The organism is Bacillus sp. LBA3-1-1.1, assembly GCF_040676495.1.
Lineage (GTDB): Bacteria > Bacillota > Bacilli > Bacillales > Bacillaceae_G > Bacillus_A > Bacillus_A nitratireducens.
The window spans coordinates 57,436-115,106 of record NZ_JBEGIB010000004.1 but is presented as its reverse complement, the minus strand read 5'-3'; the positions used below and the strand labels follow the sequence as shown (position 1 = coordinate 115,106).

The window sequence follows — 57,671 nt, the reverse complement described above, 5'->3', positions numbered from 1 at the left end:
AATTTCAACAAGCTCATTCCAAATGTCTTCCGCTGGCATTTGTCTAATTTGATCTTTTGCCGATCCATCCCACGTAAAAGCAGAATCACACCAAGCACAGCTATAGTCACAGCCAGCAGTTCGAATAAACATAGTTTTTTGCCCGACAACCATGCCTTCTCCTTGAATGGTCGGACCGAATATTTCTAAGACAGGGATTTTACTCATCGAGCATCCACTCCCGTCTTACTTCCGCATAACTAGTCGGTGTCTCAAATAAACGAACAAATTCAACACGAGCTCCTTTATATTCATTCGCACGATTATCTTTTGTTAATGCTTCTGCCATCTTTTCATAAATCCAAACAACCATGTTTTCAGCAGTCGTATTCATCGCTGGTAACGTTTCGTTTAAATAACGATGGTCTAAATAAATTTCTATTTCATTTTTCCAAATTTCTTTTATATCTCCAAAGTCAATTGCAAGACCTATTTCATTTACATATCCACTAATCCCAAATACAACTTTATATGTGTGACCATGTAAGTTTTTACATTTCCCTTCATAACAGTGTAAATGGTGTGCTGCATCAAATGTAAATTCCTTGCTGACCATTACTCTTTTATTATGATATTTGAGCTGTTTACGCTGAATATCCTTGTCCATTTTTTGCAAATTTTCTACGATGCGAAATCCAAAGAAATTATCCATTAGTTATTTGCTCCTTCGCGTTCTTGTAGGTACGTATCTAATCCTGCTTTACGAAGCTGGCATGCTGGACATTCACCGCAACCATCACCAATGATTCCGTTATAACATGTTAATGTTTTTTCTCTAACAAACTCGAACGCGCCAAGTTCATCAGATAATTTCCACGTGTCTGCTTTATCAATCCACATAAGTGGTGTATGAATGACAAATGGATAATCCATAGATAAATTTAATGTAACATTTAACGATTTCACAAACACATCACGGCAATCTGGATAACCACTAAAATCAGTTTCACATACACCCGTTACAATATGACGTGCTCCAACTTGTTTTGCTAATACAGCAGCAAATGATAAGAATAATAAATTCCGCCCATCTACAAATGTCGATGGCAATTCCCCTTCTTCGTGTGTAATCTCCATATCTATTCTCGTTAACGCATTGGGAGCTAGCTGATTTAGTAAGCTCATATCTATCGCTGTATGTTTAATGCCAAGCTCATTCGCAATTTCCGCTGCACAATCAATTTCTAACTTATGACGTTGATTGTAGTTAAATGTTACAGCTTCCACCTCCGCAAACTGCTCTATTGCCCAAAATAAACATGTTGTACTATCTTGTCCACCACTAAAAACAACAACTGCTTTTTCTTTTTTCATTTCACTCATTCTCCTTCTCTACTACGAATAAGAAGAAAGAACGTTCTTGAACTGTCACAATAAAAAAACAAAACAATACCTAAGGATATTGTTGTTTCCATAGTTTTTTATAGAGGGAGTTCGCGAACCTCTCCCATGCGGTGCATGGAATTTCTTCTTTCATTGACAAAACATATTGTAACATATTGTATACTACCAGAAAAAATTTCTGATTTTTCCGCTATTTCACATTTCATTTCTCTCATTTTATAGTATGATTAATTTAATGTGAGAAGAGAGGAGGCAGCCCACTGAAACTCTTTATTATTTATCTCTTTTTAAATATATTATGCATTCTTGTTACAATGCTTATATATCATTTATTTTGGAATCAAAAAGGGAAAAGCTCTCCTAAATTAAATTCAACTATATTTATTGTATTATGTTGCCTCGCCACCATACTATGCATCACTTTCGCAGCAAAAACAAATTATGGATTTCAATTTGATATGCGTCATATCGTATTAATTGTCGGTACATTAACAGGGGGACCTATTGCCGGTGCTTCCATCTTAGCTGTATTAAACATATATCGTGTATTATTAGGAGGAATAGGTGTTTTCCCATCTCTTATCGCTTCGGTTCTCCTATTTATTGTTCTACTATTAACATACAAACTGTTTAACCGAAGTTCTAATCGTGTAAAAATAGCACTCGCTATCTTTTACAGTCTCATATTCGGATTTAGCTGGATACCATTTTTCCTTTCAACGGTTACAAATAAGGCTGATTATATATCGTATATTATTGTGTACGAACTCTGTACGATACTTGGTACAATCCTTATTTTATATTTATTACACATATTACAAACGCAAGTTCGTCTCCAAAATGAACTTATGAATGCTGAAAAATTTCATTTAATCGGTGAAATGGCAGCTTCTATCTCTCATGAAATTCGTAATCCTTTAACTTCAACGAAAGGATTTTTGCAACTTTTACAGTCAGATACATGTTCTGAGAAGGAACGAAAATTATATATCGACATAGCCATTAATGGGATCGAACAAGCAAATCATGTTCTTACAGACTACTTAACTTTTGCAAAACCGAGTATTGAAAAAGAACAACAATTACAAGTAGAGGAAGAGTTACTTCATGCGTTATCTTTAATTACACCTCTCGCCAATTTAACAAATGTTCGCATACATTATATAAAACAAAGTACATCTTTCTTTATAGCTGGTGAAAGGCAAAAGCTGAACCAATGTTTATTAAATATTTTTAAAAACTGTATTGAGGCTATGCCTAACGGTGGTGACCTTATTCTTACATTAGTTCCAGACCATAAACATATACAATTATATATAAAAGATACAGGCGTTGGTATGGATCCAGAACAAGTAAAACGCCTCGGGTCACCCTTCTACTCGACGAAAGAAAAAGGGACCGGACTCGGGATGATGGTCGTCTTCAGTGTCATTCAAGCAATGAATGGAAAGATTGATATTATTAGTGAAAAAGGAACAGGTACAACATTTTTATTAACTTTCCCAATCATACAAAAAACGTGATGAAATTCATCACGTTTTTTCTGTTCCTTCAACTAATTCTGCAAAAGCTTTCACTTTTCCATGTGGTTTTTGATTCTCTTTCCGAGCTTTCCAAGCGCGCTCTTCTTCTCTCTTTTTCTTTGACATACTTTTCAACTCCTTTTCTCTTCTCCATGTAGTATTCCAAAATGAGAAAGAAAACTATGCATGAGTAAAAAAGGAAAAGAAGCGGTTCACCGCTTCTTTTCCTTTATCCCGCTATTTGAGGGCAGCCCGATTGGCACATAATAGTAATCAGTGCAGGGTGCCACCCAATGATTAAAGTTTCACTTTATCGCTGTAAAATTGCATGTTTTGCTTCTTTTAGCTGTGTAAGATGCCTTTGTTCGTGCAAATCCAAAAATTGAACCCATTGGTATAAATTCAAATCATTAAAAATAGGATGTTTCAATCCATTTTCAAATAATTCTTTTTCATCTATCACACTATGAAGTGCATGTAATAATTCTTGTCGTGAATGTTCTAGTAATTGAATTCCTTGCAGTTTTTTCATTAATGTCTCTGTTGGTTTCATTTGTTGAGGAGCTTCCCGTTTATATGTGCGATCAAGCGTAAGTTGGAGGTCTTTAAATGGAGCAAGCTTTCTTTCTTTTTTTTGCAAAGCATATACAAGGGCAGATGTGACAGACTGTTCAACTAAATGTAAATGATGCAAAATTTGAATAATACTCCATTTATCACGACGTGGTTTTACATTCACCTCCGTATCATTTAACATTTCAATTTCTGATAACAGCGTGCTTCGTGTAGACTGTAATGAGTGGACTAAAGTTTCTAAACTAACATCCATATTAGATTGAAGCATAATGCTTTCCCCCCTTTTGTTGGTGAAAAGAGGTGCTCCTTATTAGAAACACCTCTTAGATAATTCTGAATTTTCTTTTATTATCTCATCATTTTCCCATTATGTCGATGTTAAACATGTGAAAAAAAGCGCATGTTTTTTACAATTTTGTGTCGTCAACAGCACGTAACCACGCTTCAATTTCTGTAATTACACTTTTTACACAACCTTCAGCAAATGGCGATGTTAAATTTGCAACTTCTACTAATTCTAAGAATGATTTACTTCCACCTTGCTGACAAAGATTCACATAATCTTCCCAAGCCTCTTGTCTATTATCTCTTGCACGTTTCCAAAATTGCAGCGCACAAATTTGAGCTAACGTGTAGTCAATATAATAGAACGGTGAGCTATAAATGTGGCCTTGACGTTGCCAGAAACCACCGCGCTCTAAATAATCATTATCTTCATAATCACGATGTGGTAAATATTTCTTCTCTATGTTACGCCATGCTGACTTACGTTCTGCTGGCGATGCTTCTGGATTCTCATATACATAATGTTGATATTCGTCTACAGATACACCGTACGGTAAAAATAGAAGTGCTGAACTTAAGTGTGAGAAATAATATTTTTCCGCATCTTCTTCAAAGAATAACTTCATCCATGGCCATGTAAAGAATTCCATACTCATTGAATGGATTTCACACGCTTCATATGTTGGCCAATTGTATTCTGGAATTTCATACTTACGACTTTCATATACTTGGAAAGCATGACCAGCTTCATGTGTTAGTACATCAATGTCACCAGACGTTCCATTAAAGTTTGAGAAAATGAATGGCGCTTTATAATTCTCAATATATGTACAATATCCGCCACCAGCTTTTCCTTTTTTCGCAACTAAATCTAATAAATCATTATCTAGCATGAAATTAAAAAATTCATCTGTTTCAGCTGATAATTCTTTATACATCGTTTTCCCGTGATTAATAATCCAATCCGCATCACCTTTTGGAGTTGGGTTACCTGTAGCAAACTCAAAGTTTTCATCATAATAAGCTAACTTTTCTACACCGATGCGTGTTTTTTGTCTATTTCTTAACTCTGTTGCAACCGGAACGATATAATCTAATACTTGCTGGCGATAGTTCGCAACCATTTCAGCATTATAATCTGTACGATACATTCTCGCATATCCTAATTCCACAAAGTTTTTAAAACCAAGTGTTTTTGCAATTGTAGTTCTCACTTTAACAAGCTCATCATAAATACGGTCTAACTCTTCCTCATTCCCAGCTAAAAATCCGTAGTATGCTTCACTTGCTGCTTTACGTTCGCTTCTTTCTTTTCCTTGCATAAACGGAATAAGTTGCGATAACGTTCTTTCTTCTCCTGCAAAGTCAATTTTTGCAGATGCTAACAACTGTGTATATTGTGAAGACAATTTATTCTCTAATTGCAAATCTTTCACTACTTCATCTGAATATGTTTTTAAATCACATTCAGCTAGAGCAAATAATTGCTTTCCATAATAGGCTTCTAACTCTTCACGGAATGGAGAATTCATTAACGCCTTATAATATTTTGTTCCGTAGCCTTGTACAACCGGAGAGTATTCATCAAAGAAATCTTGCTCTTCTTTATAAAAAGCATCTGTCGTATCAACAGAATGACGAATATAACAAAGATTCCCCATTGTACCAAAATCATTGCGAATTTCATTGATTGAATTAATTACTTGTTTTTGTTCTTCAACCGTTTTTGTATTATCGAACTTTTCTAAAGCAACAGTAAACTTCTCTTTTAATTCTTCAATATTTGGCCGTTTATATTCATAGTCTTTAAATGACATGAACGAGCCCCCTCTCCATTATATGCATCATTACTATAATTCAATGCTTACTTACAAATATCCTCTTATTCTTCAGCAAAATACAGCAGATACTGTCATGATTACATGTATACAAAAAAGCCTTGGATTTCTTTATCCAAAGCTCCTTTGGAACATATTATTATTTTTCATACTTTCCAATTTTTTTTAATAGATCAAGTAATTCATCCTTTTCATCTTTCGTTAACATTTCGAAAGACTGATGTATAACTTGCTCATGCCCAGGAAAAATAGAAGCAATAAAGCTCTCTCCAGACTCCGTTAATTGTGCATAAATAACACGTCTATCATTCGGGCACGGGATTCTCTTTACTAGTCCTTTTTTCTCTAGCTTATCTACAACGTATGTAATGCTGCCACTAGCTATTAAAATACGCTCACCGATTTGCTGAAGTGGTTGGCCTCCTTTATGATATAGTAGTTCTAATACTGCAAACTCAGTTGGATTTAATCCGTTACTTTGTATGGATTTATTTGTAGTATCCATAACAGAACGATGTACACGGGATAATGCAATAAATACTTTTAAAGATTGAGAAATATCTTCTCGCTCATTATTTGATGTCATACCATTTCAACCCTTCACTTAAATTCTCCGCAACAAAAAGAAAAGCAATGTAGTACTTCATTACAAATTCCAAATGAATATTCTCTCATCCCTTTTCCTCTCTCTAATGTAATGCAAATGATTCTTGAATAAAAACATGACAATTTTAACATAGTTTATATATAATGATAATAAAAAAGAAGGAGTACCAAATTTGAAAGTCAAATTACAAAGCATATTTTTTTACATACTGCTTGTTATACTGCCAACGATAGGGATCGGTGCCACATTTTTTTCGTATCACACATATCAAATGAAACAGGAAAACAAACTATCTGCTCACACTGTTCTCTTTTTATATAGAGACTATTTAGACCATCACCTTGGTGAATCTATATCTGCCTTAGAAATGCTCACAAAAGTCGTAGGGACCGAAACCGGAAACCTCAATGGGATTAAACAGATTGTACATGATACGGATGGAAATGATGAACGTTTTTCCGGCCTATATTACGCTACGACAGATGGGATGATTACAATCGCATCCCAAGGCGATTCGCCGCCTATTGACGTTTCTGACCGCCAATACATTCAAGATGCATTGCAATCTAAGAAAACAACTGTATCATCAGTTATTACAGATCGCGTTCTTGGACATCAAGCTATTATGATTGCCTCTCCAATATTTAATAGACAAAAGGAACTCTCAGGCTTATTATTAGCGAGTTTACGTTTTGACTACATTTCAGCCTCTTTAAATGCTATTAAACCACAGTATCATTTCGAAGTGACTGATAAACATGATGTAGTTTTTCTAACTGATGATAATAATGAAACAAGCGATGGGCATTCTAACATGCTCACTACCCCACTCCAAAGATTAAATTGGAAGGTCTCTGTTTCTCCATTGCCTATCCATCAAAAAACCTTATACCAGTGGGTTTCAATAGAGTGTATAGCTACTTTATTTTTACTGTCTATTTTATTTTTACTTGCTCAATATATGTTGTTAAAACGGCAAACAAAACTGGAAAGACAACAAAATGAACTACAAAAAATTGAATTGGTTGGAACTTTTGCAGCTAGTACAGCCCACGAAATCCGTAATCCTCTTACTGGAATTAAAGGACTCGTCGCTCTATTAAAAGAGAAATATAAAGATGAACAAGATCAGTTCTATTTTTCCATCATCGAACAAGAAATAGAACGGATTAATGAAATTGTAAGCGAATTTCTTATTCTTGGAAAGCCAACTGCTATCATTGAACAAACATATGATGTGAGAACCATTCTAAATGAGGTAGCATTAATTATTCAATCTGAGGCGAATCTACATAACATTGTATTTCATTTACATTTGCCAGACCAACCTGTTCATATACTTTGCTCAAAAGACCATATGAAACAAGTGGTTTTAAACATTACAAAAAATGCAATTGAAGCTATGGCTTCTGGTGATACATTAACCATTATAGTAACAAACAATGAAAAATACGCACAACTGCAAATTATTGATACTGGAAAAGGAATTCCAAAAAATATTCAAAAACACCTCTTTCATCCGTTCTTTACTAATAAAGATACTGGAACAGGTCTTGGGCTTGTCATATGTAAACGAATTGTAGAGATGTACAACGGGCATATATTTATTGATAGTAAAGAAAACAAAGGAACGACAGTTCATATAGAGATTCCATTACACACAGTATAATTATCCTTATCCCAAAAGGATAATTATACTTATTTCATAAAACCAGCCACAAGCATTCTCCAAAAATTGCTCGATTTTCCTGCATACCCAATTTGAAAAATAGGGACCCTTATAATTGAAAACCATTTCGGTGTTTGTTTTTCTTTGTAACTCTGATACTGTACGATAAGCTTGTCCAATTCTTGACTAACTTGAATTGTCTCCATACTATTTAACCCACTTGTTAAACCTAATTGAATCATTTCTTCACGTTTCATATGAATATCATGCGAAAGCTTTTCTAATGTGTACTTCCTTTTTACAGTAAACATCCATATCCCCCTTATTATTCTTCCATGCTCTCAACGTCTCTTCTACTTTATTCCTTTAAACATTTAATCCTATTTGAAGAATCAGAAAATTTAACATTTTCCCCCTGTAATTTACAAATCTTTACCCTCACTTTGAGAATTATTACAAATTATTCTATCTTTGTAAATACATTCGCAATAATAGACATTTTTTTCATCTTCTTTTTTGTAAATACTCAGTAAACAGTGGATTTTCTATTTCCAATGTACTTTTCTTCGACATTTTTTGTTTAATTTATGTAAAAACGCAAAACATAATGATGATTGATAAAGTGGAACTTTAATCAGTGGAGATTTTGCTCCCTCCAACTGATTATTAGCCCTCACCAATCGGGCGTTTACGGGCAGTGGATCTCCCACCTAACTTCTTTGCTCTAGCCGAATTTTGAGGTGGGAATCTTACTGCCCGCAAATAGCGGGATAAAATAGAAAGGAAATATTTAAATGCGCAAATATACTATTACATTTCTCGTCTTCACCCTGTTCATACCCTTCTTCCTATTTCCTATTCAAGCAAACGCTCATACGAATAAAGTTGCTATTGTCATCGATGATTTCGGCAATAATATGAAAGGAACTGATAGGATGTTATCACTTCCTATTCCACTCACTATTGCTGTTATGCCATTTCTTCCTTCTACTAAACAAGATGCAATAGCTGCCCATAAAAAAGGACATGAAGTTATTATACATATGCCCATGGAGCCAATTAGAGGAAAAAAAGAGTGGCTTGGACCGAAAGCGATTACAACAGATTTAAGCGATGAAGAAATAAACAACCGACTCGAACAAGCAATTCAAGAAATACCTCATGCAATAGGAATGAACAATCATATGGGATCAAAAGTAACCGCCGATGAAAGGATTGTACGTCTTATACTTTCTGCCTGTAAAAAACACGGTTTATTTTATTTAGATAGTAAAACAAATCCTAATAGTGTTGTCCCAAAAATCGGTAAAGAATTAGGGGTGCCAGTCATTGAAAATCAATTATTTTTTGATGATGTATATACGGCAAGTCATATTTCAAGACAAGCCCAATTACTCATCAAAAAAATTCAAGAAAAACCAATAATGGTAGCTATCGGGCACGTTGGTCCTCCAGGTGAAATTACATCACGTGTTATTGAAACTTCTATTCCTAAAGTTCGCGAACATGCAGACTTCATTTTTTTATCTGATTTAGTATTATCTCCACCTCCTGTTTCAAAATAAGATTCATTTCTCGTACTAAAAAAGGTACCTATCTACATGCAGATAGGTACCTTTCCTTTTTAACTTAAATATGATCTACATGACTCACCCTAAATCCCTTTTTCTCTATCTTTTCAATTAATTTCTTTAATTTTTTTTCATTTAACTCATCTGATATATTTACGATAATACGGCGAATATATTGATCACCATTATCAAGCGTAAACAGTCCACCTATATTGTATGCCTTTAACAATGTCCCCAGCTCTTTAATTGTTCCCTTACAATCTTGTGTTGCAATTGTTAATATATAACCACCCGTCCGCATACCGAACGAATCTTCAATAACATCAAATACATTAGAATGTGTTAAAATACCGACAAATTCATTATATTCATTTAAAACCGCTAAAAACGGGAGACGACGAATCACGTAAAAAGCTCTAAAAAAAGAATCCTTTTCAAAAATAAACGAATTTGGATCTTCCAACACATCTCCTGTACTTACATGCTCTAATCCGCTATTACACTTCTTCTCTAAAAGATCTACTTTATAAATAATCCCCGTGAATTCCTTCTCATCTTCTGCTAATACGGGGATTGCCCTAAATCCCGTTTCATTCATAATTTGCAAAGCCTTTTCACCAGAATCATTCGTTTTGCAAAATGTCACCTGCTGTTTTGGCAGAAAATGATATTTAACTCGCAAAATATGTTCCTCCTTACATGTCAACATGTAATCTATATATAATAAGGAGACCTATATTTTATGAGTGAAATTTACTTTTAAAACGCTTTCATTTTTTATAGAATGGTAACCTCTATGAACACACCTTTATATAACAGAACTTTTTGCCCCTTTTATCATTAAAAGCTTTACGTGATAGTTCATTAAATATTCTATACCTTCCAACCATTTTTTCGCTTCTTCTGGTGATTTTCCCCACACGATCATTCCGTAATTATGAACAAGGACTACTCCTCCACCTTCAGTAAAATTCGGAACATTACTTTCCAATAAATCAGCGAACTTTTTTTCATCTTCTACAATTGGAATGGTCATTTCTGTAATGCCTTCTTTGCCAAAAACACGTTCCACGCTGCGTTTTTCGAATGTTACTTCTCCTTCTTTCCCATATAGCTCTGACATTAAATGACTATCTACAGTCTGTACTTGTAAAATACATTCTGCACTGCTTTTTTTATAAATATCCGCATGCATAAACGACTCTGAAGCTGGTTTTTCTTCGTTTTCAAATACTGGCTCACACATGCAATTTACTACAATAAAGTCTTCTTCAGAAAATACTCCTTTATCTCTTCCCTCTACATTTATCAAAAATGTTAATGGCTCTTTTGACGTACACATCGATAAACTAATTTTTGTACCATAAAACCAATCGCGAAGTGCCAGTTCTGCCTTCACATCTTTTAATTCGTTCCATTTCTTCAGAAAAAATAACATTTCGTCACCCCCGGCGTAATATTAATATAATTTTCAAATCCTTTCTATGTAAAAGGAATGTTTTTTGATTATTCTAAAAATTTAATTGAATTATCACACGAGAATGCCTTTTTGTCAATATGGTTTCAGCACCTATCGGAAAAATAGACATATCACCTATAAGCACTCCTGTCTATTTCTTACTTGATTTTGTACATATAAAAAATACGTTATTCTTCTTATTAAAGAATAACGTATTTTTCTCATCTATTATTTTTTTATTGCGTTATACAAAAATTGTGCATATTGTTCACGTGTTACGAAATTATCCCCTAAAAAGTTCCCATTCCCGTCACCTTTTGATATGTTATTATCCTCTAAAGCTTTCACATATCCTTCTGCCCAATGACCAGTTGGTACGTCTTTAAAGTTCTCCAAATTACTTTCATTTGCCTTTAACTGAAATACTTTTTGTAATACTACTGACATCTCGTACCTAGTTAATACTCCTTCTGGACGAAACTTCCCTGTACCATCTCCTTGCATAATTCCAGCTTTTGCAACTGTAGCAATATCTTGCTCAAACATATGCCCTTTCGTATCTGTAAACATCTCTTTCTGCTCTACTTTATTTTCTAATTTCAAGTACCTTTGTACTAAAGATGCAACTTGTCCACGCGTAATATTATCACCAAATCCAAATTGTCCATTTCCATATCCTTTAAAAATATTCTCTTTCGCTAAATAATTAATTGCTTCTTCTGACCAATGTCCTTTTGGTACATCTTTAAATTCTACTACTTCTACTTTTTCATCTTCTTTAGAAGTGTTACCCCCTTTGCTTTCTACTACATTTTGAATAACAGAACCAGTGAAGAAAATGCCTGTATCCGCAAATGGATCTTTCACTCCAAATTCATATACTTTCTCACCTGGTGTACTCCATTTCACTACACCATTACTATACGTACCATCATCACTCTTCAGACGGATTTTTGTAGATACCTCGCCGTCTTTTTCGTATATAGGTACTTTTACTTCTTTATTTACTTCTGTATCCTCTAAAAAGACTTTTTGGTTTTGAACATTAATATAAGCTTTCTTACTTAGTTCTATTACTGGTCTAACATCGCGGATTTCATTTGCAACAAAACTTAAATATACTAACTTATTCAAATTACTAACTGGCGATAAGTCTGAAATATAATTTGCTTCTAAATCAAGCTTTTGTAAGTTTACTAGATTTGATAATGGAGTAATATCCTTTAACTCATTATTAGGTAAATCTAATTCTGTAAGCTGAGTCATTTTAGCAAGTGGTGTCACATCTTCTATTTGATTTTTCCCGATAAATAATTTATTTAATTGATTCATTTGATCAATACCCGATAAATCTTTAACCTTATTACGCGTTAATACTAAGTCCTTTAAAGGTAATGAATATAACGGTTTAATATCTTCAATTTGATTACCTGCTAAAGTTAAGTATGTTACATTTTTCAACGCGCTTAATGGAGCAACATTCGTAATTTTATTATTTGCTAAATTCAAGTAATCTAGTTGTTCCATTTTCGCTAATGCTGTTACATCTTCTATTTGGTTGCCTGATAGATATAAACTTTTTACATTTTTTATTCCAATTAGTGGTGCAACGTTTGTAATTTTATTATTACTCAAATCAAGAGATTCTAAATTATCCATTTTAACAAGTGGTGTTACATCTGAAAATTCATTACCACGCAAAGCTAAATGATTTAATTGCTTTAAATTCGCAAAGAACGACGGATCTGTTAACTTTGCATTCGCAACTGTTAAAGATTTTAAATTTGGCATATATTTTAATGCACTATAATCAAGAATCTCATTCGTGTTTAAAAACAAGTCCTTTACTTGTAATAACTCTTCTTTCGTAATTGGTGTATTTAAATCTTTTCTATTAAATACTTTTTTATTAACAAGTTCTCTTAATTTGTTATCTGTTATCATATTTTGATTATCAACTGGATTATCTGTTTCCGTATTGCCTGAATTAGAGTTATCGTCTGGTTTCTCTGTTTCTTTGTCGCTTACAGTTGGATCTTTAATTTCAAATTGAACTTGATATTTGTGATCATATCCGATGGCCGGAATAAGTATATGCATTTGCATATTATGCTTCTTCTCAAATTCGCCAATTTCAAATTGGACTACTTTCGTTCCATTTTTCCTCTTATCTTCTGATAAAACTTTCACATCTTGAAATACACCAGGTTGGTTTTTATCCTCTATTCTAAGATATTGAAAATAATCGCTATCTTGTATTGTTACAGTAACAATTTTTTTCCCGTCTTCAATTGCTACTTTAGGATTTTTTATGTACTGAGAAACCATAGATGGCTCATCTTTTTGATCCTTATATATTTTAATCTCAGTATCATACGTGCGATCACTGGCTGCTGCTAACGACTGATTTGCTTCAATTTTTATTGCTGCTAATGCTGGAGTAGAGTATGCAGCAAATGGAATAGCTAATGTTGTTGCTACTACTAGAGCTTTAATATAACTTTTTTTCAAAATAATATCCCCTTGTCTTATATATATTTTAATTGATAATTCCTATCAATTACTAACATAATAAATGATAATGAATCTCATTATCATTGTCAATGGGAATATTACATTAAGTTTATAATTTCCATAGATACAAAATAAAAAAGCCTTTACTCAAAGGGCTTTTTTACCTATCGTATGAAGAATTTCACTTTTTTCCTTTTCATTAATAACACCAATTTTTTGCAAAATGTTTGCATACAATACAAGTTTATTATATATCCGTTCTGACATACTTCCCCTTCTTTCCTTCGACCAACTTTTTTTGTATTGGTAAATTATATGAACAAGATGAGAAAATGTGTCCACTTTTTGCATAAATACAAATCTTTTATTTTGTTACTTACTGATAGTAAAACTCCCACCTAAAAATTAGGCGGGAGTCTAGATGTATTCAATTCATTTAGCAAATTGTCCATTGAATATTATGTTTTTTGACTTCTTCTTCAAAACTATAAGGCATTTTCTTATCACAAATGACATGTTGAATATGAGAAAATGCTGCTATTCTATAATTCCCTTTTACGCCTACTTTTGTATGATCACATAAAATATATGTTTTCTCAGCTAGCTTAATCATCGCTTCTGAAAGTTTCGCCTTTTCTAATTCAAAGCTAGAAACCCCAAAGCCTGGCAACAACCCATCAATCGAAACGAATGCCTTATGAAAATGAAATTGATGGATTACTTGCTGTGAAATAGACCCTGACACCCGTGAATGTTTTGGGGATACTTTTCCACCAATAAATAAAACCTCACCATGAAACATCTTTTTATTAATAGAAGATATTAATTGTGTCGCTACTGGAAAAGAACTCGTAACAATCGTTAAATTTTTACGATGAACAAGATATGGTACCATTTGAAGTGGTGTACTTCCATCATCAATCGCAATAACATCTCCATCTTCTACAAACGTTGCTGCTTTATACCCAATTCTTTTCTTCTCTTCTATATGCAGCATCTCTCGTTCTAACATTGGTGCCTCTATTCCAGCTCCCGGAAGTTGAACGGCTCCACCATACACTTTCTTCAACTTCTTTTCACGATCTAATTCTTCTAAATAACGGCGAATCGTCTCTGTTGATACTGCAAACTCCCTCGCTAATTCTGAAACTTTTACTTTCCCTTTAAACTCTACCTTCTCAAGAATTGTTCGCTTTCTTTCTTCGCCCACTACAGACATAGCCTCACCCCATTTATATCTACCTTATAAACTGCCTTACTTATACAAAGTTATAATTTTCTTTTTCAGTGAAAATCTCTTCATGAATATAAATACCACGCTTTTCTAATTCGTCAAAAATGATTTGTGGATTTTCAAAAGCTTCTTCAGGAGTAATAACACCGACTTTATTAACTACTCCTTTTGCAATTAACTCTGTAGCGACTCCGAATGGGATTCCAACATTTCTTGTATAAGCTCTTAATTTCTCCCAACCTACTACAGAACCATCAGATAACGGATGTGTATGATATAACACATGCCTTTGTTTTTCATTATCTTTCATACCTACTACCTCTACATGAAGTGCATAACCATAAAGCTCTGTTTCTTTTCCTTCTTTCGAGTTTAGTAGATACTTCGAAATACAATCCATAATACCTATTTCTTTACCTTTTATTTCAATTTGATCATTACGCAATATACCATAATCATATAAAGCACGAATGAGCTGCATATTTTGCTCAGGCCAAGTACCTCTCGTTTCTATCAGCACAACACCTTTGTCCTCCAATGCCTTCGCCAACGTAATCGTTTCTGAATGCGGGATTATATACTGCGTTGTTTTTCCATAAGGCGCTGGTAATTCGATTTCTCTTGGGCGCGCAAACGGAGGTACTTGCTTAAATTCACCGTCTTCATACACTGTACGCGATGGTAAATGTGGATCATATTCATATGTCGTTGTTTCTGTAATTGATGCAGAAAAAGCAATTGGGCGATATGAGCCATGGCTTACTCGAACTGACTCTACAGTATCTAGCTGATTTGCTGCATGCATAGCCATCATTTGCGTTACACCTGGTGTCATACCGAACCCAGGTAAACATGTTTTTCCGTTTTGAACAAATATAGAATGGGATTCATTTTCTTCACCAAATCCATTCAAGTTCACACCGTGACAGCCGGCATCTGCAATACAACGAGTGGACAATCCATTTAACTTTATCGTCGTGCCGTCCATTACAATGTCATAGCCTTTCATTTTTGCAACAGTATCCTCATGATTTGTCACATCGACTTTTACAAAATCAACGCGAGGATCGTTTAACCACTCTACTACTTTTCGTCCTTCTTCTTCATTGAAATCAGCAACAGTAATTGTTCCAAATGATGAAAATTGGACTAAATCTAAAATTGCTTCACGACAAATTTTCCCTGCCCCACCTAAGCAAAATACTTTCACCCTATAACAACTCCTTTAGCAATACTATCAACTAAACGATTAATGTCTTCTTCATGTACATCACCGATATTTCCAATACGGAACGTATCTACTTTCGAAATTTTCCCTGAGTAAATAACAAATCCGTACTGCTTTAATTCGTTATATAATTGCTGAAATTCAAATCCTGCTTCTGGATAAATGAAAGATGTAATAATAGGAGATTGATATTTTTCATCTACTAGTGGCTTGAATCCGATTTCTCCCATTCTGTTCACTAATAGTTTTTGATTGTTATAATATCGATTGTAACGCGCTCTTACTCCGCCCTCTTTTTCTAGTTCCAGGAGCGCTTGATAAAAAGCGTGTACAACATGCGTAGGTGAAGTAAAACGCCATTTCCCATTTTGATTTTCCATCGTTTCCCACTGATCGTATAAATCTAATGATAATGAACGTGCCTGCCCTTGACACTTCAACAATTCATCACGCTTTGCAATAACAAAGCCGAATCCAGGCACACCTTGAATACACTTATTCGCACTACTAATTAAAAAATCAATTTGTAAATCAGCAATGTCTATTTCAATACCACCAAAACTACTCATTGCATCAACAATTGTAACTTTTCCATACTGCTTCCCTAATTTACATACATCTACAATTGGATTAATAATACCTGTCGTTGTTTCACAATGAACAACTCCAATATGTGTAATCTCTTGATCTTGTTGCAATATTTTTTCTACTTCTGCAATATTAGTAGGCTCCCACTCTTCTGTTTGACTGACCACCACATCTATATGTAACATCTCCGCCATTTGCACAATCCGTTTACCATACGCACCATTTGTACAAATAAGCAGCTTTCCATTTGTAGGAATAACAGAACCGATTACTGCTTCAACCGAAAAAGTACCGCTTCCCTGCATTAAAACTGTTGTGTACTTTTCTTCTTCCTTTGTCGCTAACGATACAAGCCTATTTCTTACATCTTGCACCATCGTGTTATATTCAACATCCCACGTACACCAATCATATAACATAACTTCTTTTACAGTTTTTGTTGTCGTTAATGGTCCTGGCGTTAATAATAAGTAGTGATTTTCATTCATGATCCTATCCCCCTTTTATGAAATAATAAGTTCTTGTTTCTCGATATGTTCAATTACGTTTTCGAGTTCCTGCATCGTTTCAATCGTAAAATGTGCCCCGTTTTCAATGAAACGATTACGAACTACTTCCATTTTTTCATGAAGCTCTAACAGATCCATATTCTCAACTTCCTCTTCCGTTAAACCGAGCTCACTACTACCAAGAATTACACCAACTGTCCACATTCCAGCATTTCTACCCTCTTTCATATCTGACACGGTGTCTCCAACTTTTATCATATGATTCATTGGATATATACCTAATTCCACCGCATTTTTATAGCACATCCACGGATACGGACGCCCTGCTGGGACATCATTTGGCGTAACAAGAAAATCGGGTTTATACCCTTGTAGTGCTGCTTCTTTTGCTACAATATCCATCATTTCTCTCGTATATCCAGTTGTTGAACCAATTTTAATGTCTTTTTCACGTAAAGAAGTAATCACTTCTTTTACTCCATTAATCGGCGACGCATAGCGCGGTAAAATAGCGAAGAGAATTTCTTCAAACTCTTCATACATCTCCTGAATATCTTCTTCTGTTGGTAATTGTCCGAAGACACGCTTCCACTCATTCGAAATACGGGACATTTCCGTTAACGCCCTAACATGATCGATTTTCAATAACCCCATTGGTTTGCGAGCTTCTTCTGCTGTAATTTCAACACCGCGTTTATGGAAGATCTCCATAAATACTTCCAGTGGTGCAAAACATCCGTAATCGACTGTCGTACCTGCCCAATCAAAAATAACTGCTTCAATTTTCATTCTATCCATCCCCTTCTTACTTATCTTTTTTGCCATTGTGACGTTCGGTTACGAAGTGCTTTCGTTCCCCATTCATATACAACTCTCACTACAATATTTGTAACAACAATAAGTACACTCATTGCAGCTGCTGGTGCTACATTTCCTGCATCATCCATATTTACAATTGATACAGCAGCTAGTTTAAAATCAGCCGCATACAAGAACACTACTGCCGATACAGTTACCATTGAATTTACGAAGTAGTACATAACCATTTCTAAAATGGCTGGTAAACACATCGGTACCGTCACTCGAAAGAAAGTTTTATAAAACGGTATGCTCATCGACTGCGAAACAAGCTCAAACTCTCGGTCTAGTTTCTTTAACGCCGTCGTTGCCGTAACGAATGTTACAGAGTAGAAATGAATGATATTTACTAATACTAAAACGGCAATTGTGCCATATAAAGAATGAAACGGGTTTGTTATTGAAAGTCCTAGAATTTGAATTGTTGGTTGACTGAAGAAAAAGACATATCCTAATCCAAGTACTAATCCAGGAATCGCTAACGGTACAATTGAGAAGAAATAACCTACTTTTCTTAAAAATTGTAGCTGTTCTATTTTTTCAGTCGCATAAGCGAACACAAATGTTAAAATCGCCCCGATAACTGCCGTAACGGCTGAGACAATTACACTATTTTTGAATGCTTCAAGTCCGTCTCCTGTCAAACTTGAAAAATTAAAATGCTCAAATGTAAAACTCATATTATATGGCCATACTTTCACACTTGCAGCAATACCAACTGCCACAAATAAAAGAATGATCATAAGCGTTACTACGCTACAATATACGAATGAAATAACATCTCTTTTCTTATTATTTATTATTCTGTAAGGTACTGCTTTTGAAGATAAGAGATTCGCCTGTTTCCTTTGCGTAATACGATCAACTGCAAATGCAAAAATAGCTGGGATTAATAAAATCATTCCGACAGTTGCGCCCATGGACATATTTTGCTGTCCAATTACTTGCTTATATACGTCAGTAGCAAGCACATTATATTGCCCACCAACAATTTTTGGTGCCCCAAAATCAGTAAAACTAAGTGTAAATACAACGAACATCGCACTAATTAATCCGTATTTCACACTAGGTAAAGTAACCGTAAGAAACTGCTTCGCTTTACTTGCACCTAACATATTAGAAGCTTCATATAAACGATAATCAGAACCTTGGAAAGCAATTAATAAAATAAGGAATGCTTGTGGAAATGTATACATAACTTCAGCCATTACAATTCCTACTGGTCCGTATAACGGTATTTGTATCCCTTCAAATAAACCAAACATCCCTTTTGTTATTAACCCTTGATTACCAAATAAATATGTAAGCGCAATACCGTGCATCATCGTCGGTGCGAATAATGGTAATAATGCTACGTATTGAAATACGCGCTTTCCAAAAACATTGGTACGAGCAATCGCATATGCATAAGCGAACGCAAGTGTAACTGAAATAATTGTTGTAGCGCCCGAAATCCATATCGTATTTTGTAATGATTGTACTAGCGTTGGTGTTGTGAAATATTTACTGAAATTCGCAACACCAATGAAAGCTCCGTCTTTATCGTAAAAGGCTTGTGTAAATAGTTGTAATAGAGGCAATACAAGCATGATCAAAAAAGCAAGAAGCATACCAATAATTAATAGTCTTTGTATCCACTCTTCTTTACCAATACGTCTCTTAATCTTTTTTTTCGTACTTTCTACCTTGAAATTTTCTAACATCTCCATCTATACAATGACCCTCTTTCCATATGACAACATATGATTTTCTGAGAAAGAGATTTGAATTGGCTTTCCTTTTTTAATAGCAGTTGCCTCTACTTCTGATGCCAATATATCTACTACAATTTTCTCGTTATAAAGGTGTGTTTTCTCTTCTATGACCCGCACTTCCGTCCGGTATACAGAGCCGCGAAATTCCATGCTTTCTACAACTGTTTTAATACCATTATTTTGTACAACTGTTACATGTTCCGGACGAATTGCATGTTCTTCGTTATTTTTCGAAAAGAAATTAATAGAACCAATAAAATCTGCCACAAACGGATTGGCTGGTCTTTGATAAATCTCCTCTGGTGTTCCAATCTGCATAATTTCCGCATGATTCATTACAACAATTTTATCAGCCATCGTTAATGCCTCTTCTTGATCATGCGTTACCATAATAGTTGTTACTCCCACTTTTTCTTGCAAATCGCGCATTTCTCTACGCAACTTTTCACGCACTTTTGCATCTAAAGCTGATAACGGCTCATCGAGTAACAAAATATCGGGAGACAGAGCGAGCGCACGTGCAAGTGCCACTCGCTGCTGTTGTCCGCCAGACATTTGAGCAGGATATTTATCTTTTACATTCAGCAAATCAACAAGTTCTAATGCCGATAGCGCCTTCTCTTTTACTTCTTCTTTTCCATATTTTTTTGTCTTTAAGCCATATTCAATGTTTTCAAGTGCTGTTAAATTCGGAAATAATGCATACGATTGAAACACCATTCCGAAGTTCCTCTTTCCAGGAGGTAATGCTGTAATATCTTTTCCATCCACAGCTATACTACCTGTTGTTGCCTCTTCTAGCCCTGCTAAAATTCGAAGCAATGTTGTTTTCCCACAACCACTTGGGCCTAATAAACATACAAACTCATTTTTTTTCACAGTAAAAGAAATATCTTTTAACGCTGTAAATGCATCAAACTGTTTTTGAATGTGTTGAATTGATAAATATTCGCTCATTTTTTCTCTCTCCCACTCACTTACTTTTTCGGTTCTGCTTTTTGGCCAAACTCTTTTTCCCATTTTTCTAAAATTTTGTCGCGATTTTCTGCTGCCCACTTAAAGTCATTCTTTTTATATAACTTTTCTGTCACATCTTTAGGGAATCCATCTGGAAGTTTATAATCATTTTTAATTGTCGCAAATCCATTTTTCTCGAAGTATAACTTCATTACATCATCTGTAATTGCCCAATCTAAAAATGCTTGTGCTAATTTATCATTTTTTGCATTATCTTTTTTAATAAGTGCGTTCGCTTCTACTTCCCAACCTAATCCTTCTTTCGGCAGTACAACTTCAACTGGTGCACCTTTTTGTTTCTCTTTCAAAGCACTATAAACCATTGACACACCAACTGGATATTCACCTGCGCCTGCTAATTTCGCTGGTTTTGAACCTGAATGCGTATAAGTTGCCATATTATCATGAAGTTTCTTCATGTATTCCCAGCCCTTATCTTCTCCCATAATTTGTAGCCATGCAGAAACTGTTAAAAATCCTGTTCCAGAAGAAGCTGGATGTGGCATAACAAGCGTTCCTTTATATTCTGGTTTCGTTAAGTCTTCGTATGATTCTGGCATCGGTAAATTTTTCTTCTTTAATTCTTCTTTATTTACAGCAATCCCCGTCATAAATGCAGTATTTCCTACCCATTTTTCTGGTTGCTTATCGTCTTTAAATTGTGGAAGAACACGATCTGCTCCTTTTGGAGAGTATCCTTTTAACATATCTTTTTTATCTAAAGCTAATAGACTAGACGCTGCAGTTCCCCATACAACATCTGCTTGGGTATTTTTCCCTTCAGCTAGCAACTTCGCTGTAATAACTCCTGTTGAATCACGAACAATGTTCAACTTCACGTCTGGATACTTCTTTTTAAAAGAATCAAGATAAATTGGTACAAGTTCTTCTTCGATCGCTGTGTAAACAGTTAATGATCCAGATAGTTTATCATCTTTTACTTTTGCCCCAGCACTTTCTTCTTTTTTTGCACCACACCCCATTAATAACGAAAATACCATTCCAGTTGCTACAGCTTTAAAGATTGTTTTTTTCACTGTCTCTCTCTCCTTTTACAAATCTTATGTACAACTCAAATATAAACAACTAGTGTAAAAGCAGTATTAAACCAACATTAATCTTTTGTTTGTTGTTTGTTTTTGTGTAATACGTTGCTACTTCTATGTTTTTTCGCATTTTTCTGCTAATATCAAACGTGAAATTTACAAATAATTAAAAAAACCTTTATAATCCCACAAAAAAATGAGGCGTTTGTAAAAAACGCCTCATTTTTGTTTACCTTTTTTTGAATTACGATTTGCGTACTTCGCACTATTTTCTCCTTCATACTCTACTGCAAATTCTGCATCGGGTAAGCTTTCTTTCGGAGTTTTATTATTATTAATTGCTGCATTTTGTTTTACTTTTCTTTTTACCAACATACTCACCTGCTCTCACTAAATAACTTTCTATTCTAGTTTGAAACAACTTAAAGTAATTATTACTGGGAAGTGTTAACAAGTACATAAGAGCTTATATATGGAAATACTACATACGAACAAACCATTACAAAAGGAGCGATGACTTTGAAGGAGAAAGAAACGATCCAATCGCCAATTTTAGACGAGACGCTCCCTCATCAAATGAACTTTCCATCTTTTAAAGGCACAGGAAAAAAGATGCAACAACCTTTTATAAATCAATATGATGTTGTAATTGGAGACAGTAAATACGATTCCACTAACAGTCCTCTTAATAATTGGAGTGATGAGGTAGACCCTGCCATTATGGCTGGGGAAGAATGGATACATCCTACAAATGATATTGGGTGGATTTCAGAAGAAAATCAAGAACTACTTAAAAACGAAGTTGATAAGAAAAATGATGCTTTTATGCATCCTCAATTTGGAATTAACGACTAAAAAACCATTCTACCTAACATAGGTAGAATGGTTTCATACTATCCAATAATAATTCTCTCTTTCGGATATTTATAGCGAGGTGGTTGCTCTCTTCCGCCACTAGCTAATATAAATGTTAAAATACCGACGCGTCCGATAAACATAAGCACAATGAGTACAAGTTTACCAACAGTTGTTAAATCGGGAGTAATACCTGTTGATAGTCCCGTCGTCCCGAAAGCAGAACAAACTTCAACTATTAAGCTCATAAGTGGTACATTTTCTGTAATGGATAAAATAAATAGCGCTGAGGCACATAATAAAATCCCCATCGTCATAACGACAGATGCTTTCAACACATCTTCTTCATGTAGCTGACGTTTGAAAACTCGGACTGTTCTCCCGCCCCTTGCAAATGTATATAACGATAATATACTAACAGCAAATGTTGTTGTACGTATTCCGCCCCCAACTGAGCTTGGAGATGCTCCAATGAACATTAAAATGCTCATAAATAAAAGCGTTGGTTGTGATAATTCACGTATGTCCATTGTAGCAAGTCCACCACTTCGCGTCGTCACAGATTGGAATAACGTATAAAATACAGTTTCATGCCATGACTTTCCTACTAAAAAATGATTTCGTTCTAATAAAAAAATCATAATTGTTCCAACAATAACGAGTACAAAAAATGTCGTTGTCGTCAATTTTGTAAATAATGAAAAGCGAAATAGTTGCTGTCTCCTTTTACTAAGGAATTGCTTTACTTCCATTAACACCGGGAAACCAATAGCTCCTAAAATAATAAGCAACATATGAATCATTTGAACAATATAATCTTTTTTGTACGGAATAAGTGATTGTCCTGTTAAATCAAATCCTCCGTTCGTTGTTGCACTCACAGCGGCAAAGAAACCGTGAAAATAAGCTTCTTGCCAAGTCGGGAAATATAGTAAGAACCTTGTACCTAACAGTATTGCTCCAATGAGTTCTATCGAAATAATTACAATTAAAATAGAACGCATCAATTCTACAAGGCCCGATAAATTCCCTTGGTTATGGTCTGCCATAATTAATCTTCTTCTTTGCAAACCAATCTTTTTCCCCGTTATAATCCAGACGAATGTACCAAGCGCCATAATTCCTAATCCACCTAATTGTAAAATAAGGGCTAAAACAATAATTCCTGCTGTTGTAAACGTATCTGAAATCGTAACAACAGACAGTCCTGTAACACTTACCGCACTAACAGATGTAAATAGTGCATCGATAAATGTCCATTTCACTTCAGGCTTCGTAACAAATGGTAAACTAAGCAAAATTACCGATACGACTACTGCTAGTAAATAAAATACAACGATAAGTTGTACGGGACGTAACTTTTGTAAAAACTTTTTTATATCTCTCATTCCATCACTTCGCTACCTTTTTTCTATCGATTAAATAAAGAAAAATCATCACTTTCTTCATTTGTAAATAACTGCTGAAATAGTTTCGCAAATACCATTCCGTATACAGTTCCATTTCCCCCATACGGCAGTGCGTAATATAAATTATGTATTTTTTTATCTTCTTTTAAAATAGGAAGACCGTCATGACTGCCACCAAATGCTGCTGCCCAATAGTACTCTGCCCGTATATTTTTATACTGCGGGAACATTTCTTTTACAATGTTAATAAGAAGATCACGCTTATGCAATAATTTCGTATCGCCGATTTTTTGAATTTTCAGCGCCTCATCTAATCCGCCTATAACAATGCGATTTTGATACGTTCGACTATACAAATACGGACGTGCTGTTTCCCAAATTAACGATTGCTCATGCCAGCCTTCAAAATAATCTATCTTATTTGTCACAACGGCATAAGACGTTTCTACTGTTGTATTTTTTTCTTTCTTTCCAAAAATTGCTTCATAACCTGTCGCCATAATAATATTCTTTGCTACAATTTTATTTCCTGTTTTCGTGTAACAAATTAAATCATTTTGGATTTGTTTAATATGTAATGCCTCTGTATGTTCGTATATAGTAGCGCCCATTTGTTTCGCTTTATGCAAAAGACTATGCGCTAATAAATACGGATTCACTTCTGCATCACCGCTTGTATATAACGCTGCTTGTTTTGCAAATGAATAACGTTTCTTAATATCAGACTCTGTAAAATATTCAACCGGAAATCCATAATGGCGTAACGTATTATATTCTTCTTGTAAAAATGAAACATCCTCATCTCTACTTGCATAATACAAACTATTTCGCGGAATAAAATGGGGATCAATATCGAGAGTTGGCACAACCTTCTCCATTGTTTGCAGCGCTTCATAACAAAGTCTATATGCTCGTACCCCTTTCTCTTCACCAAATGTATGAATAAGAGAGGTTAACGATTTATCATGAACAAATTGTAATAATCCTGTATTTGCAGCTGTGCTACCACATGCAATTGCTCTTTTTTCAATGAGCATAACACGCATTCCAATTTTAGCTAACGAATACGCTATATGAGCACCTGCTTCTCCACTTCCAATTACTAGTACATCACATATCATATCATTTTCTAACGTTGGATAACAAGGTACAGAAACTCCAGCACTCCAAAACAACTTACCAGTCATAAGCTTCATAATTATACTCCTACAATGTAATTTTCTCCTTTCTATGTTTCGTCATTTTCCATAAAAAAATCCAACTAACATACGCTAGTTGGATTTCTTCTCTTTAATTAGAACGCTCTTCCAGCCAATTTCCAACCGTCGGATATGTTTGCTTTACAGCCGTTCCACCATACACGATAGACATATGTCCTGTCGGTAAACATACATACTGTTTATCTGTGCTAGAAATATGATCAAGTAAAGCTTCTACTTGACATGGCAGAGCAATGTGATCACGTTTCGCAGAAATATTTAAGACATTCGCCTTAATATTTGCAAGGTCTACCTTTTGTCCGCGAATAACGAGTTCACCCTTCACTAATTTATTATTTTGATAAAAATCACGAATCCATTGTCTATACGATTCACCTGGGAACGGAATACCATCGCCTACCCACTTTTGAACTAATTTCCAACTTTCGACGAAGCGCTCATTTTCTGAACGATCGACTAAAGCAACATATGGACCGACAAAGTTTGTAATTGGTTTTAACATCTTATTTCCGAAATCAATCATTTCTGGCGGAATATTTCCGAATGTATCAACCGCTTTATCTAAATTGAAATATTTCTCATCTAATAAAGGACCGTATAATCCTGTTTCAGAGAAATCAAAAGGACTTGTCATAAAAATCAAGTTACGAATTGGCATGTCCGGATGAAGCGCTGCATAAATAGATGTTAACGTTCCACCCATGCAATAACCAAGTAAAGAAATCTCGTCCGATTTTGCAGTTCTCATTACTTTTTTCACTGCTTTTGCAATATAATCGAACACGAAATCATCAAACTTCAAATGACTATCTTCTAAACCGAATGTGCCCCAATCAAGCATATACACATCAAAACCACGATCTACTAAATATTCCACTAAACTATTTCCTGGAGTTAAATCCATAATATACGGTTTATTAATAAGAGCGTATATTAATAAGATTGGAACTCGCTGCGTTTTTTCTTGTTTTGGAATGTAACGATACAGCTTCGTTTTATTCTTCGTCCAAATAACCTCTTTCGGTGTTAAACCAACTTGTGGTTCTGGTTCGCGTAATAAAACTTCGCTCGCTCTTTTCACACGGCGATATGCTTTACGATATTCTTCTGGGTACAACTCCAATTGCTTTTCCCATTCCGTTACGAATGTAGTCATTTTTCCTATCTCCTTTTTGGTCAATTTCTTTCTAAAAAAAGAAGTGCATTCCTGCTATGGATATGCACTTTTTTTTTACTTCATTACATGTATAATCCGCCGTTAATGTTTAATTGCTGACCTGTGATATACGCACCGTCACGGCATAGATATACTACACCTTTTGCAATTTCATCAGCTTGACCAAAACGTTTTTTCGGGATTTTCGCAACGATTTTTTGACGCACTTCTTCTGGTACTTCTGCTACCATTTCAGTATCAATAAATCCTGGGCAAATTGCGTTTACAGTTACATTTGTTCTTGCAAGTTCTAACGCTAATGATTTTGTAAATCCTAACATACCTGCTTTTGCTGCTGAGTAGTTTGTTTGTCCAAATCCACCAGCTTGGCCAATAATAGAAGAAATACTAATGATTCTTCCTTCTTCTGCTTCCGATATGTATGGAAGTACCGCGCTTGTTGTATTAAATACACTGCTTAAGTTCACGTCAATTACGCGCTCCCAATCTTCACGATTTAACTTTTTGAATGTACGATCTCTTGTAATACCAGCATTATTAACAAGAATGTCAACTTTACCAAAATGATTCACAGCTTCTTCTACAAGTCTGTTTGCATCTTCTACTTTAGAAACATCCGCTTGAACTGCATAAACATCATGTCCTTCTTTTCCTAATTCATTTACTAAGTTTTCAGCTGCTTCTTTACTGCTGTTATAGTTAATAACTACTTTTGCTCCCTCTTCTGCTAATGCTACTGTAATTGCTTTTCCAATTCCTTTTGCCCCACCTGTTACGATTGCTACTTTGCCATTTAATTGAACCATTTCTTTTCCCCCTTAAATGAATTTGTGAACGATTGTTATGAATCATTTTGGTACTCATACTAATTGAGTCCATATATTAATTATGTTTCGTTGTTTATACATGAAAAGAGATTCTCCCTCTCTCTTTTACACGTTATAAACAAACGCTTTTATCATTTTTTATTTTCTGGCTTATTTACAGGCTTTACTTCTTCTTTTACAGGTACTTGTAGTTTAGCTAGTACTGCATTTTGCTTTTCTAGCAATTCTAAAATTTGATCAACTTTCGTTTCTAACGTGCGCATATCTTGTTTTACTTTCGTAACATCACGCTTTAATGTAGGAGCTTGTCCTAATGAATCCACTTTCTCTTCTAAAATTTCCTCGATGTTATCAACTTTATTTTCTAAGTTAATAACAAGCGTAGCTACTCTAGCGATATCCTCTCTCGTCGGCACATTCACCTGTTCTAAATAATTTTTTGTCGTATCATTTAATGCTTTTTGATAAAACAAATTCAAATCTAGAACGCTGCCCATCCAAGCAGAATATTCTTCTGTTTTAATTGTTTCATTGAGCGCTTTTCCCCAAAATGTTTCGGTTTGTTCATAAGCATTTTTCCATGCTTGCAATGGATCGAATTTTTGATCAATCACTTCGACTACACTCCCTTTTTCGTTTTTGAAACAATTCAACCTATTCACTATTTTCTAATATTCCGAATAAAACTTCAAGTATATATTTTATTTTTCTTTATTTTCTAACAAATGTATTGACATTAAAAACAGATAGGTGTAAATTGCACTTATAAGCAAAAAATTCCATCTAACTGATTCATGAGGTGATGCACAATCATGCTACATAATGAACCAGAACACCCAGAAAGTTTGGAAAAAAACCAAGCGAAACAACCAAACTCCATGCCAAAAAACTTCTTAGTTCCTTTCTTACTTCTCTGTCTAAAAGACTGGAGTCTTCATGGTTACAAACTTATTCAAATGCTAATGGACATCGGCTTTTCTTCTGTTGACCAAGGTAATGTGTATAGGACACTACGCAAATTAGAAAAAGAAAATCTTATTTCTTCTACTTGGGATACAAGCGAAGGCGGGCCAGCGAAACGAATTTATTCTTTAACAGAATATGGAGAGCAATATTTAACAACATGTGCGACTTCTTTTGAACATTATCAAAATATGTTGCGGACGTTTTTCACGTTATACACCAATGCATTCTTTCCATTTTCTACTTCTCCAGAAAAGGATGAAAAGGATTCTTCATCTTCACCTGGTGGTACAGCAGAGTAATCTGCGTTCACAATATGCAAAAAAACATTTGGAGGTCAAACAATGGAAACTAAGCCATACGAATTAGTCGATGCATTTTGGAAAAACTGGTCTCAATCTCTTTCCCTCTTCTCTTCAGCTGGGAAACAATTAGAGCAACTTACTTTAGAAACGTTAAAACAACAACAAGACGCTTTGCATAAATTAACATCAGGAGTAGATGAACTAGAAAAAGAACTACATCAATTCACTGCTCAGTTCAATAACCAATATACGGATTACGTGAAGCAATTAACTGGAAACTCCTTAAATGATCAAATTAACGAGTGGCAAGAAAAATGGAATGAGCTTTCTACTCAAATGCACCAACTTACTGTTTCTCCTACGAAAACATCTTTGTCTATTCTTACTCAAACTAGCGGGCAATTTGAAGAAACAACAAAACACTTTATCGAACAACAACAATCGCAACGTGAAGAGGTTCAAAAACAGTTAGAAGTTTTTTTGGGAGAGTTCAAGTCCAAACAACTAGAACTCGCAAAGCAGTTCGAGGAAAACTCAAAAAATCTATTTACTTCCATCAAGTAAGAAAAATGTGGCAACTAACTGCAGCACAAACAAAACTCTTTCTTCCTCCTACTACATCAAGATGGCTTACATTTTTCGATATGGAAAAGAAGGAGGACAAAATGAATCCATTTCAAGAAGCACAAACTGTTCCGGAGCTTCGTTACGATGAGATTCAAGTCGGTGATCAAGCATCACTAACAAAAAAAATTACGGATGAGGACGTTATCAATTTCGCAAAATTGACTGGAGATGTAAATCCTATTCATATTCTAGACTCTTTTGCAAAAACGACAATGTTCAAAGAACGTATTGCTCATGGCATGCTCGTTTCAAGTTTTATTTCTACCATTCTTGGAACGAAACTCCCGGGCAAAAATACGATTTATTTATCTCAAAACGTTTCATTCCGTGCTCCTGTCAAAATCGGTGATACACTTCGCGTTGTGGCAGAAGTTATAAAAAAACGTGACGATAAAAAAATCATTACGCTGCAAACAAACATATATAATCAATCCGATGATATTGTCGTGGAAGGTACAGCGACAATACTGAAAAAAGAGTAGCAAATTTGCTACTCTTTTTTTCTATCCAAGAACTTCTAAACACACCGATTACTTCCGTGTATGAGTACGTCGTTTCCACATAAAATAACGGTACCAGTTCAGATAGTACTTAGCTGAACTGGACTACTCATAAGGATGTGTATCAACATGGTAAAAACAAACAAATTACTAGTTCCAGGTGCAGAACAAGCGCTTGAACAATTTAAATATGAAATTGCGCAAGAATTTGGTGTAAGCTTAGGATCTAACACAGCATCTCGTTCTAACGGCTCAGTTGGCGGTGAAGTAACAAAACGTCTTGTTGCTTTAGCTCAACAACAATTACGCGGATAATTATATAACATATGGCTTAGAGGCAGATATTCTCTGCCTCTTTCTTTTTTAACATACATAATAGTTCTTCTTCACATACTAGTAAGAGCAAATTGAAAGGAACGATATGTGACATGAAACGGATTAACATTAGCATGAGCCCTCCCCGTGTTCTTACTTTATCTTTTATTACGCTATCAATTATTGGTACATGCTTATTAAAATTGCCAATTGCTACAACAACATCTATTTCATGGCTCGATGCCTTATTTACAACGGTTTCTGCTTGTACGGTTACAGGGCTTGGTGTTGTGGACACTGGAAAAGTATTTACCTTATTTGGTCAATGTGTAATTTTAACACTTATACAAGTTGGCGGCCTTGGCATTATGAGCTTTGCTGTTTTAATTGCAATTATGCTCGGCAGAAAAATTGGTCTTCAAAACAGAATTTTATTACAACAAGCATTAAACCAAACAAATGTCGGTGGAATCATTCGTCTTGCAAAAGCATTATTTTTATTTTCTTTTGCTGTAGAATGTATCGCTACTTTACTTCTCTCTTTTGAATGGGTACCAAAATACGGGATTGCCAAAGGTATATATTATAGCTTTTTTCATTCGATCTCTGCCTTTAACAATGCTGGCTTTTCTATATGGAGCGATAATTTAATGTCCCACTCTCATAGCGTTCTCGTCAATCTTGTTATTTCTTCTCTCATTATTTTAGGGGGAATTGGTTTTACAGTGATCGTAGATATAAAAAGAAAGAAAAACTTTAAAAACCTTACTTTGCACTCAAAACTTATGCTCTCTTCTACTCTAATCGTCAATATTATTGCTACAGCTTTTATTTTTATATTCGAGTTTCATAATTCAATTTCCATGAGAGGTTTTACCCCCTTTGAAGAAGGTATGGCTGCTTATTTTCAAGCGATTTCGACGCGCACTGCCGGGTTTAATACTGTTGATATCTCTGTATTATCAAAACCTTCCCTTTTATTAATGATGCTTCTTATGTTTATTGGTGCTGGCAGTGCTTCAACTGGTGGTGGGATTAAGTTAACAACTTTTTTAATTATGTTTTTAGGCGTATTTAAATTTTTGCATGAACAAGATGATATTGTCGTGTTTAAAAAATCCATTAAAGATACGCTCATTGTCAAATCTTTAACGATTACCATTATTTCAATTTCGTTTATTTTTCTTTCTATTTTAATTTTAAGCATCACTGAACGAGTTCCTTTATTAATGAGTGCTTTTGAAGTATTTTCAGCATTTGGAACTGTCGGCCTTAGCATGAATTTGACGCCACACTTAACAATCATCGGCAAAACAATTATTATCTTTATGATGTTTTTTGGAAAGATGGGGCCTTTAACATTAGCCTTTTCATTTGCCCGTAAAAAACAAAGAAAAATAAAATATCCAAACGAAGATATTTTAACAGGTTGACAACCGTATAAATTATCCATATAATGAGAATACAATAGCATATCTCCAAAGGGGAGTAGCGTCCAAGAATTATTTCTTGGAAACAAAGTCGTCATTACGTAGAACTTAGTTCTTCCGGCTTTGTTGGCATTTTCATTACATATGTCTAGCAAGACCTTTGCCTATCAACGGCAGAGGTCTTTTTTGTTTTTACCAATTCCTTCCACCGTTGATGCGCAGGAGTATGGGGAAACTAAACAATGTGGAACTTCTTCACTTGTTTAGTATTTATAGAAATGAGAGGAGAATGTACATGGATGTATCATTATTATTGGAGTATGGTTGGGTATTACTCATCCTAATTGCACTAGAGGGGATTTTAGCGGCTGATAACGCTCTCGTTCTCGCAATTATGGTAAAACATTTACCAGAAGAAAAACGTAAAAAAGCACTATTTTATGGATTAGCGGGGGCATTTGTTTTCCGATTCGGATCATTATTTATGATTTCGTTCCTAGTCGATGTATGGCAAGTGCAAGCAATCGGTGCCATTTACCTTATGTTTATCGCTGGTAATCACTTATTTAAAACGTATGTTAAAAAGAATACGGATGAAGACACAGCAGAAAAAGAAGCAAAGAAAAAACAAGAGAACTTTTGGTGGACTGTATTTAAAGTCGAGGTTGCTGATATTGCCTTCGCAGTTGATTCAATTTTAGCTGCTGTTGCATTAGCAATGACTTTACCAAAAACAGGATTAGGTACAATTGGTAGTCTTGATACTGGGCAATTCGTTGTTATCTTTGTAGGTGGACTTATCGGATTAATCATTATGCGATTTGCAGCAACTGCTTTCGTACAAATATTAAAACGTAAGCCAGGACTTGAAACTGCAGCATTCTTAATTGTAGGTTGGGTTGGTGTGAAGTTAGCAATCTATACATTAGCACACCCTGCATTAAATGTAATTCCGCATTCATTCCCAGAATCTACTCCGTGGAAACTTACATTCTGGATTGTATTAGTTGGAATCGCAGTTGGCGGTTGGTTCTTCTCGAAAGAAGTAGAAGTAAAAGTAGAAAAGAATTTAGACGAAAAAGCGCTGTAATTACAGCGCTTTTTCTTTTTTGTTTCAATTCCCTCTCTATTTTTAGAAAAAATTCCATTATACTACCTTTTGTAACCGCTTTCTTAATGTATGTATGTCCTTTTTGTGAAACATTGCACAAACTTATTGAAACTATGAACAATTCCATGTACTTTATTCATATAAGGAGTATTTATAGATGATGTACTAAAGGAGCGTATTACTCATGCTAGAACAAGGATTAGATTATGTTGTCAAACTGGCTAAGAGCAAAAAGCAAATGCTAGATACAAGTCCAATGCAATATTTCATTCGTGCGGCACTTGCGGGCATTTATATCGGTTTTATTATTGTACTATGTTTTAAATTAGGTAACTTTTTTCACATTGCAGATTCACCAGCAACTTATTTAGCTGCTTCTATGTTTTTCGGAATTGCTCTCGTACTTATTATATATGGCGGCGCTGAATTATTTACTGGCAATACAATGTACTTCACAGTGGCAACTTTAAGAAAAGAAACAACTATTTCTGATACACTTCGCAACTGGGTTGCTTGTTATGCAGGTAACTTAGCTGGTGCTTTATTCTTTGCCTTACTATTTTACGCAACTGGAATTTTCGAAGCAATTGATCACGGTCATTTAATGAATAAAGTCGTTGAAGGAAAGATGAATACACCTACAATGCAATTATTCTTTAAAGCGATTTTATGTAACTGGCTCGTATGTCTTGCTTGCTTCTTACCTTCTCAAGTAAAAGGTGATACAGCAAAAATCATGATGATGATGCTACTTGTTTTCACATTCTTCTTATCTGGTTACGAGCATAGTATTGCAAACTTATCACTGTTTGCACTATCTTTAGTTTCACCGCATCCGGAGACAATTTCTTTTGCAGGTGCTATTCATAACTTAATCCCTGTTACAATTGGTAACATTATTGGTGGATCCGTATTTGTCGGCATGGTCTATCATTATTTAACAAAGAAAGCACCTGTTATTGAACAAGAAGAAACTGAATTAGTCGCAGCTCAAACAGAGGAAATCATACCTTTACAAGCACATATGAAACATTAAAAACTCCAAAGTTTTACTTTGGAGTTTTTAGCTCCCCACATATTTCAAGGCAATACAAGGATTAATTTCCCCTTCTTCCTTCCCTCTCTCTATTCTCTGTTTCATCTGATGCATACCGATGACATCATTTGTATGAAGGTGAATTTCATTTGCATATAAACCTTCCCTACAGAAAGCTTCTACAAAATCTAACCCACTTTTTTTCGCCATCCCATATTAAAATCGAGGGAAATAATATTTATATCATTATCCCTAACCATACGCAAGGCAGATTCTACTGTAGTTACCAAAACATATCCGTACGGGCAACTTCTTTGATCATCCATATATACATTCATTTTCTATCTCCCCTCTATTTTGCATATGTAACCAACACGTAACATATTGCTCCAAGGCTAATAAAAGGTCCAAACGGAATTGGGGTTCTTATCTTTATACGTTTTAGCGCTATACCTATTCCGAAAAAGCAAAGACTAAAGCAAGATGCTAAAAATAAAGTTATAAAAATGCCTTTCACTCCTATTATAAATCCGAGTAATGAAAGTAATTTCACATCACCTCCGCCAAGACCCGCTGGATAAATCTTTTGCATGCAATATAACAAAATAAATATAATTCCACTGCCAGCTATACTATCTATCCAAGTAACTAACGGTACAAAAATACATTCTAAAATAAGCAAAAAAGCAAACCAAATTAAAATACGATTAGGTATTAACATATATACTAAATCTGTAACTGAAATAATAAGCAGTAAAGAAATGAGCGATAAAATGATGATGAGCTCCTGTTCTATTCCAATTACATATACAGTAAGAAAAAATAAACTCCCTGTAACGAATTCAAATACTATGTACAAACTTGAGATTTTTCTTTTACAACTCGTACAACGCCCTTTCTGCATACAAAATGAAATGATTGGAATCAGTTCTTTCGGCTGTAACGTATACTTGCAGTAATGACAGTACGAACGCGGTGTAATAATAGATTCCCCTACTGGAACTCTCATCGCAATCACCATAAAAAAAGAACCAAACACCATACCCATTAACAATGCATATAAATAAGTGAACATCCCTTCCTCTCCTTTCCAAAAGAACATAACAAAAAAAGGAGAGAACTTCTACTTCATATTATCTTTATTCTATTAAAAAAGCAGGCCGTTTTACGGCCTGCTTTCCCCTATTTTATACGATGAAATATACTGCTTTTAATGGTCCGTGTACTCCAACAACAAGATTCATTTCAATATCCGCAGAGTTACTTGGTCCTGTAATAAAGTTAATACAAGATGCGACTGCTTCACCTTTTTCTACACGAGAATTCATATGTTGAACTGCTTGTGTAATACGAGGTACAAGTGTTTCACGTGGAATAATAGCAAAGTATACAGTCGGTAAAAAGTGTAAAGAACGCCCTTGACCTTTATGACTCTGTACAACAATCGTACCAGATTCAGCTAAAGTATAATCACTAAATGCGATTCCAATATTCGCTTTTTCCGCTATACGCATATTCTCTTCTTTTTTCTCAGGATCCCATACATTTACTTCAACATCTCGCTTTGGAAGCTCTTCCTTAAATAAAGAAGTCAATCCATAGGAATCAAAACGTTCATCTGCTGATAACATAATAGGTCCCCCGCCGTTTTCAACGATTACCTTTTGAATATCTTCACGTAAACGGTCGTTTGTCGTTTCCACAACAGTTGTATGAATGTTTGTACATTGATTTTTAAATACTTCTAACAATTCTTCTTGTGAATAGTCTTTTAACGTTTCTACATTCACATTACTTTTCCATGCTGGACGTACTACGCCTTCTGTTTTACGCGCGCGTCCAAGTTCTTTTGCGATATTATCTAGAAAGGACTCACGGTTTTGAATTAATCCTGTCATTATTTGTCCCCGCCTTTCTTATGATCTTTATACCAATCACGGAATCTTTCTTTACTTGGAGCCGGGAATTCACGAATATCTGTCCAGTTTTTAAGTGGCCCAACACCTTTTGATACACGGTTGCCCGATGTAAATGGACTCATTGCTGCTGGTGCCATTTTTGATCCCATTTTATATAAAGCTGCTGAAGAAGCACCCATACTAAACATTTTCATTGCTAATTTTTCTGCAAGTGGCGCGCGGCCTTCTTGCTCAACGATAACTTGACGATGTTTTAATAATAAATCATGCAATGGAATTTTTACTGGACAAGCTTCTGTACATGCTCCGCATAAACTAGATGCATAAGGAAGCTCTTTGTAATCATCATATCCACCTAGAAGTGGTGTTAACACTGCACCGATTGGTCCTGAATATATAGAACCGTATGAATGTCCACCAACGTGACGATATACAGGACATACGTTAACACAAGCAGCACAACGAATACATTGCAATACTGAACGGAATTCCGATCCAAGAATTTGAGAGCGGCCATTATCAACAACGACTAAATGAAACTCTTCTGGTCCATCTACCTCTTCCTCTTGAATTGGTCCTGCTACTGTTACATAACTTGTTAATTTTTGACCTACTGCACTACGACATAGTAAACCAACTAAAACATCTAATTCTTCCATTGTCGGAACCATACGTTCCATACCCATTACTGCAATTTGAGTTTTCGGAATCGACATAACAAGATCGGCATTACCTTCGTTCGTTACTAAACAAAGAGAGCCAGTATTTGCAACAGCGAAGTTACAACCTGTTACACCAATTTCCGCATCCATAAATTTTTCACGAAGTTGTTTACGAACAAACTTTGTCATTTCGTATGGATCATCAGAATTTTCATAGCCAAGTTTTTCTTTAAACACATCGCGAATTTGCGTTCTATTTTTATGAAGTGCAGGCGCAATAATATGTGAAGGTGGATCGTTATCTACTTGCAAGATATACTCTCCTAAGTCACTTTCTAACACTTCACAACCAATTTCTTCAAGCGCATGGTTCATACTAATTTCTTCAGTTACCATTGATTTTGATTTTACAACTTTTTTCGCTTGTTTCTTTTTCGCAACGTCTTGAATGTACTTTGCCGCATCCTCTTTCGTTTTTGCAAAGTAAACGTGACCGCCTCTTTTTGATACATTTTCACTTAACTGCATTAAATAATAATCAAGATTCTCTAACGTATGTTGACGAATTTGTTCACCTAGTTCACGCCACTCTTCCCAGTTTCCTAATTCGTCCGCTGCTTTTAATCGATTTGTATATAATCTCGTTTGTGCAGAAGATACCGCTCCGCGCATAAACGAATCTTGAATTCCATCGCCTACGCGATCATTAAATTTTTTCTCACTGATTTTCATAGACATAGCTTATGTTCCCCCTTTATGAGCGACTATTCAGTACCTCAGCAATATGCATTACTTTTACTTCTTTACCTAAACGCTCAATACGTCCGCCAATGTTTAACAAACACCCACAATCTGCACCAATTAAATAATCAGCACCTGTTTCCATTACACTATCTACTTTTTCATCCACCATTTGCTCAGAAATAGGTGTCATCTTAACTGAAAACGTTCCCCCAAACCCACAACAATTTTGCTCGTTTGGAAGTTTTCTTACAGTTAATCCTTTTACGTTTGATAATAAAATCCCTGGTGCCTCTTTTACTCCGAGTAGGCGTGTCATATGACAGGATTTATGAATAGTAGCAATCCCTGGTAAACTTGCACCAACGTCTGTAACTTTTAAAACATCTACAATAAATTGTGTAAATTCATATGTTTTATCAGCAACCTTTTGTGCACGTTTAGCCCATTTTGGATCATCTTTAAAAACATGCGGATACTCATGAAACATTGTCGCACAAGAGCCAGATGGCGTGACGATATATTCTGCATCTTCGAAAGTTTCAATCATATGTTTCATCGCTTCTTTTGCTGCTTCTACATGGCCGCTATTATAAGCAGGCTGACCACAACAAACTTGTGCTTCTGGAAATTCAATTTCACAACCTAAACGCTCCAATACTTCAACTGTTGCTTTACCGACGTTTGTTTCAAACATATCGACTAAACAAGTAACAAATAAAGTAACTTTCATAACTATAATTCCCCCTCATTACAACTTCGCCAACAATCATATGGTCATCAGATGACTAAGACTAGAAGAAGTAGGCTCAACCATGGCCTATCCTCTCCCTCTTCCAAAGAAAACGCTTACTTAATCTCTCTCTATTTTATCAGAAAATTAGATTTTTAAAAGATTAAATTACGAATTTATATCGCTTTTACCTGTGACAATATGTTCTACATTTGTTAAATGATCTAGCATCGCTTGCTGCGCTAATTCCACATCTTGCTTTAACACCGCATCATATATAGATTGATGCTCCTCTAAAAGTCGTTCTGATGTTGTTTGTTCACCATATAAAATAATGCGTCTTGATTCACCAATTGTTTCAGCAATCATCTCTGAAACATGATTCATGAGCTCAAGTAAGATGCTATTATGCGAAGATTGTGCGATTCCCATATGGAACTGAAAGTCTGCTTTTTCACCAGCTTTTTCATCTCCAATGCTTTTTGCCATTTCATCTAACCAATGTTTCATATTTTGCAAATTATCATCCGTACGTTTTGCCGCAGCTGCTCGAACTGCCCCCACTTCAAGCACCTTCCGTACTTCTAATAAATTCAAAATATCCTCTTTCTTCATTAATAACTTATTATTTAATGATTTTGTTAATGAAGAAGAATCGAAATTCTTTACATATGTACCTTCCCCTTGTTTCATTTCAATTAAGCCCATTGCTCTGAGCGCACTTAGCGCTTCACGAACTGCAGATCTGCCAACTTGAAACTGCTCTGCTAATTGATGAACAGGGAGTAGCTTGTCACCAGGTTTTAACGTACCATTTTTAATCATTGTTAAAATAGCTTCAGATACTTCTTCGTAAATTTTTTTTGGTTTAATAGATTTGTACTCCAGTTAAATCACCTCAGTATCTTCCAAACAACAATTGTAACGTTTTATAAGAAATTAACATCCATAACTATTTTAGAACGAATTAGTAAGAAGTACAAATGTTTTGTTCATAAAATAGTCAAATTTTTGATATTTGTTAGATATTAATTAATATATTTCCGTGTAACTATAAAGAGCATGTCTCCGGAATTAGAACATGCTCTCCTCATCTTGTACTTTTAATTTAATAACAACTGTCGTTCCCTTACCTTTTTCACTTTCTATTCTCCACTCACCATCATGTATATGAACAATTTGCCTTACAATTGCAAGGCCTAAACCTGTTCCACCATGTTGACGACTTCTCGCTTTATCTACTCGGTAAAAGCGTTCTCCGAGATTTTCTAAATGCTCTGTATCAATACCTATTCCTGTATCTTTTATGTGCAATTCACAGTAATCATCAATTTGCTTTAATGTTATTATGATATCCCCGTTTTGATTTGTATAACGTATCGCATTATCTAACACATTATGAAGTACTTGTTGCATACGATCATCATCAATCATTACGATAATTTCAGGATTTAAATCCGTTGAAATACGAAGTTTTTTTTCTATAAACTGTAACTCGTACGTATCAAGTACGTCTTCAATAAGCTGTGAAAAAACGATAGGTTGTTTCTTTAGAGGAAAGTGTTCACCTTCTAGCTGCGCTAAATCTAATAAATCATGAACGAGGCGCTGCATGCGATCTGCTTCTTTATGGATGAGTTGCGTTACTTTTTCCTGCTGCGGCCCCTTTGCCACACCATCTAAAATAGCTTCACTATATCCTTTAATATAACTAAGTGGTGTTCTAAGCTCATGCGAAACATTAGCTAAAAACTCCTTACGCTTTACATCTTCTGTTTCTAAAGAATTTGCCATTTTATTAAACGCTTTTCCCAATCGTCCAATTTCATCTTCTGAAGAAATTGTAATCCGCTCTGAGAAATCTCCAGTAGCCAAATGATTTGCAACCCGTTCCATTTGCGAAAGCGGTCTTGTAATAGCAATAATAATTTTTCTACCAATCCATACTGTAATTAGAATCATAGCAAGTGCTAACGGTGCTAAAATAAGGCCCATATCAAATATTAAATCTTTTATACTTTTTAAAGGAATATAGGAGTATACAATACCAACTAATTTTTTATTATCTAAAACAGGAATGACAACACCCATAATATTGCGATTAAAATGTTCTTCATACCCTATCTTAGTCACAGTTTCCCCATCTAATAGTGACTGTCTATCCCCTTCACTTATAAGAGAATGGTGGTGCACATCGAAAGGCAAACATGCACTTAAATCACGCGGATTATACACGAAAAGAACATCTGAACTAGATATTTGATCGTATGCTCTTACTTTCTCTTCAAAAGTGGATACTCCTTCATTTTTATCATATTGCGTAGCAAGACGCTTCCCTTCCATTACTAATGAATCTTTTAAATTGTCCACGTATAGCTTTTCATATGAGTATAAAGATACAAAATAAAGAAAAGAAACTGTTACACATACTGCACATACTACTGTAAGCCAAAGCTTTTGTACCATCGTAAACATACGTTACACCTCAAATTTATAACCTACACCCCAAACGGTTTGAATGTAGTTTCCACTTTCTCCGAGCTTTAGACGCATCGTTTTCACATGCGTATCTACTGTTCTTGTACTTCCTGCATAATCATATCCCCATACCTTTTCAAGTAATTGCTCCCGACTAAATACTTGTCCATTATGTTGACAAAGAAAATATAGTAAATCAAACTCTTTAACTGTAAGTGACACTGCTTGTCCATCCGTCTCAATTCGTCTACTTTTTTCATTAATAAGGATTGGGCCAAATTGAATCTCCTCTTGCTGCTCTTGCTTTGTATACCGTCTTAGTACAGCTTCCATGCGAGCAATTAATTCCCCGGGACTAAATGGCTTTACAATATAATCATCGGCTCCCATACGTAAGCCATTTACTCTATTCCACTCTTCACCTTTTGCTGTTAAAAATATAATCGGTACATCCGATGTTTTTCGAATCTCTTTACAAACTGAAAGTCCATCCATCTCTGGCATCATTATATCTAGTACGACGAAATCATAATGATCATTCTCTAATTTTCGAAGTGCTTCTTTTCCATTTTCAGCTTCTCCCCACTCGTATCCGAAGTTATCTAAGTACATTCCGACAAGTTGTCTCATATCACTTTCGTCATCTACAACTAGCACTTTATATTTACTCATTGCCCTTCCCCTTCTCTCTCTATGAGTTGAAACGGTCCTTTTCCGACTTTAATTGTTTGTTTTATTTTCATATTCTTCATATCCATAACGCATACTTCATCGCCATCATAACTAGCTACATACCCTTCTGCTCCGCTTTTCAAAAATGAAAATGGGTTCGATCCTACTTCTACAGAAGCTACCTCTTGATACGTGCTAACATCAAACTTTCTTAGCGTATTTGAACCGTGACTTAGCGCATATACATACTTATCATCCTTTGTTATATTCACAGGCATAAACGGAGCATGTAAAGAACGCACCATCTCTCCGCTCTGTAAAGAATACACTAATACTTTCTCATTCACTTGACTTCCATCACCATGTCCACCAATCCATATTTCTTTCCCATCAGCGCTAACCGTTGCTCCCGTTGATGCTGGGGGAATCATAAAGGATTGTATAACCTCTTTTTTCTTTGTATCAATTGTCGTTAGTTTCGTATCATAAAAGTTTAGCACAGTTAATCGTTTATCATACTCTACCATCGTTATTGGTCCTTTTCCTGTTGAAACACTCCCTGTCTCTTTCCCTTTTATCGTAAAGAACCTTACCTTTTGAGCATTTTGATCGGCAGCAAATAATTGTTTTTTGTCTTCTGATACGACTACATTCACAATTCCTTTTCCAGTCTTATATTTGTCCACCTGTCTTCCTTCTGTTAGTGAGTATACATACATATATTCTAACTGCTTGCCATATACAAGTATTTCCTCATCATTTGGAAGTAGTGCAATTCCTGCCATCGGTTCATTTAATTCCCATGTCGTGATTAACTTTTTAGATTTTTTATCAATAAAACTAATACTACCTTCTTTTATATTCGTTGTTATAATAACATTTTTATCTTTAGCAATTGGTGTATATGAACTTCCTTGACACCCTACTAATAGAAATAAAAAACAGAGAAGAAAAATAAACTTTCTCAAAAGATTCCCTCCATCTTCGGATGATTTCGTTATAATTGTAAAATAACAAATAAATGTGTGGAAAATGTGAAATCTTCCTTTATTAATAAACTTACATATATAATGTACAACAAATAGAATTTGAGGTGTGCAAATTATGCTTTTTCCTGATTTAGCGAATAAAATTGTACGGGAAGTACGCAGACTAATTACAGAAAATATTATTATCATTAATATACAAGGCGTTATTATCGCAAGTACAGATGCAGAAAGAATCGGTCAATTTCATGAAGGCGCACTCCGCTGTGCGAAACAAAAAAAGACTGTCATTATTACCAAAGAAGATGAAAGGCGACTGCAAGGCGTAAAGGCGGGGATGAATCTTCCTTTGCTATTCCATGATGAAGTAATCGGTGTTATTGGAATCACAGGAGAACCTGAAAACATTTCCCAATATGGAGAGATATTACGTAAAATGACCGAACTATTAATTCATGAAAATTACTTTTTAGAACAGCTAGAACTTGAGCACCGTTCTTATGAAGCATTTGTTTTTGATTGGCTTCAAAATACAGACTGGTCTCCAAGTTTTTTCGATCGTGCAAAAACACTTGGTATTGATTTATATAAGAAGAAACAACTTATTTTGTTCTCTATCGATCAAAATGACACGATGCTTCAGCGTAAAATTTGGCAACACGTACGCAATATATTAACAAAGGAGCATCTCTTTGTTCGCTGGGGAAATGATCGATTCATCTTATTTACGACGATAAGCTCCAAAGAGCAAACTTATCAATTTTTAAAACGATTAAAACAAGACTGTGAAACTTTATTTTCTATTACTTTATATATCGGGATTGGGCAAACAGTTACACCAAGCAATATGAACTTATCGTACGAACAAGCATTACAAGCTCTTTCAGTATCACTTGAAACGAAAAAAATTGTATTTAATGAAGATTTACGTTTAGAAATGTGCTTACAAGATATTTCAACTGAAACGCGGGAACAGTTTCTAGAGCGTACCATCGAAAACTTAATATCATCTCCTGAACTGATGCACACTTTACGTTTATTTATTGATTATAACCAATCCTATAAGCAAACAGCTCAGCAATTACATATACACATTAACACATTGCATTACAGGTTAAAAAAGATTGAGGAACATACAGAACTTGACCCAAAACAATTCAAAGATTTAAATGTTTTATACTTTGCACTTCTATTATTAGATAATCATACAAAAAAGAACGATAAAACAGATTAATCTTTAGATGATTACACATAGAAAGAATCCCCTGACTTTTTTATCATTATAATGAAAGCACTGTTACAACGTTTTTTATTATTACTAAATACGTTAACAGTTTGAGGGGGATTTCCAATGTTAGAAAAGCAAATTATTGATTCATTCGTATCCATTGTTGGCGAAGATAATGTAGATACATCCAATATGGGGCGTTTAACTTATAGTTATGATGCCACTCCAAACTTCCAAGCGATGCCTGATGCAGTCATTGCTCCTCGTAATACAAATGAAGTAGCAGACGTGTTAAAAGTGTGTAACACTCATAAAATTCCTGTATATGTTCGCGGGTCTGGAACAAATCTTTGTGCTGGAACGTGTCCACTTGAAGGCGGCATTGTTCTTATTTTCCGCCATATGAACAATATTTTAGAAATTGACGAAGAGAATTTAACAATTACTGTACAAGCTGGTGTTATTACACTTGATATTATTAATGCAGTAGAAGAAAAAGGTTTATTTTATCCACCAGATCCAAGCTCTATGAAAATTTCTACAATCGGCGGTAACATTAATGAAAACTCAGGTGGATTGCGCGGGTTAAAATATGGCGTAACACGTGATTATGTAATGGGGCTTGAGCTTGTCTTACCAAACGGCGATATCATTCATACTGGCGGTAAATTAGCAAAAGATGTAGCTGGTTACGATTTAACTCGTCTATTTATCGGTTCTGAAGGAACACTTGGTGTTGTTACGGAAGCGATATTAAAACTTGTTCCTATGCCTGAAACGAAGAAAACAATGCTCGCACTATATGAAGATATTAACGAAGCTGCACGTGCTGTTTCTTCTATTATTGCAAATAAAATCATTCCTGCGACACTTGAGTTTTTAGATCAACCGACAATTGAAGTTGTAGAAGAGTTTGCACAAATCGGTTTACCAACTGACGTCAAGGCAATTTTATTAATTGAACAAGATGGCCCGCCCGAAGTTGTCAATCGAGATATTGAAAAAATGGCTAACGTTTGTCGTTCTATGAATGCAGTCGATGTTCGCGTTGCAAAAGATGAAGCGGAAGCAGATGCGCTTCGTACAGCACGTCGTAGTGCACTATCAGCACTTGCAAGATTAAAGCCTACTACAATATTAGAAGATGCAACGGTACCACGTTCACAAATTGCTCCAATGGTAGAAGCAATTAATGCAATTGCAAAGAAATATAATATTCCTATTTGTACTTTTGGTCATGCTGGTGACGGCAACTTACACCCAACTTGTATGACAGATGCCCGTAATGAAGAAGAAATGCACCGAGCTGAACAAGCTTTTGCTGAAATATTTGCGAAAGCAATTGAACTTGGTGGCACAATTACTGGTGAACATGGTGTTGGCGCGATGAAAGCTCCTTATTTAGAAATGAAATTAGGTAAAGAGGGTATTGCAGCTATGCAAGGAATTAAACAAGCCTTCGATCCAAATAACATTATGAATCCAGGTAAAATGTTCGCGAAAGACTCTCGTAAAAGAGTGGTGGTTGAACGATGACGACATTAAATACAGAAAACATTCAAAAGGAATTTAAAGAACGATTAAGTGAAGATGAACTACTAAACTGTATGCGATGCGGCTTTTGTTTACCAACTTGCCCTACTTACATTCAATCTGGGTATAAAGAATCGCATTCACCACGCGGACGTATCGCATTAATGAAAGCCGTCGTCGATGGTTTAATTGAGCCGGATGAGGATGTTGAAAATACATTAAATGTTTGCCTTGGCTGCCGTGCTTGTGAACCTGTTTGTCCATCTGGTGTGAATTATGGACATTTATTAGAAGAAGCTCGTGATATTATTAATCAAAATAAAAAATTCTCAGTGCCAGTGAGAGCCGTTCGTAAAGTCGTTTTTGAAGGACTATTCCCTCATCAAAACCGAATGAGAACATTAACAGGACTAATCGGATTTTACCAGCGGTCTGGTTTACAAATGCTAACACATAAAACAGGGATTATGAAGTTATTTCCTGAAACACTTGCAACGATGGATCTCGTTTTACCAAAAGTCCCTAAAATGAAAGCAATGAAAGATCGTCCTGAATTTTTACCTGCTGAGGTGACAAAGAAGAAACAAGTTGCATTCTTCACAGGTTGTTTAATGGATACGATGTTTTTAGAAACAAATAACGCAACGATGAAACTTCTTCAGTTAGCTGGTTGCGATATCGTTATTCCGAAAACACAAAGTTGCTGCGGTGCATTACATGGGCATGCTGGTGAGAAAAGTGGAGCAAAAGAATTAGCGAAACGAAATATAAAAGCATTTGAAGATTTAAACATCGACTATATTATTACGAATGCAGGTGGTTGCGGAGCTTACCTCGTAGACTATGATTATCTTTTAAAAGATGATCCAAAGTGGGCTGAACGTGCAAAGCAGTTTGTTTCTAAAATTAAAGATATTACCGCTATACTAGTAGAATTAGATTTCCATAAACGTAATGACTTACGACTCACGCCGCAAATCATTACGTATCAAGACTCTTGTCATTTACGTAACGTTATGCGAACATCCTCAGAACCTCGTATGTTACTAGAAGCCATTCAAGGTGCAACATACCGTGAAATGAAAGATGCGGACCGCTGCTGTGGTTCTGCTGGTATTTACAACATTGTTCATTCAGAGTTATCAATGGAATTCCTAGATTACAAAATGGAACGTGTGCATGAAACAGATGCAACGACAATTGTTACTGCAAATCCAGGTTGTCTATTACAAATGAAACTAGGTATCGAACGTGAAGACCTTTCTCATAAAATGAGAGGAATTCACATTGTAGATCTATTATTAGAAGCAATTGAAACCAACTCGTAATAACTCGTAACATACGTAATAATAGGAAAACGGCTATCTCCTTCGTCTATGTAAAGAGATAGCCGCTTTTTTGTCTGCTACAACATTAAAAATATGTTACTTTATTATAAAAAAGAACAACAGAAACATTACAGTTTCGTAAAAATCAATCCATTATATTCCTCGAAAAATCGCTCAAACCATTGATACAATAGGATTCTTCATTTTCTATTTAGGTAACTTTATCCAAAAACCCCCTCTTAAAATGAAGTATAAAAATGCTGAAAATTCCTTTTATACTCTATGTTTCTCTTATTTCCGCCCTTTTCTTCCCTTAGGATAAATTAGGTAATTTTGAAGTCTATGAATTTTTTTCCATCTTTTTTCTTGTAAATTGTATGCTACGATGAATTTGTCAGTCAGACAGGCTGTCAAAAACAAATCGTGTGAAAACAAATTAAAACTTTATATAGGGGGACACACATCATGAAAAAGCGTGTTTTATTATCTGTAGCTGCTGCAACAGCTCTTACTTTAGGAGTATCTTCTTTAGATGCACAAGCTGCAACAGTACAACCATCTAACATAAAGGTTCAAAATATTCAGCATTCAAAAATGATGATGAAGCAAATGAGCCAACAAGAATTACAAGCATTCTTACAATCTATGGGAGTTGAATCATTAGCACAATGGAATCAAGGACAATTCCAACAAGATTGCTTCATTCCTGGTCAACAGCCTACTGAAAATGTTGTGACTGAACAACCAACAGCTAAGCCAGAAACTCAAAAGCCTGCTGAGCAAAAACCAGTTGAGCAAAAGCCTGCTGAAGAAGTTCAAAAACCAGAAGCTCAAAAACCTGCTGAAAACAACAATACTCAAAAACCTGCTGAACAAAAACCAGCTGAGCAAAAGCCTGCTGAAGAAGCAAAATCTTTAAGCGAATTCGAACAACGTGTTGTTGAATTAACAAACGCAGAGCGTACAAAACAAGGCTTACCAGCATTACAAATTGATACTGAATTAAGCAAAGTAGCACGCATTAAGTCTGAAGATATGCAAAAAAACAACTACTTTGATCATAACAGCCCTACATACGGGTCTCCGTTTGACATGATGAAGAAATTTGGTATTTCTTATAAATCTGCAGGTGAAAACATCGCCCAAGGTCAACGTACTCCAGAAGAAGTTGTACAAGCTTGGATGAACAGTGCTGGACACCGTGCAAACATCTTAAATAGCGGCTTCACTCATATCGGTGTTGGCTATGTAGAAAGCGGCAACTACTGGACACAACAATTTATTACGAAATAAATAGATTAAAAGAGTCTTCTCATTAGGAGAAGACTCTTTTTTAAATTTCATAACTTTCTATTATGTACGAATATAAAATGTAGAACATAAATAAAATAGACCCGAAGCTTATCACACTAATTAATACATAAAATCCCCATTCCAGGCTCAAAAGCAATGAAAATAATATGCTACATGCCATCACTTGAAAGATTCGCCTACTAACTAAACGGATTTTTTGTAATTTGATCGGTTCTTTCTCTGTATCCTTCACCTTTTTAAACACCTTACTAAGCATAAAAAGAAACATACTAATTCCAATCGTTAGTCCTGTCTGAAAGAATATAATACTTCTCAAATTAATAAAAAGAATAAGCATATGGATAAACAACATAAATAAAGTAATACTCTTTATAAATTCGCTTACAATAAAATGCTCTCCTTCGTTAAACTTATATATATTATGTGAAATAATATACACGAATCCATGTAAAAAAATAATAAGGACAGGCAGAGATAACACGACAACTTGTTTACTTATAAACTCATTCGCTACACCATTCTCGTTCCAATGCACTGCCATACGAGTTGGTAAGTATGGATAGATGCATAGAGTAAGTAAAAGACAAGCGAAAAATATTCCTAGCACATATTTATATTTGACCAAGTGATTCTCACCTCTCTTTTCTCTTAACGGCTTCGCCTCTTTTAGAGAAACTCCTGCAAAAATCTACCTTTTTCAATTTTCAACTTACACTTTACCCGTTTTCTCTTTCAAATTTTTTCATTGTATTGTTTAATTTTGCAGGGAAGGGTACGTCAACCATGATCTCTTCTTTCGTAATTGGATGCAAAAAATTAATCTTCATCGCATGTAGCGCTTGATGAGACATGTATTTTGTTTGTCCGCCATATAATACATCCCCAACTAACGGATTTCCATTATAGCTCATATGAACACGAATTTGATGCGTTCTACCGGTTTCTAACTGTAACGTTACGAGCGTAGCATTTTGTTTGTTAAAATATTTCTCTACTTTATAATATGTTATAGCTTGGTCTCCCTTTGGAGAAACACGGCGTCTCGTAGCGTGATGTCGATCTCTTCCGATAGCTGCATCAATTGTCCCTTGCTTCTTCTTTACTTTTCCTTCAACAAGTGCCGCATACGTTCTTTTAATTTTCCGTTCCATTAATAAACGATCCATAATTGCACCCGCAATTCTATGTTTTGCGAATACAACACCACCTGTCGTATCTTTGTCTAACCTATGAATATGGCGAACCTTCGTCTCTAAACCTTGCATTTGAAAATGAAAAGCAACAAGATTAGCAAGTGTTCCCGCCCCATTTTTTTCAGATGGATGTGTATCCATTTGCTCGGGCTTATTTACAATGAGTACGTGATCGTCTTCATACACTACATCTAATTCACCATATTCTGGATCTACGCCGTACTCCTCCTCCATAAACATATGAACTTGTAACTTATCTCCTTCTTTTAAAAGTTCATCCCATCTCCTCTGTTCTCCGTTAACCGTAATACCTTTTTCCATACGAAGCTGATGTAATAACTTTTTTGGCACTTCCCATTCTACTTTTAACAGCGATTCAATGCTTATACTATTCCATATCGCTGGAACCGTAATTTCACACCATTCGCCCTTTTTCTTTGTTTCCATACTGTATCACCTTATTTCTATTGATTCTCTCATTGTAACGGAAAACACACTTTGATGCACCGTCAAAAAGAGAAGACAGTCTTATAATAGACTGCCCCCTCATGCTCTAATCCTTTTCATTTCTTGCAATACTGCTTCAGCTTTTTGTTCATACGATAAATCTTTAAAGAAATCTGCCAATCGTTTATAGTCGTTGTATGTATCTAATAAGTCGTCTATCTTCTCTTCTTTCATAACTTGCTGCTTTTGCTTCATTTTTACTGGATAACGATACCCCGATACTTCTTGTATTTTGTAATACTCATCCTCTACTTGAATGACCTTTACAAGTTCCTCTTCTTCCGCATCCATCGTATACCCATCAAATTCTCTAAGCAGTTCATAAATGATATGAGTCCATTCATCTTTTGGATAAAATCCTTTTTCTAACCGATAACCGACAATGCGATACATATGCCCATCTTTTTCAGCAAACTGTACTGTATCATTTAGCTTAAACTTAAAATAACGAAACATTGCCTTCACCTACTTGTATGTAATGTTCTTATCACATACTATTTGCAAAATATAGGCCTTGCTATTCATAAAAAAATACTCACCTTATAGATGAGTATTTTTTAGGACGATTTTTCTTTTTTCTTTCGGAATGGTAACCACCAGTTCCAATCTCCAAACAATTTCATTAAACTTGGTACGAGCATAAGGCGAATAATTGTTGCATCAAGAAATATGGCTAGTGCAACCCCAATCCCCATCTGCTTTACTGGTAAAATATCTGTAAATGCAAACGCACCGGTAACAACAATCATAATTAAAGCAGCGGATGTAATGATACGGCTTGTTGATACAAGCCCTTCTAACGTTGCTTGGTCGTTATCTCCTGTTTCCTCATACAACTCATGAATACGTGAAATAAGAAATACTTCATAATCCATACTAAGTCCAAATACGAGGCCGAAAATGAAAATGGGTAATACAAATAAAACCGAGCTCTCTTCTAATCCGAAATGTCCACCTTCAAACAACCAAATAACAATTCCAATTGTTGCACTTAAACTAAGTACGTTCATAATAATTGCTTTAATTGGAATGAGTATAGAACGGAATGCGAATAATAAAATGACAAAGGTTGACCCAAATATAACAGACATACCAATTGCAACTTTATCTTTAATTTCATCTTCTAACTCTTGTTGGAACGTTGTCATCCCGCCTAAATAATAAGTAACATCGTTTTCTTTATAATTATTTTTGAAATCACGAACCCATTGTTTAGCAGTTTCTGTACGAGGTTTCGTATCCAAAAAGACTTCAATTGTTGTCTTATTCTCTTTCGTATACGCTTCAAATATAGGAGCTATTTTCGCAGCTTCTGGTGATTGTAACATCCCAGCAACTTGATCTGCTTTCATTCCATTTAGCTCGTCATATACACTTTTCACCTTATATACTTGCTTATCATCTTTTAACTTTTGAATAACACCTTCTACCTTTTGTAAGCTTTCTTTTGCTGTCATATCTTTCTTCGTCTCTACTACTAATGTAACATCAGCATGTGTTTTGACAGTTTTATTAAATGCTTCTTCATATTTCTCATAAGCAACCCTTGTGTCACTCTTTTCAGGTAACGCTTCAACACCAGGAAACTGCAAGTTAGCTGTACGTAGCGGTAATAAACAAATAACAATAAATGCTGTAACGGCAATAATCATGACGATTGGATGTTTCATTACAAACTGTGCAAATTTACGCCATACATTTGATGGCGTAGGCGCCGCCTGATTCTTTTTTAATATCCTTTTACCAATTAAAGATAATAGCGCCGGAAGAAGTGTGAGCGAAAATAAAATGCTCATAATAACGACAATCATCCCGCTAATAGCAACAGACTGAATATAATCAATCTTAAAGAAAAATAAACCTGATAAACCGACGAATACACATAACCCTGAAAATACGATAGCACGCCCTGCCGTTTGATACGTAGTCGCTATCGCTTCTTTCACTGTTCTCTTCGCCACTTCCTCTCGAAAGCGATTTACAAATAACAGTGCAAAATCAATTGATAATGCAAGCCCAATCATCGGTGCAACATTTAATACAAAAATAGATAACTCTTTATCGCTACCTATAAAATATAAAATCCCCATCGTACTAATTACACTAAGTACGCCATTTAAAATCGGCAAAATAGACGCAAGCAGACTACCAAATGAGAATAATAGTACGAGAAAAGCAATAGGTAAACCAATCATCTCTGCTACTTTTAAATCATTTTGCGTCCTTTCATTAATCTCTTGATTAATTTTCGGATATCCTGTCGGTGTTACTTTTAATACTGCATTACTTTCCTTCTCAATTTTTTCAGCGAATTGTAATGTCTTTTCCATTCGTTCTTTATTTGTTTTCCCGGAAAATAATATCGTCGCATAACCGATATCATCTTTTAGCATCTCTTTATTTTGCATCGGATGATGGAAAGATTCGTATGTTTCCTTCTCTTGAACGTGATTTATAATTCCATCTATACGCTTTTGAAACTCCTCTTGAGAAGCATTCTTTTCTTTCTCAAAAACGAGTAAAAGCGTATCTTGAGACTGCTTAAAATCTTTATCTAAAATTTCTTTCGTCTTTTGATAATCCCCTTCTGTTTGGAAACCATCACCACCTAATACTCCCGGAAGCTTTGGAGCAAAAATACCGAGTGCTATTGCGAGTAGTAGTAATACGACGATTACTGTATAACGAAATTGATACAAAAAAGCGCCTAACTTCCCCCACTTATCAATTTTATGTATATTGGTTTTCACACATTTTCACCTACTTTATATAATTCACTTGTCATTTATACTGTATCACATCTCCCTATAAACAAAAAACGTCTAGGAAAACTATAATACTAGTTTTTCTAGACGTTTTTTTTATCTCTCGTTATTAAGTCCCAATCTCTCGGTAAGCAAACGATGACAATAAATTGCAATGATTAACAAAATGCCACCTGCGCAGTAACCAGCTAAAATATCAGTCGGGTAATGAACATTTAAAATAACTCTACTTAATCCAATCGATAAAATTAATATTCCCATCAAAATCGTTATAACATATTTCCCAGTTACACTCTTCAAATTTGCCGCAATGATATAAGCAAGAAACCCGAATGTCATAATAGATAACATTGCATGTCCACTTGGGAAGCTATACCCAAGTGCGTCAAGTGCCTCATTTAATGATGGGCGGTCTCTTTTCGCAATTTCTTTTATTCCCTTATTAACAAGATGTGTCGTTAATATGGCCATCGGATACACAATCATAGCAGCATAATAACGTTTCTGCCAAAAAACAAGCAAACTTATAACAAGCGTAGTTATGATCCCAATCTCAGATCCCATCTTTGTAAAGTATGAGAAAAATGTAAGAGAGCTTTCCGTTTGTAACCCTTTTACTAATCCGCGGACATATGTATCCATCATTGTAACACCACCTACATGTACCCTCCAAGCGATGATACTAAATAGAACAAATAATAAAACGATACACATTCCCTCATATTGATGCAACTTCTTCTTCAAGCGATTTCCTCCTACTATGAAAAAATGCGATTTCTACTTTAGAAACCGCATCTTCTCACTTATTTACCTTTTGTTTTTAACTCTGTCCAGTAGCGATCATAGTCTTTTAACTTATCGTCTACATCAACAAGCCATTCTGTACGATCTAATTCTTCTTTCGTTAAGAAAATCATGTGGTTATCACGATATTCTTTACTGTGAAGAGGATGAGCTTTTTCATTTGGATTACTGTAACCAATTGACTCATAGTTTTTCACACTTACTTTTTCATCTAATAAGTAGTTCATAAACTTCTCTGCAAGCTCTTTATTTTTCGCACCTTTTGGAATTGCTAACGTGTCAGCCCAAATTGTGCCGCCTTCTTTTGGTACAACGTACTCTACATCTTTATTATCTTTTGCGATAAATGCTGCGTCTCCAGACCAAACTGTCCCGATCCAAGCATCTTCTGTAATGAATTTCTGTTTAATATTATCTGTATCGAATGCTAATAAGTTTGGAAGTAGCTTCTGCAAATCAGCTGAAGCCGTCTTTAACTGTGCATCCTCTTTCGTGCTATTAGAGAAACCATTTTTCTTAAGTCCCATTCCTAATACTTCACGAGAATCGTTTAATAAAGTAACATGTCCTTTATATTTCTCGTTCCATAAATCATTCCAGCTTGTAGGTGCTTCTTTCACATACTTTTTATTGTATGCAATTCCTGTTACACCCCAAGTATATACTAAAGAATACTTATTCTCTGGATCAAACGCAGGTGTTTTAAAGTTAGAAACAAGATTCTCGATGTTCGGGATGTTCTTCTTATCTAAAGGTGCTAATAAGTCCATCTTCGCCATCGTTTTCACCATGTAATCAGATGGCTGAATTAGGTCATAATTCGCACCACCAGCTTGTAATTTCGCAAGCATTTCTTCGTTACTTGCGTACTTATCATAGTTAATTTTCACGTTATATTTCTTTTCAAAATCTCTTAAAACTTGCTCATCAAAATTGTCAGCCCAGCTATAAATGTTTAATTCTTCTTTTTTCTCACCACAACCAGCAAGTACACCTGCAGCAAGACTGAAGCTAATTGCTACACCAGCTAATCTCTTCACTAATTTCATCGGTTTATTACCTCCTTGTACTTTCTATATCATTCGTATTATAAAGGAAGGTGTCCTCCAGAGTTTTCTTCACCATCTGCACCTTTGTTACGGAAGATTTCAGATAGAACCATTAATCCTACGATAACAACAATTAAAATTGTAGAAAGAGCATTAATTTCAGGTGATACTCCGCGCTTAACCATACTGTAAATATATAATGGCAATGTTGTTGATCCTGGTCCTGATACGAAGAAACTAATTACAAAATCATCAATTGATAATGTGAATGTTAATAATGCTGCTGAAACAACTCCCGGCGCAATTGCTGGAAACGTTACATAGCGAAACGTTTGCCACGGTGTTGCTCCTAAATCATTTGCAGCCTCTTCTAAATCACGTCCCATACTTGAAAGACGTGCCGCTAAAATAACAACAACAAATGAAATACTGAATGTAATATGCGCAATAATAATCGTTACTTGTCCAAGTTCCATACCTAATTGACTAAATAAGATTAGTAAAGATAATCCCATTAAAATATCAGGAATTAGAATCGGTAAGTATACAAGACCATTAATAGCCCCTTCAAAACGATATTTATAACGATGTAATGCAATCGCAAAAATCACACCAAGAATTGTCGTTACAACCGTCGTTATAACTGCAATCGTCATACTATTTATAAACGCATCAATAACATCTTGTTTTTGAAATAAATCTGTATACCAATGGAATGTAAAGCCTTCCCATTCCGCATTAATGCGCGAATCGTTGAAGGAATATACCATTAAAACCATCATTGGAAAATACAAAAACAATAAAATTAACCAAGAATAAGAAACTAGAAACTTCTTCATCTTTGCCTATTCCCCTCCGTTCCCATCATATTTATATACTTTCGTTGCACGATAATATAAGTAAATTAACAGAATAGAGAATAGAACAACAATCATAGATAACGCAGAACCAAACGGCCAATCACGCGAACCTAAGAATTGATTTTGAATTACGTTTCCGATTAACGCTACCTTCGATCCACCCATAACGTCTGATACAACAAACATTCCGATAGAAGAAACGAATACTAAAATAGAACCAGTAACAATCCCTGACATCGTCATCGGTACCGTTACATTCCAAAATGCCTTTACTGGTGTTGCTCCTAAATCATAAGCCGCCTCTAGCTTACGCTTATCAAGCTGCTCAATCGCTGCATACACTGGTAAAATCATAAATGGTAATAAAGAATATACCATTCCGAGTATTACAGAGGGTGTATTATATAGCAGATTTAAAGGTTCACTAATAATACCTAGTTTCAATAGCAATGTGTTTACAAGACCTTGTGAACGTAAAATAACAATCCATGCGTATGAACGAACAAGGAAGTTAATCCAGAACGGAATCGTTGCCAATAATAAAAGGATAGAACGATATTTACGATCAACAATTGTAATTGTATAGGCAAATGGATAACCAATTAATAAACATAGTACTGTCGTAATAACCGCAATTTTTACTGTTTCCCATAACGTCCCCATATATAATGGATCAAACACACGCGCTATGTTATCTAATGTAAATTTCATTTCCACTGTCCCGTATGCTCCGCGCTGCATGAAGGCAAATGCTAATACGAATAAAAGTGGAATTAGGAAGAAGATTAACAGCCATACGACTGTAGGTAATGCGAGTAATTTCCCTTTTTTCAATTTAAGGTCACCTCGTCCTCTTGCTCCCAGCCTACATATACATTATCTCCAATGTTCCACTGCGCTGCTTCTTCAGCAGTTTGATAAGCCATCAGCAATTCTGCTGTTTTCTCATCACGTACATACAGCTTTTCCATATTTCCAACAAACTCAATGTCTTCAATATGTCCAAGATGGTATTCTTTTAAAATTGATTGCTCAACCGAACGAACCTTTACGTTTTCAGGGCGAACTGCTACATAGTTTTCCCCATTTTTTACGATATTATTTTCACCGATGAACGTCGCAACGAACAATGTTTTCGGCTTATTATAAATTTCTTTAGGCGTGCCGACTTGTTCGATATGCCCTTTATTCATAACAACAATACGATCACTCATACTCATCGCTTCTTCTTGATCATGCGTTACGTATATGAACGTAATTCCTAAATTACGCTGTAAGTTCTTCAATTCACGTTGCAAATCTTTTCGCAACTTAAAGTCAAGCGCTCCAAGTGGCTCATCTAATAGTAATACACGCGGATTATTTACAATTGCTCTTGCAATTGCTACACGCTGCTGCTGTCCACCAGAAAGCTTTGAAGGTTTACGATTACGAAATTCAAGTAACTGCGTTAAACGCATTGCCTCTTCCGCACGTTCTTTCTGTTCTGCAGCTGGTACTTTTTGCATTTTCATACCGAAACAAATATTTTTTTCTACATTCATATGTGGGAATAGTGCGTAATGCTGGAACACTAAGTTCATATGACGCTTGTATGGTGGCAAATCGTTAATCTTTTCATCATCTAATAAAAGATTCCCTTTAGTTGGAGTTTCAAATCCTGCGATCATACGGAGTAAAGTCGTTTTCCCGCAACCACTCGGCCCTAAAATTGTTAAAAATTCTCCTTCTTTAATATCTAAAGAAAGAGGTGGGATAATCACTTGATTTCCAAAATGTTTTTCTACTGCTTCAACTTTAATAATCTTTTTCATTTTCCCGTCCTATCTACCTTAAATTTTAATTTTTATATTCATGAATAAATATTTATGTTCTAATAGACTCTTTTTTGTTTCGATCCAAACAAAAATGGTTATTTAGCAAGCGTTCACTTCTATTCTATATGTAGTATGTTTGATTCATTTTCGCATGATACATATGTCGAACAGAAAAACCCCTTCCATTGCGAAGGGGCTATTACCATACGGCTACGCCTACTGATAAACACCATCATCATTTTAACAACTTTCGTATGAATTTTAAAGCACTTTTTGTAGAAGAGTAACGAATTTTCATGTCGAATGCTGTAGATTGGGACAAAATGCTTTTATAATGGGAAAAAGTCCGAAAACTTTGTTCACCATGATAGCCGCCTAATCCACTGCTCCCCACTCCCCCAAAAGGTAAATATGGCGTTGCAAGATGATACACAACATCATTAATACATCCTCCGCCATATGGGATATTATTCGTCACTTGCTCTTGTACTTTTCTATCTTCAGAAAAAACATATAAAGCTAACGGCTTCGGATGTTGCTGAATCGTTTCAATTACATCTTCTAGTTTGTCATACTCAATGATTGGTAAGATTGGTCCGAAAATTTCATCCTCCATAACAGCACTTTGCCATGTAACATTTGTTAAGACTGTCGGCTCAATGTGCAATGTTTCTTTCTTATAACTCCCGCCAATCACCTGCTTACCGTCTTGTAAAAAGGTACATAATCGTTCAAAATGACGATCGCTCACAATTCTTACGTAATTGTCATTTTGTAAAGGCTCTTTTCCATATTGCTCCGTGATTTCATGTCGTAATGCCTCGATTAGCTGTTCTTTCACTGAAGAATGAACGTACATATAATCAGGTGCCACACACGTCTGTCCCGCATTTAAAAATTTGCCCCAAACGATACGTCTTGCAGTTACATCTAGCTTCGCATCTTTATGCACAATACATGGACTTTTCCCGCCAAGTTCTAACGTAAGAGGCGTTAAATTTTTCGCCGCTGCTTCCATCACAACTTTTCCGACTCCAACACTACCTGTAAAGAAAATATAATCAAACGGCTCCTTTAAAAGTGCAGTGCTTTCCTCCACACCGCCTTCTACTACCGATACAAGCTCTTCTGGGAATAACTCTTCTATCATTCTCGTAAGCACATTTGAAACGTTTGGTGTTAACTCTGACGGCTTTAAAACAACTGTATTTCCGGCTGCCAATGCTCCTACTAGAGGTGCAATCGCTAACTGAAACGGATAGTTCCACGGTGCGATAATAAGCGTCACACCATACGGTTCTGGCACTACTTTCCCCTTTGATCCAAAATGAGTTAGTGCTGTTCGAACTCGCTTCGGTTTACTCCACGATGACATATGTTTCAATTGAAAAGAAATTTCTTTTAATACATATCCCACTTCCGTTGTAAACGACTCATGAGCTGACTTATTTAAATCTAATTTCAATGCTTGAAATATCTCTTCTTCAAAACGCTGAATTCCATCATAAAGCTTTTTTAAATTATTTTTTCTTGTTTCTATACTTCTCGTATATCCATTATAAAAATATTGCTTTTGTTTATTTACAATAGAAGAAATACTCATTCACTCACCTTCTCCCACTATTTTTATCCAATTCTTTCATTATTT

Annotated in this window: 57 protein-coding genes, 1 pseudogene and 2 riboswitches (1 of these 60 running past the window's edge); of the genes and pseudogenes, 15 read left to right on the top strand and 43 right to left on the bottom strand. The window is 35.3% G+C overall.

Features of this window, described 5'->3' with window-relative positions; translation table 11 throughout:
• The 3 genes in view from queE to queC are tightly spaced (each overlapping or abutting the next) and all read right to left on the bottom strand, a layout consistent with a single transcriptional unit that may run on beyond the window.
• On the bottom strand, positions 1-207 hold the 5' end (the start) of the coding sequence (gene queE, locus MRBLBA3_RS05200) for a 7-carboxy-7-deazaguanine synthase QueE (protein WP_098318845.1). Its footprint begins 510 nt before the window's first position; the window shows 207 of its 717 coding nt (coding positions 1-207); its start codon is at positions 205-207; its stop codon lies beyond the left edge, outside the window.
• Positions 200-691 (bottom strand): 6-carboxytetrahydropterin synthase QueD, encoded by a 492-nt coding sequence (gene queD / locus MRBLBA3_RS05195; RefSeq protein ID WP_000368412.1) that lies wholly within the window; start codon positions 689-691, stop codon positions 200-202. The genes queE and queD overlap by 8 nt, the downstream gene beginning before the upstream one ends.
• Complete coding sequence (queC, locus tag MRBLBA3_RS05190; RefSeq protein WP_363380049.1) at positions 691-1,353, bottom strand: 7-cyano-7-deazaguanine synthase QueC; 663 nt, start codon at positions 1,351-1,353, stop codon at positions 691-693. The genes queD and queC overlap by 1 nt, the downstream gene beginning before the upstream one ends.
• 93 nt (positions 1,354-1,446) lie before the next feature.
• Positions 1,447-1,490, bottom strand: a riboswitch (PreQ1 riboswitch).
• Positions 1,491-1,697: 207 nt separating this feature from the next.
• Between queC and MRBLBA3_RS05185 the strand changes: the two genes are divergently transcribed.
• A complete protein-coding gene (locus MRBLBA3_RS05185) occupies positions 1,698-2,906 on the top strand; it encodes an ATP-binding protein (protein ID WP_097811497.1) in 1,209 nt (402 codons plus the stop codon).
• A 9-nt stretch (positions 2,907-2,915) separates the two neighbouring features.
• Here the strand turns inward: MRBLBA3_RS05185 and MRBLBA3_RS05180 are convergent, their stop codons facing one another.
• The 4 genes from MRBLBA3_RS05180 to MRBLBA3_RS05165 all read right to left on the bottom strand — a co-directional run bounded on the left by MRBLBA3_RS05180 (position 2,916) and on the right by MRBLBA3_RS05165 (position 6,191).
• On the bottom strand, positions 2,916-3,032 hold the full coding sequence (locus MRBLBA3_RS05180; RefSeq protein WP_000038354.1) for a DUF6254 family protein: 117 nt from the start codon (positions 3,030-3,032) through the stop codon (positions 2,916-2,918).
• Positions 3,033-3,216: 184 nt separating this feature from the next.
• Positions 3,217-3,750 (bottom strand): DinB family protein, encoded by a 534-nt coding sequence (locus MRBLBA3_RS05175; RefSeq protein ID WP_000941980.1) that lies wholly within the window; start codon positions 3,748-3,750, stop codon positions 3,217-3,219.
• Between the two features lie 139 nt (positions 3,751-3,889).
• Positions 3,890-5,584 (bottom strand): M3 family oligoendopeptidase, encoded by a 1,695-nt coding sequence (locus MRBLBA3_RS05170; RefSeq protein WP_000008592.1) that lies wholly within the window; start codon positions 5,582-5,584, stop codon positions 3,890-3,892.
• Positions 5,585-5,744: 160 nt separating this feature from the next.
• Positions 5,745-6,191, bottom strand: a complete 447-nt coding sequence (locus MRBLBA3_RS05165) for a MarR family winged helix-turn-helix transcriptional regulator (protein WP_000203343.1) — start codon at positions 6,189-6,191, stop codon at positions 5,745-5,747.
• A 193-nt stretch (positions 6,192-6,384) separates the two neighbouring features.
• Here MRBLBA3_RS05165 and MRBLBA3_RS05160 point away from each other — a divergent pair, with 193 nt between their 5' ends.
• Positions 6,385-7,881, top strand: coding sequence for a DUF3149 domain-containing protein (locus MRBLBA3_RS05160; protein WP_097811499.1), 1,497 nt, complete (start codon positions 6,385-6,387; stop codon positions 7,879-7,881).
• Between the two features lie 29 nt (positions 7,882-7,910).
• Here the strand turns inward: MRBLBA3_RS05160 and MRBLBA3_RS05155 are convergent, their stop codons facing one another.
• Positions 7,911-8,192 (bottom strand): aspartyl-phosphate phosphatase Spo0E family protein, encoded by a 282-nt coding sequence (locus tag MRBLBA3_RS05155; protein WP_000495523.1) that lies wholly within the window; start codon positions 8,190-8,192, stop codon positions 7,911-7,913.
• A gap of 483 nt (positions 8,193-8,675) precedes the next feature.
• On the opposite strand from MRBLBA3_RS05155, the gene MRBLBA3_RS05150 reads away from it, so the two are divergent.
• Positions 8,676-9,446, top strand: a complete 771-nt coding sequence (locus MRBLBA3_RS05150; RefSeq protein ID WP_001234133.1) for a divergent polysaccharide deacetylase family protein — start codon at positions 8,676-8,678, stop codon at positions 9,444-9,446.
• A 64-nt stretch (positions 9,447-9,510) separates the two neighbouring features.
• On the opposite strand, the gene cbpA is transcribed toward MRBLBA3_RS05150, so the two are convergent.
• The 11 genes from cbpA to MRBLBA3_RS05095 form a co-directional block, all read right to left on the bottom strand.
• Complete coding sequence (gene cbpA, locus MRBLBA3_RS05145) at positions 9,511-10,134, bottom strand: cyclic di-AMP binding protein CbpA (protein WP_001264223.1); 624 nt, start codon at positions 10,132-10,134, stop codon at positions 9,511-9,513.
• A gap of 126 nt (positions 10,135-10,260) precedes the next feature.
• A complete protein-coding gene (locus MRBLBA3_RS05140) occupies positions 10,261-10,890 on the bottom strand; it encodes a class II aldolase/adducin family protein (RefSeq protein ID WP_000895985.1) in 630 nt (209 codons plus the stop codon).
• Between the two features lie 249 nt (positions 10,891-11,139).
• On the bottom strand, positions 11,140-13,422 hold the full coding sequence (locus tag MRBLBA3_RS05135) for an NEAT domain-containing leucine-rich repeat protein (RefSeq protein ID WP_363380041.1): 2,283 nt from the start codon (positions 13,420-13,422) through the stop codon (positions 11,140-11,142).
• Positions 13,423-13,861: 439 nt separating this feature from the next.
• Entirely contained in the window at positions 13,862-14,644 is a 783-nt protein-coding gene (locus MRBLBA3_RS05130; RefSeq protein WP_000117654.1) for a DeoR/GlpR family DNA-binding transcription regulator, read from the bottom strand.
• Positions 14,645-14,684: 40 nt separating this feature from the next.
• Positions 14,685-15,869 carry a saccharopine dehydrogenase family protein gene (locus MRBLBA3_RS05125; protein WP_363380038.1) on the bottom strand — a complete coding sequence of 395 codons (1,185 nt, stop codon included), beginning with the start codon at positions 15,867-15,869 and terminating at the stop codon, positions 14,685-14,687.
• The gene (gene phnW, locus MRBLBA3_RS05120) at positions 15,866-16,963 is read right to left on the bottom strand and encodes a 2-aminoethylphosphonate--pyruvate transaminase (protein ID WP_363380035.1); all 1,098 of its coding nucleotides are present in this window, start codon (positions 16,961-16,963) and stop codon (positions 15,866-15,868) included. Before phnW ends, MRBLBA3_RS05125 begins: the two co-directional genes overlap by 4 nt.
• A 15-nt stretch (positions 16,964-16,978) precedes the next feature.
• On the bottom strand, positions 16,979-17,773 hold the full coding sequence (gene phnX, locus MRBLBA3_RS05115) for a phosphonoacetaldehyde hydrolase (protein WP_363380033.1): 795 nt from the start codon (positions 17,771-17,773) through the stop codon (positions 16,979-16,981).
• Positions 17,774-17,793: 20 nt separating this feature from the next.
• Positions 17,794-19,551, bottom strand: coding sequence for a putative 2-aminoethylphosphonate ABC transporter permease subunit (locus MRBLBA3_RS05110; protein ID WP_000425508.1), 1,758 nt, complete (start codon positions 19,549-19,551; stop codon positions 17,794-17,796).
• Positions 19,552-20,553, bottom strand: coding sequence for a putative 2-aminoethylphosphonate ABC transporter ATP-binding protein (locus MRBLBA3_RS05105; protein WP_363380030.1), 1,002 nt, complete (start codon positions 20,551-20,553; stop codon positions 19,552-19,554). It lies immediately after the preceding gene.
• A 20-nt stretch (positions 20,554-20,573) separates the two neighbouring features.
• Positions 20,574-21,650 carry a putative 2-aminoethylphosphonate ABC transporter substrate-binding protein gene (locus tag MRBLBA3_RS05100; RefSeq protein WP_000750899.1) on the bottom strand — a complete coding sequence of 359 codons (1,077 nt, stop codon included), beginning with the start codon at positions 21,648-21,650 and terminating at the stop codon, positions 20,574-20,576.
• Between the two features lie 228 nt (positions 21,651-21,878).
• Positions 21,879-22,034, bottom strand: a complete 156-nt coding sequence (locus MRBLBA3_RS05095; protein WP_000960560.1) for a hypothetical protein — start codon at positions 22,032-22,034, stop codon at positions 21,879-21,881.
• A 144-nt stretch (positions 22,035-22,178) separates the two neighbouring features.
• Between MRBLBA3_RS05095 and MRBLBA3_RS05090 the strand changes: the two genes are divergently transcribed.
• Complete coding sequence (locus MRBLBA3_RS05090; protein ID WP_002100192.1) at positions 22,179-22,514, top strand: DUF3905 domain-containing protein; 336 nt, start codon at positions 22,179-22,181, stop codon at positions 22,512-22,514.
• A 38-nt stretch (positions 22,515-22,552) separates the two neighbouring features.
• On the opposite strand, the gene MRBLBA3_RS05085 is transcribed toward MRBLBA3_RS05090, so the two are convergent.
• From MRBLBA3_RS05085 to phaR, 5 genes are all read right to left on the bottom strand, one after another.
• On the bottom strand, positions 22,553-23,902 hold the full coding sequence (locus MRBLBA3_RS05085) for a TrkH family potassium uptake protein (RefSeq protein WP_001204720.1): 1,350 nt from the start codon (positions 23,900-23,902) through the stop codon (positions 22,553-22,555).
• A 23-nt stretch (positions 23,903-23,925) separates the two neighbouring features.
• Positions 23,926-25,119 (bottom strand): NAD(P)/FAD-dependent oxidoreductase, encoded by a 1,194-nt coding sequence (locus MRBLBA3_RS05080; protein ID WP_000772580.1) that lies wholly within the window; start codon positions 25,117-25,119, stop codon positions 23,926-23,928.
• A gap of 94 nt (positions 25,120-25,213) precedes the next feature.
• On the bottom strand, positions 25,214-26,299 hold the full coding sequence (phaC, locus tag MRBLBA3_RS05075) for a class III poly(R)-hydroxyalkanoic acid synthase subunit PhaC (RefSeq protein ID WP_000206840.1): 1,086 nt from the start codon (positions 26,297-26,299) through the stop codon (positions 25,214-25,216).
• Positions 26,300-26,382: 83 nt separating this feature from the next.
• Positions 26,383-27,126: an acetoacetyl-CoA reductase gene (locus tag MRBLBA3_RS05070; RefSeq protein ID WP_000250406.1), complete on the bottom strand. Its 744-nt coding sequence runs from the start codon at positions 27,124-27,126 to the stop codon at positions 26,383-26,385.
• 152 nt (positions 27,127-27,278) lie between these two features.
• Entirely contained in the window at positions 27,279-27,761 is a 483-nt protein-coding gene (gene phaR / locus MRBLBA3_RS05065; protein ID WP_000566956.1) for a polyhydroxyalkanoic acid synthase subunit PhaR, read from the bottom strand.
• A gap of 198 nt (positions 27,762-27,959) precedes the next feature.
• On the opposite strand from phaR, the gene phaQ reads away from it, so the two are divergent.
• From phaQ to MRBLBA3_RS05030, 7 genes are all read left to right on the top strand, one after another.
• A complete protein-coding gene (phaQ, locus tag MRBLBA3_RS05060; RefSeq protein ID WP_000903018.1) occupies positions 27,960-28,412 on the top strand; it encodes a poly-beta-hydroxybutyrate-responsive repressor in 453 nt (150 codons plus the stop codon).
• A 42-nt stretch (positions 28,413-28,454) separates the two neighbouring features.
• Positions 28,455-28,979: a polyhydroxyalkanoic acid inclusion protein PhaP gene (gene phaP / locus MRBLBA3_RS05055; RefSeq protein WP_000448577.1), complete on the top strand. Its 525-nt coding sequence runs from the start codon at positions 28,455-28,457 to the stop codon at positions 28,977-28,979.
• A 101-nt stretch (positions 28,980-29,080) separates the two neighbouring features.
• The gene (locus MRBLBA3_RS05050) at positions 29,081-29,524 is read left to right on the top strand and encodes a MaoC family dehydratase (protein WP_001067911.1); all 444 of its coding nucleotides are present in this window, start codon (positions 29,081-29,083) and stop codon (positions 29,522-29,524) included.
• A gap of 147 nt (positions 29,525-29,671) precedes the next feature.
• A complete protein-coding gene (locus MRBLBA3_RS05045) occupies positions 29,672-29,857 on the top strand; it encodes an alpha/beta-type small acid-soluble spore protein (protein WP_000241212.1) in 186 nt (61 codons plus the stop codon).
• Positions 29,858-29,970: 113 nt separating this feature from the next.
• Positions 29,971-31,290 carry a TrkH family potassium uptake protein gene (locus MRBLBA3_RS05040; protein WP_098318842.1) on the top strand — a complete coding sequence of 440 codons (1,320 nt, stop codon included), beginning with the start codon at positions 29,971-29,973 and terminating at the stop codon, positions 31,288-31,290.
• Positions 31,291-31,328: 38 nt separating this feature from the next.
• A riboswitch (yybP-ykoY riboswitch) is annotated at positions 31,329-31,503 on the top strand.
• Between the two features lie 79 nt (positions 31,504-31,582).
• On the top strand, positions 31,583-32,377 hold the full coding sequence (locus MRBLBA3_RS05035) for a TerC family protein (protein ID WP_000383307.1): 795 nt from the start codon (positions 31,583-31,585) through the stop codon (positions 32,375-32,377).
• Between the two features lie 205 nt (positions 32,378-32,582).
• Positions 32,583-33,434, top strand: a complete 852-nt coding sequence (locus MRBLBA3_RS05030; protein WP_000893053.1) for a formate/nitrite transporter family protein — start codon at positions 32,583-32,585, stop codon at positions 33,432-33,434.
• Between the two features lie 27 nt (positions 33,435-33,461).
• Here MRBLBA3_RS05030 and MRBLBA3_RS05025 read toward each other — a convergent pair.
• From MRBLBA3_RS05025 to MRBLBA3_RS04985, 9 genes and pseudogenes are all read right to left on the bottom strand, one after another.
• Positions 33,462-33,772: pseudogene (locus MRBLBA3_RS05025) on the bottom strand (cyclic-phosphate processing receiver domain-containing protein).
• 14 nt (positions 33,773-33,786) lie between these two features.
• Positions 33,787-34,509, bottom strand: coding sequence for a prepilin peptidase (locus MRBLBA3_RS05020; protein WP_000495727.1), 723 nt, complete (start codon positions 34,507-34,509; stop codon positions 33,787-33,789).
• A 112-nt stretch (positions 34,510-34,621) separates the two neighbouring features.
• Positions 34,622-35,332 (bottom strand): LutC/YkgG family protein, encoded by a 711-nt coding sequence (locus MRBLBA3_RS05015; protein ID WP_098561720.1) that lies wholly within the window; start codon positions 35,330-35,332, stop codon positions 34,622-34,624.
• Entirely contained in the window at positions 35,332-36,753 is a 1,422-nt protein-coding gene (locus tag MRBLBA3_RS05010) for a LutB/LldF family L-lactate oxidation iron-sulfur protein (RefSeq protein WP_000061921.1), read from the bottom strand. Before MRBLBA3_RS05010 ends, MRBLBA3_RS05015 begins: the two co-directional genes overlap by 1 nt.
• Positions 36,754-36,769: 16 nt before the next feature.
• The gene (locus MRBLBA3_RS05005; protein ID WP_000869146.1) at positions 36,770-37,489 is read right to left on the bottom strand and encodes a (Fe-S)-binding protein; all 720 of its coding nucleotides are present in this window, start codon (positions 37,487-37,489) and stop codon (positions 36,770-36,772) included.
• A 168-nt stretch (positions 37,490-37,657) separates the two neighbouring features.
• Positions 37,658-38,347: a FadR/GntR family transcriptional regulator gene (locus MRBLBA3_RS05000; RefSeq protein WP_255257118.1), complete on the bottom strand. Its 690-nt coding sequence runs from the start codon at positions 38,345-38,347 to the stop codon at positions 37,658-37,660.
• Between the two features lie 216 nt (positions 38,348-38,563).
• Positions 38,564-39,964, bottom strand: coding sequence for a sensor histidine kinase (locus MRBLBA3_RS04995; protein ID WP_000494809.1), 1,401 nt, complete (start codon positions 39,962-39,964; stop codon positions 38,564-38,566).
• Positions 39,965-39,967: 3 nt separating this feature from the next.
• On the bottom strand, positions 39,968-40,639 hold the full coding sequence (locus tag MRBLBA3_RS04990) for a response regulator transcription factor (RefSeq protein WP_000049755.1): 672 nt from the start codon (positions 40,637-40,639) through the stop codon (positions 39,968-39,970).
• Positions 40,636-41,607, bottom strand: coding sequence for a YncE family protein (locus tag MRBLBA3_RS04985; protein WP_001224546.1), 972 nt, complete (start codon positions 41,605-41,607; stop codon positions 40,636-40,638). The genes MRBLBA3_RS04990 and MRBLBA3_RS04985 overlap by 4 nt, the downstream gene beginning before the upstream one ends.
• A 136-nt stretch (positions 41,608-41,743) precedes the next feature.
• Between MRBLBA3_RS04985 and MRBLBA3_RS04980 the strand changes: the two genes are divergently transcribed.
• From MRBLBA3_RS04980 to MRBLBA3_RS04965, 4 genes are all read left to right on the top strand, one after another.
• Positions 41,744-42,859, top strand: a complete 1,116-nt coding sequence (locus tag MRBLBA3_RS04980) for a CdaR family transcriptional regulator (RefSeq protein ID WP_000898648.1) — start codon at positions 41,744-41,746, stop codon at positions 42,857-42,859.
• A 117-nt stretch (positions 42,860-42,976) separates the two neighbouring features.
• Positions 42,977-44,389, top strand: coding sequence for a glycolate oxidase subunit GlcD (gene glcD / locus MRBLBA3_RS04975; protein ID WP_098318841.1), 1,413 nt, complete (start codon positions 42,977-42,979; stop codon positions 44,387-44,389).
• Positions 44,386-45,714: a (Fe-S)-binding protein gene (locus tag MRBLBA3_RS04970; protein WP_363380014.1), complete on the top strand. Its 1,329-nt coding sequence runs from the start codon at positions 44,386-44,388 to the stop codon at positions 45,712-45,714. Before glcD ends, MRBLBA3_RS04970 begins: the two co-directional genes overlap by 4 nt.
• 465 nt (positions 45,715-46,179) lie before the next feature.
• The gene (locus MRBLBA3_RS04965) at positions 46,180-47,007 is read left to right on the top strand and encodes a CAP domain-containing protein (RefSeq protein WP_000747564.1); all 828 of its coding nucleotides are present in this window, start codon (positions 46,180-46,182) and stop codon (positions 47,005-47,007) included.
• A gap of 40 nt (positions 47,008-47,047) precedes the next feature.
• On the opposite strand, the gene MRBLBA3_RS04960 is transcribed toward MRBLBA3_RS04965, so the two are convergent.
• From MRBLBA3_RS04960 to MRBLBA3_RS04915, 10 genes are all read right to left on the bottom strand, one after another.
• The gene (locus MRBLBA3_RS04960) at positions 47,048-47,653 is read right to left on the bottom strand and encodes a DUF1648 domain-containing protein (RefSeq protein ID WP_000241837.1); all 606 of its coding nucleotides are present in this window, start codon (positions 47,651-47,653) and stop codon (positions 47,048-47,050) included.
• 91 nt (positions 47,654-47,744) lie between these two features.
• Positions 47,745-48,668, bottom strand: coding sequence for an RluA family pseudouridine synthase (locus MRBLBA3_RS04955; protein ID WP_000448330.1), 924 nt, complete (start codon positions 48,666-48,668; stop codon positions 47,745-47,747).
• Between the two features lie 99 nt (positions 48,669-48,767).
• On the bottom strand, positions 48,768-49,184 hold the full coding sequence (locus tag MRBLBA3_RS04950; RefSeq protein ID WP_000490287.1) for a hypothetical protein: 417 nt from the start codon (positions 49,182-49,184) through the stop codon (positions 48,768-48,770).
• Between the two features lie 101 nt (positions 49,185-49,285).
• Entirely contained in the window at positions 49,286-51,478 is a 2,193-nt protein-coding gene (locus MRBLBA3_RS04945) for an MMPL family transporter (RefSeq protein WP_097811504.1), read from the bottom strand.
• A 111-nt stretch (positions 51,479-51,589) separates the two neighbouring features.
• Complete coding sequence (locus tag MRBLBA3_RS04940; protein WP_363380008.1) at positions 51,590-52,237, bottom strand: phosphatase PAP2 family protein; 648 nt, start codon at positions 52,235-52,237, stop codon at positions 51,590-51,592.
• Between the two features lie 59 nt (positions 52,238-52,296).
• Positions 52,297-53,346 carry a spermidine/putrescine ABC transporter substrate-binding protein PotD gene (potD, locus tag MRBLBA3_RS04935; protein ID WP_000780027.1) on the bottom strand — a complete coding sequence of 350 codons (1,050 nt, stop codon included), beginning with the start codon at positions 53,344-53,346 and terminating at the stop codon, positions 52,297-52,299.
• A gap of 38 nt (positions 53,347-53,384) precedes the next feature.
• Positions 53,385-54,185: a spermidine/putrescine ABC transporter permease PotC gene (potC, locus tag MRBLBA3_RS04930; protein ID WP_000714188.1), complete on the bottom strand. Its 801-nt coding sequence runs from the start codon at positions 54,183-54,185 to the stop codon at positions 53,385-53,387.
• A gap of 6 nt (positions 54,186-54,191) precedes the next feature.
• Positions 54,192-55,040 (bottom strand): spermidine/putrescine ABC transporter permease PotB, encoded by an 849-nt coding sequence (gene potB, locus MRBLBA3_RS04925; RefSeq protein ID WP_000715507.1) that lies wholly within the window; start codon positions 55,038-55,040, stop codon positions 54,192-54,194.
• Positions 55,037-56,020, bottom strand: a complete 984-nt coding sequence (gene potA / locus MRBLBA3_RS04920) for a spermidine/putrescine ABC transporter ATP-binding protein PotA (protein WP_000720327.1) — start codon at positions 56,018-56,020, stop codon at positions 55,037-55,039. Before potA ends, potB begins: the two co-directional genes overlap by 4 nt.
• Positions 56,021-56,258: 238 nt before the next feature.
• A complete protein-coding gene (locus MRBLBA3_RS04915; RefSeq protein WP_000028363.1) occupies positions 56,259-57,626 on the bottom strand; it encodes an aldehyde dehydrogenase in 1,368 nt (455 codons plus the stop codon).
• Between the last annotated feature and the right edge of the window lie 45 nt (positions 57,627-57,671).

What these genes read in the sequence shown, in the direction of transcription:
- queD (WP_000368412.1), bottom strand. Translation starts at nt 691, where the DNA reads ATGGATAATTTCTTTGGATTTCGCATCGTAGAAAATTTGCAAAAAATG.
- queC (WP_363380049.1), bottom strand. Translation starts at nt 1,353, where the DNA reads ATGAAAAAAGAAAAAGCAGTTGTTGTTTTTAGTGGTGGACAAGATAGT.
- MRBLBA3_RS05185 (WP_097811497.1), top strand. Translation starts at nt 1,698, where the DNA reads ATGCTTATATATCATTTATTTTGGAATCAAAAAGGGAAAAGCTCTCCT.
- MRBLBA3_RS05180 (WP_000038354.1), bottom strand. Translation starts at nt 3,032, where the DNA reads ATGTCAAAGAAAAAGAGAGAAGAAGAGCGCGCTTGGAAAGCTCGGAAA.
- MRBLBA3_RS05175 (WP_000941980.1), bottom strand. Translation starts at nt 3,750, where the DNA reads ATGCTTCAATCTAATATGGATGTTAGTTTAGAAACTTTAGTCCACTCA.
- MRBLBA3_RS05170 (WP_000008592.1), bottom strand. Translation starts at nt 5,584, where the DNA reads ATGTCATTTAAAGACTATGAATATAAACGGCCAAATATTGAAGAATTA.
- MRBLBA3_RS05165 (WP_000203343.1), bottom strand. Translation starts at nt 6,191, where the DNA reads ATGACATCAAATAATGAGCGAGAAGATATTTCTCAATCTTTAAAAGTA.
- MRBLBA3_RS05155 (WP_000495523.1), bottom strand. Translation starts at nt 8,192, where the DNA reads ATGTTTACTGTAAAAAGGAAGTACACATTAGAAAAGCTTTCGCATGAT.
- MRBLBA3_RS05150 (WP_001234133.1), top strand. Translation starts at nt 8,676, where the DNA reads ATGCGCAAATATACTATTACATTTCTCGTCTTCACCCTGTTCATACCC.
- MRBLBA3_RS05140 (WP_000895985.1), bottom strand. Translation starts at nt 10,890, where the DNA reads ATGTTATTTTTTCTGAAGAAATGGAACGAATTAAAAGATGTGAAGGCA.
- MRBLBA3_RS05130 (WP_000117654.1), bottom strand. Translation starts at nt 14,644, where the DNA reads ATGTCTGTAGTGGGCGAAGAAAGAAAGCGAACAATTCTTGAGAAGGTA.
- phnW (WP_363380035.1), bottom strand. Translation starts at nt 16,963, where the DNA reads ATGAATGAAAATCACTACTTATTATTAACGCCAGGACCATTAACGACA.
- phnX (WP_363380033.1), bottom strand. Translation starts at nt 17,773, where the DNA reads ATGAAAATTGAAGCAGTTATTTTTGATTGGGCAGGTACGACAGTCGAT.
- MRBLBA3_RS05110 (WP_000425508.1), bottom strand. Translation starts at nt 19,551, where the DNA reads ATGGAGATGTTAGAAAATTTCAAGGTAGAAAGTACGAAAAAAAAGATT.
- MRBLBA3_RS05105 (WP_363380030.1), bottom strand. Translation starts at nt 20,553, where the DNA reads ATGAGCGAATATTTATCAATTCAACACATTCAAAAACAGTTTGATGCA.
- MRBLBA3_RS05095 (WP_000960560.1), bottom strand. Translation starts at nt 22,034, where the DNA reads ATGTTGGTAAAAAGAAAAGTAAAACAAAATGCAGCAATTAATAATAAT.
- MRBLBA3_RS05085 (WP_001204720.1), bottom strand. Translation starts at nt 23,902, where the DNA reads ATGAGAGATATAAAAAAGTTTTTACAAAAGTTACGTCCCGTACAACTT.
- MRBLBA3_RS05080 (WP_000772580.1), bottom strand. Translation starts at nt 25,119, where the DNA reads ATGAAGCTTATGACTGGTAAGTTGTTTTGGAGTGCTGGAGTTTCTGTA.
- phaC (WP_000206840.1), bottom strand. Translation starts at nt 26,299, where the DNA reads ATGACTACATTCGTAACGGAATGGGAAAAGCAATTGGAGTTGTACCCA.
- MRBLBA3_RS05070 (WP_000250406.1), bottom strand. Translation starts at nt 27,126, where the DNA reads ATGGTTCAATTAAATGGCAAAGTAGCAATCGTAACAGGTGGGGCAAAA.
- phaQ (WP_000903018.1), top strand. Translation starts at nt 27,960, where the DNA reads ATGCTACATAATGAACCAGAACACCCAGAAAGTTTGGAAAAAAACCAA.
- phaP (WP_000448577.1), top strand. Translation starts at nt 28,455, where the DNA reads ATGGAAACTAAGCCATACGAATTAGTCGATGCATTTTGGAAAAACTGG.
- MRBLBA3_RS05050 (WP_001067911.1), top strand. Translation starts at nt 29,081, where the DNA reads ATGAATCCATTTCAAGAAGCACAAACTGTTCCGGAGCTTCGTTACGAT.
- MRBLBA3_RS05045 (WP_000241212.1), top strand. Translation starts at nt 29,672, where the DNA reads ATGGTAAAAACAAACAAATTACTAGTTCCAGGTGCAGAACAAGCGCTT.
- MRBLBA3_RS05040 (WP_098318842.1), top strand. Translation starts at nt 29,971, where the DNA reads ATGAAACGGATTAACATTAGCATGAGCCCTCCCCGTGTTCTTACTTTA.
- MRBLBA3_RS05035 (WP_000383307.1), top strand. Translation starts at nt 31,583, where the DNA reads ATGGATGTATCATTATTATTGGAGTATGGTTGGGTATTACTCATCCTA.
- MRBLBA3_RS05030 (WP_000893053.1), top strand. Translation starts at nt 32,583, where the DNA reads ATGCTAGAACAAGGATTAGATTATGTTGTCAAACTGGCTAAGAGCAAA.
- MRBLBA3_RS05020 (WP_000495727.1), bottom strand. Translation starts at nt 34,509, where the DNA reads ATGTTCACTTATTTATATGCATTGTTAATGGGTATGGTGTTTGGTTCT.
- MRBLBA3_RS05015 (WP_098561720.1), bottom strand. Translation starts at nt 35,332, where the DNA reads ATGACAGGATTAATTCAAAACCGTGAGTCCTTTCTAGATAATATCGCA.
- MRBLBA3_RS05010 (WP_000061921.1), bottom strand. Translation starts at nt 36,753, where the DNA reads ATGTCTATGAAAATCAGTGAGAAAAAATTTAATGATCGCGTAGGCGAT.
- MRBLBA3_RS05005 (WP_000869146.1), bottom strand. Translation starts at nt 37,489, where the DNA reads ATGAAAGTTACTTTATTTGTTACTTGTTTAGTCGATATGTTTGAAACA.
- MRBLBA3_RS04995 (WP_000494809.1), bottom strand. Translation starts at nt 39,964, where the DNA reads ATGTTTACGATGGTACAAAAGCTTTGGCTTACAGTAGTATGTGCAGTA.
- MRBLBA3_RS04990 (WP_000049755.1), bottom strand. Translation starts at nt 40,639, where the DNA reads ATGAGTAAATATAAAGTGCTAGTTGTAGATGACGAAAGTGATATGAGA.
- MRBLBA3_RS04980 (WP_000898648.1), top strand. Translation starts at nt 41,744, where the DNA reads ATGCTTTTTCCTGATTTAGCGAATAAAATTGTACGGGAAGTACGCAGA.
- glcD (WP_098318841.1), top strand. Translation starts at nt 42,977, where the DNA reads ATGTTAGAAAAGCAAATTATTGATTCATTCGTATCCATTGTTGGCGAA.
- MRBLBA3_RS04970 (WP_363380014.1), top strand. Translation starts at nt 44,386, where the DNA reads ATGACGACATTAAATACAGAAAACATTCAAAAGGAATTTAAAGAACGA.
- MRBLBA3_RS04965 (WP_000747564.1), top strand. Translation starts at nt 46,180, where the DNA reads ATGAAAAAGCGTGTTTTATTATCTGTAGCTGCTGCAACAGCTCTTACT.
- MRBLBA3_RS04955 (WP_000448330.1), bottom strand. Translation starts at nt 48,668, where the DNA reads ATGGAAACAAAGAAAAAGGGCGAATGGTGTGAAATTACGGTTCCAGCG.
- MRBLBA3_RS04950 (WP_000490287.1), bottom strand. Translation starts at nt 49,184, where the DNA reads ATGTTTCGTTATTTTAAGTTTAAGCTAAATGATACAGTACAGTTTGCT.
- potD (WP_000780027.1), bottom strand. Translation starts at nt 53,346, where the DNA reads ATGAAATTAGTGAAGAGATTAGCTGGTGTAGCAATTAGCTTCAGTCTT.
- potC (WP_000714188.1), bottom strand. Translation starts at nt 54,185, where the DNA reads ATGAAGAAGTTTCTAGTTTCTTATTCTTGGTTAATTTTATTGTTTTTG.
- potA (WP_000720327.1), bottom strand. Translation starts at nt 56,020, where the DNA reads ATGAAAAAGATTATTAAAGTTGAAGCAGTAGAAAAACATTTTGGAAAT.
- MRBLBA3_RS04915 (WP_000028363.1), bottom strand. Translation starts at nt 57,626, where the DNA reads ATGAGTATTTCTTCTATTGTAAATAAACAAAAGCAATATTTTTATAAT.